Here is a 57,671-nt window from a genome sequence, read left to right as displayed (position 1 = left end):
CGGAGACTTTGACGTCGAAGTAGCGGGTGACGGGGTCTTTGGCGGATCCGACGAGTGCGGCGACAGTGCAAGCCAGGAACGGCTGCGCACGGCGGCCACCACGGACAGGAACCTCCCGGACACGCTGCAAGCGGGCGTAGCCCTCGGTGTGAAGATCGAAGTAGCTCTTCGCGTTGGAAGTCGTATTGGTCATGGTGAATCTCCAATGGGAATGAAGCGGAGACACACCGGACCCGACTGCGCGGGGGGGTGCGTAACCCCGCGGTGGGTTGATAAGGCGAATGGACTAGGAAGGTGCATCCACCACCGGCAAGCCGATGGTCGTTCGCACGGAGGGATGCGTTGCGAACTGGCTCGGTCACGCGGCGGGTGCCGCGCCGCAACCTCGAAGACCGATGGTTGCCTGGCATGTCGCTGACAACGTCAGCAAGCATGGGGCAAGCCTCACACCGCGCGGCTTCGCACACCATCGGGAATGAGTACTGTCGCCTGACCGCATTCAATCGCCGCAATAGCAGCCGATGGTCTCTTCGGCAGGGTCAAACAGGTCGTCCTGGCGTTCGGTAAAACAGGCCAGCTAAGTGCGCACTCGCGGCGGAACCGGGGGGCTGAGGCAGGTTCAGTGTTCTGCCGACACGGTCATGAGATATTTCCCAGCAGATAGGCACAGCCCCGGAAGCTGGCGCGAGGCCAGTTTCCGGGGCAAGTGCCGTGGTGGATGAATGCTCCGACAAGGCGGTGCGGAAAGGACGAAATGCCGCCGACGGACTCAGCCGCTTCGCGCAGTCATGCGGATACCGCCCGCGGCTTGCGCCGTGCGGGCTTCTGCACGGTGCTGACGCGAATCTGGCGCCAACTGCCATCGTCGATCAGGCGTTCCAACGTGTTGCCGAGGTCATCGAAGAACACCTCATCCACGCGCTCCACCAGCTCACCGTCGCGGTGCAGTTCCACCGCATAGAGATCGTCGCCTCGTTCGTACAGCACGGTGACGCGCCCCTGGAACTTCGCAGTGACCACGTTGAAACTGATGGCCGGCGGCGTGGCGATGATGTCCTTGGGCAGTGGATCGACCCAAGTGAAGTCGCACGCGCCAGCATCGACCAACAGGTGCGTGATGCGCCGGTAGCCGTCGGGCGCCGGCAGCGTTTCCAACTGCTCGATGAGTTGCTGCAGTTCCAGGCAGCGCGGCTGCGGGACCGGCAGTTTCGCCGGAGCCGAACCGAGCACGAACGTCTGCAGCTTGTAGGGCTGGCCGTCGTGGGTGTACTCGGTGCGTTCCTCGGGGGTATCCGCCCGCAAGCCGTCGAAGCGGCGTCTGGCATAAGGCTCGACCTGTACCTTGGCACCTTCGTCGGGTTCCTCGGTCACGCGCGACCGGTCGAGCACCATGAACTGGGTGCGTCCGGTCTTGACGACAATGGCCTCGTCTGTGCTCGCGATGACCTTGCCTTCAAAAGGCTTGGGATCGATATGGAAGCCCATCGTCGATACCTTGGGCTCACCGTCGAAGATGACGAACTTGAAGCCGCGGGCATTGGACGGCACATGGCCGGAAACCAGCGTCGGGAGTTGTTGACGAATGAGTTGATGGTCCATGGGAAATCTCCAGAAAAAAGGGACTTCCCGGCCACAGGGGACGGGTTGTCCCAAGTGGGTGGATTGGATGGACGCGGTGCGTCCGGAAGAGGATGAAAGCCAGCACGCGATCGGCATGCCGCGGTCTCGATGGCCTTGACCGCCTGGGATGTTGCCGGCTACGCCAGCGAACATGGCAGCAGGATGGCAGAGCCTGGCCGGCCCGGCCTGCGATAAACCGAACCGGCCTGCACCGCATTCCCGAGGCAGAAAAAAGCCCCTCATCGGAGGGGCTCGGGGGGACATGACTGGTCAGGTGTCCACAGAGGGGGTGTCGTCCTCTTCCTCGAAGACGGTCAGACCGTCCAGCTCGTTGGCATCAGCATCGAATACCAGCACCCTGACGTCAGCCTGTCCGGCCAGCGCCAGTACGTCGGCCAGATCCTCGGGCATGCCCTTGGACAGGTGCTCCCGGCGCAGTTGCTCGGCGGTGATGCCTTCGACGTGCATCAGGTTCTCATCCGTCCAGGGTGTGGCGATCAGCTTGACGCCGATGGCTGGGCTGTACGGGATGCGAAAGGCGACGAACAGGAACCCGCTCGGTGTGGCGATATCCGCCAGTTCGCACAGGTAGCGGCCCGATGCTTCGGTGATGTGGGCCGTGCTGATCTCCCAGGCACGGCTGTAGAAGCCCGTCTCGAACTGCAGATTGCGCACCACCGCTTGGGCATATTCCAGTGTGTAGCTGTCGCCCACATGGATGAAGCCTCTATCGAGGGTTCGGCCATAGATGCTGTGGTACACGGCCTGCACGGCGCCGCTGCCGCCGCACAAGGCATCGAGTTCGGCGGGCACCGTTTGGCCTTCGGTGATCAGCACGAAATCATCGTTGAAGATGCACGCTTGGTACGCCACCTTGTCATCGGGTAGATGAGCCTGCGATGGATGCAGCGGCAGAAAGGTTTGCGGGTGGCGCTCGTCGTAGCTGATGACGGCAAGGCGCCGAATCTCGAAACCGTAGTAGCCGCGGGCGAAAGGATTGGATGAATGGTCCATGGTTTGATTCTCCGGTGAGGGGTGACGCAGGGCCAACCCCCACCGGGGATCGACCCAGTGGGAAAGGAAGTGGTGCCGGCAGGCGGCACCGGTATGGATCAAGCGTCGTATCGCGGCCTGTCAGCTCAACAGCTCGGACAGGCGGTGTTGCAATTGCCGGCGCTGCGTTTCGTCGGTGATGCCGGCGAGCAGGCGTTGTGTTTCCCGGGCGAACAGATTGGCAGCAGCCTCCAGGTTCTGAATCAGAAGGGCTTGCCGGATACGGTTGCCGAGATCGAGCACCTGACCGGAGGCACCGAAGACCGAGAACTCGCGGCTGATGAAAGAACCGTCACCGCCGAAGTTGAAGAGGCGTGGTTTGCTGCAATACCAGCAACCCTCGAAGCGAATCTCCTTGAGGCCGTGACCATCGTCGAGTCGCGTGGCGATCAGGAACAGCGCGTCGAGATCCGAGTCGTCCTCGAAACGATGGTGTTCGATCAGGTGCTGCAGATCTTCGTCCTGGTCGGTGCCGAAATGCCTGGAAAGCACGGCCAGAACGTCGTCCATCGTGGGAGGGCCCTCGCTGGGCACGGACAGCCCCAGCGACTGGGCCAGTGCAACGAGGTCTTCGCAGACATCGTCCCAATGCGCGCCGCTGTCTTCGGCAATCTGGGCGATGTAGACCTCGCCGTCGCCGGGGTATGAGGCATCCAGCTTCAAACCGCCGAACAGCGCGGTAATCACCGGGGTGACTTGGTCGAGAACGAGGACGCCGGTGGCGTCGTAGTAGTTGTTTGCCATGGGGTGGCTCCTGGTTGGTGATGCGGAGCCAGCCCCTGCGGACATGGCATCCGCGGGGATGAACCCGAAACCGTGGCTTCGGGCAAAGGTGGAAAAGCGCTATTCGCCGAAGTCGGTGGGGTCGCCCAGAGACTTCAGCAGTTCGATCAGGCCGCAGTTGGCCAAGACGTAGAGCGCGTTGTAGTCGTCGCCCGTCGGTGCCTGCTCGCTGGTGTTGATCCGGGCATCCAGATCGAGGACGTTCTGCCGCACCCGGCGGGCGATCGCCAGCGGTTTGGGTGTGTCATCCAGGACGGGCTCGCCCAGTGCGGCAAGCACAACCCGTGGTGACAGCGCGTCCGGCAAGGACTCGAACACCGTGGGGGTGTCGCTGCGGCACAGGGCTTCGGCTTCGGAGTTGCCGATGTCGAAGCAGACGATTTCGTCGTCGGCCGCGCCTTCGGTGTCGTAGTCCACTACCGCGAATGGCGGCAGCGGCAGATGATCGGGCCAGTCCTGCACGACGATGGCCTGCACCAGGCCTCCTTCGAGGACGACGGCAAAGGACGGATTTCGGGACATGGGTCGCTCCTGTGGGAAGAATGGAGGGACACCGCCCCGAAGGGACGGATGTCCCTCGCTGGGGGTTGAGAAAATGGCGGTGGTCGGTCGTTCGGACCTACCAGCCGCTGTAGTTGAGTACCAGATCGGCGATCACCTGACGCCGCTCCAGATCCAGGCCACCGAGGTCGGAAAGCCCCTCGAAGCCGCAGCGCTTGAGCATCGCGGCGCCCTCGCGCGAGTTGTAGAAGCTCACCATCGCGGACAGGAACATGCGCTGTCCGCCGCTCAAAACGCCCAGGGCGTCGTTGAGTTCCAGCAGGTTCGGACGCAAGTCCCACTTGCTGGCGGCACGGCGCAGGCCTTCGCGGGTGCCATCGCCAAACCACTCGGGCCCGGCGATTTCCGCACCGCGTTTCCAAGCCTTGAAAAAGGCCTCGGGCGCACGCTCGAAATGGCGCGTTTCACGCATGATCTGATCGACGACGTCGGTTGGTAGAAGCTGATTCATGACGGTCTCCTCATGGATGGGGATCAAGGGGTGGGCAGCTGGGTCCAGCCGCCTCGGTCGAGGGCTCGCTGGGCTGCCGCCGAACTGCGGAAGTACTCGGCCGACTCGCGGGAGACGGGGCCTTCGATGTCGCGCGTACCGATGTAGTGGCCGGCGGCGCTGTGAAGCACTTGGAGCGGCAGGTGTTTGCCGGCGTAGATCAGGGCCAAGTGGCCGAACGAGGCTTGCTGGGACATGGCGGAGCTCCTTTCAGGAAGCAGGATCGCCATGGCCCTGGACGGGATGGCTGCTCCCGCTGGCGGTGGATGAATCGGCATCGGCGCCGTGAGGGCGCGCGTCCGCGGACTCGATGCGATGGCGGACTGGTGTGGGTCGCACGGGAGGGGAATCCCGCGGCAGCCTGAAACCCTGGCTGCTGGCATGGTGCTGACGAGGTCAGCGACGCATGCCGACAGCTTCCGCCGGCGCTAGGCCGGCGTCATGCGCAAATGGGAATCCGAGGCGTCCCGATTGATGGACGAAAAAAAGCCCCGCAATCCAGACTGTGTGAAAACCTGGCAGTCCCGGCCGGTGTTCTAGAAAATGCCCGTATCACGCGATACGGGCATTTTTGTTTATGCAGTACATCCAAGGTGAAGCGCGCAGCCAGGGCAGTCTGTTTCCACAGTCGCTGGACGAGCTGGTGCCGGAAGATCATTTGGTGCGCGTGATCGAAGCCTATGTGGCGCGCCTGGATTTGCGCGTGCTGGGCTTCAGCAAGGTGCAGGCCCGGCAAACCGGGCGACCGTCCTACGATCCGGCCGATCTGCTCAAGCTCTATCTGTATGGCTACTTCCAGCGCATCCGCTCATCCCGGCGGCTGGAGGCCGAGTGCCAGCGCAATGTCGAAGTGATGTGGCTGTTGGGACGCCTGGCTCCGGACTTCAAGACCATCGCTGATTTTCGCAAGGACAACGGTGCAGCATTCGCGGCGACCTGTCGGGCCTTTGTGCAGTTCTGCCGCCAGGTCGGCCTGATCGCCGGCCAGTTGGTGGCCATCGACGGCAGCAAGTTCCAAGCCGTCGCCTCGGCGCGCAAGCAGCTGAGCCTCAAGCAACTCAAGCGCCAGCAGGAGCGGCTGGAGAAGCACATCACCGACTACCTGGCGCAGCTGGAGGCTGCGGATCGGGCTGAAGCCGACGAGGCGATCGATCGTTCGGCGGTCAAGGCAGCCCTGCAACGGTTGCAGGGCAAGCATGCCGACAATCTGACCAGTCAGGCGCTGCTGGAGGCGCAGCAGCTGGAACAGTTCGTGATCGGCGAGGCGGACGCCAAGCTGATGCGCACCCACCTGGGGCCTCGAGTAGCCTACAACGTGCAAAGCGCTGTGGACGCGGAGCACTGCCTGATCCTGCACCACGAGGTCACTCAGGATGGCAACGACACCCAGCAGCTCGAACCCATGGCCAAGGCAACTCAAGCCGTGCTGCAACAGGTCAAGTTGGAGGTGGTCGCCGATGCCGGCTACTCCAACGGTGCGCAGTTCCAGGCGTGTGAGGAGGCGGGTATTACGGCCTATGTGCCGCCCAACCGCGCGACCAATAATCGCAGTGATGACGTCGACCTCTTCGAGCGAGGCGACTTCACTTACGATGCAGAGAACGATCAGTACCAGTGCCCGGCGGGCAAGTTGCTGAGCCTCAAGCAATGGAATCGAGGGGATCGCATCTACCAGGCAGCGATCAGCGACTGCAACAGTTGCCCACTGAAAGCGCGCTGCACCCAGGCCAAGCGCCGCTACGTCTCACGGCATGCCCATGAAGCCGCCTTCGAGCGCATGGAACAGCGGATGCAGGCACATCCAGAGATGATGGTCAGCCGAAGGTCGATCGTTGAGCACCCCTTCGGCAACCTCAAGCAGTGGTGATTCGGCAATGGCCGCTTCCTGCTTCGCCAGCTGAAGGGTGCAAGGACGGAAATGGCCCTGGCGGTACAAGCCTACAACCTCAAAAGAGCGATCAATGTACTCGGTGCAGGCCAGCTGATCGCGTTGATGGGCTGAAAAGCGTGTTTTCGCCTTTCGTCCGCGCAAAAGCAAACGCCCCGAACGAGCCGGGGCGTTTGCTTAACCCGCCATCAGTGCGTTTTCACACAGTCTGAATCGCGGGGCTGTGGAGGCTCGGGAAGCCTTGGGGATCAGGACGATTCGCCGCCCAGTACATGCTGCTTCCACAAGGCGAAAGCCTCATCCGGCGGCAGCTCGGCCAGAATGATGATGGGTGTTTCCTGCCGTGCGCGCAGCGCCGCAAAGTACCCGGCGCGGTCGGCGATGGCCTTGAGCTTGATGCCTTTCAGGAACAGCAGCTTGCCGTCCCTGATGAACAGCACCTTGTTGGCGATGTCGCGGGTGTAGGCGGTGCGTAGCTTGCGTTCGGCATGCTGTGCTTCAGCCAGATGATCGACCAGATAGTCGAGCGTGATGTCGATGACCAGCGGGTCGTCGTCCTCGCCGGAGATGCCGCCTTCCAGCATGTCGGGGGGCAGGCTCCTGGCGAAGGCTTCGGCCTCGGCCAGCCATGCAGCCTGGCCGTCGAGTGCGCGGATGCAGGTGGAACCGCCGTGCCCGTCGTTGCGGGCATCGGCAATGGCAACGCCATCGAACAGCACGGTGGCAGTGAAGCACAGCGTCTCTTCGCTGGCGAAATCTGCGACCTTGAGGTGTATCAGGGTGATGCGGTCTTGCGTGGTGATGGTTTCCATGGACATTCCTTGAGATCAGTCGGGAAACGCCACGCCCCTGCGGGACGAAGCGCTCATCCCGTAGGTTGGAGAAAGAGGCATCGATGCCCGCATGGGCAGCGTTCGCCCGAGCGATGCGACGGCGAACTGGCGGGTGGCATGGAGCAAGCTCCACGGCAGCCTGAAACCCTGGCTGCTGGCGAAGCCGACAATGTCGGCAACAGCGGATGCCAGCATCGGTTCTGGTACTGTCCGCGTCATCCGGAAACGGGAAATCAGCACAGCCGGATTCGCCCGCACCCGGTAGCGAGAACCGGTTTTTCGTCGGCCCACAAGAAGAAAAAACGCCCCCGAAATCGGGGGCGTGGAGAGATGGCACCGATCAGGCAGTGACCGCCTGCAATTTGCCGGTGTCATCGAAGACCAGGCGCACGGTGGCGCCGGCCAGCTTGGGTTGCACGCCATGGCGCAGCGCGTACGGCAGCAGCGCCTGGACCACGCGATCGGCTGATGACGAGCAGCCTACGGCGATGAAGGTTTCGATCAGGAGTGCGTCCTCGTCTTCACGATCCTCACCGTAGCGATCGTCGAACACATAGTCGCAGACCAGCCCGGTTCTGGCCCCCGCCGAGGGGGTCAGGTAGAGCGTGTATCCCTTGCGCACGGCCTCCACTGCGTACTCCACCGTCCCGAGATGGCCCTCCAGCCCGACATGCAGGGTATCGACCAATTCCAGCTCCACCTCGTAGTCGGCAAGTCCGGGATTGACCTCTCGATGCAAGGTGGTGCCGGTTCTGATGCGCACCTGCTCAGGGCTGACGACCTTGATCAGACGCTTGAGCCAGTGGCCGTCATCCAGACCGGGCTCGTCGAGTACATACGCTTTGGCCGCTTCCAGGTAGATCTCGGCGGTCGGCGCGGTTTCGTCGTCGGGCTCGATCTGCCAGACACCAAGCACTTCCAGGGCCTGTTGGGCGATCACGCCATTTCCGCCCAGATAACGCCGCCAGTATTGACGATAGCCGGCCGGCTCTTCGTCCCAGTCCCGGAACCAGGACAGAGGAACGAAGGGCACGTCGTTGAGCAGATCGGCGTTCGACGAGTTGAGGCAGACATGCGCGTAGTGCGTGACGAAGTCGCTGGCGGCAAGCGCCTGCTTCTTCTCGATCAGTGCCTCGCGGTAGGCCTGATCGACCGCAGCCTGGATACGTGGATGATCTTCCGTCTCGTTCAGCAGGTGCTGCCGATCCGGGAGCTTCGCCAGCGTGTTGTCAGGCAGCAGGACGACCTGGCGTTCCTGGCTCGTGGGCAGCCTGTCGATAGGTCGTCCGCCGATGGGCAAGCCCTGAAGAAAGCAGCGCCACTGCGTGCGCGTACCGGACAGATTGATCAAGACCTTGCCCATGGACGTCTCGCGCCAGGGCAGATCGGGCTTCGCCAACGGGCGTGGCACTTCAGCGTCGTTGAGCCAGACCGGCACCGGAAAGGCTTCGCACAGACGCTGGAGCTCGTGCTCCACCCAGGTGGGCAGATCCTGCCCGGCCTGCACCGGCTTGACGCCTTCGAGGTGGATGGCGGTGCCCTCCAGATGGAAGCCTGCGATGTCTTCCTCGATCGGCTCGCCGGCAATGATCTCGGCGGTTCGCGCGCTGAACAGTTTGTCGCGCGAATGCACCGTCAGGGTATCGGCAAAGTACAAGGCCGAGAGCACGCCGAGGCCGAAGGCGTTCTCGCGCGCCTTGAGTCGCTTGTCCCAGCCGGATTCGGCGATGAAGATCAAGGTCTGCAGGTCGGTAATGCCGATGCCATCGTCGGTGATGGTCAGGCTGTCCTGGCTCACCGTGATGTGGATCGCGCTGGCCTGGGCGCGGCGGGCGTTCTGTAACAGTTCGCCCAGCATCGAGCCATGGTTGAACGCATGGCGCAGATTGGCGATGAGGCTGTGCTGGTTGGTCTTGAGACGAAGGGTTCTCATGAGATGACTCCTTGGATAATGGTTTGCACCGGACAGGCACAGCGCTGCCCGGTGCGACGGGGCACTGAACAGGCGGATGCCGGTGGGAAGGGGAATGGGCCGGTCGGCCCGAGGGAGAAGCAGCATCGACGCCCGGGATGGGCGCGTGTCCGCGGCACGATGCGATGCGGACAAGGACGGTCGGCGCGGAGGGTCCGCGACGCAGCCTGCACGACCTTGGCTGCTGGCAACGGCTGACGAATCAGCGATGCAGGCCCGACAACGGCGCCTGCCGTTGCATGGTGTCGCTGATCAATGCGCAGTCGTGCGCCCCGCGTTGTCCAGGGTTTGCAGCAGGCGCCGGCCCAGCCAGGCCATGCACGGCACCGCCATCGAATTGCCAATCGCCTTGTAGCGCGGCGCATCGGCGGCCGGCTTGTGGTTGAGGATTCGTTCGGGTGTCTCCTGTTCGTGTGACCGAGGCGGAATTGCCGGGTCGTCATGGCGGATGCGCAGGAGAAAACACGCCGAAGGCTGGGCGCCTTCGGCTTGGAGGAGGAAACCACCCGTGTACTGGTTCAGGTTGCGGTCGTCGGTGGAACCGTTCGCTGTCTCAGCATTCACCCGGCCCTTGTCGTGGTTGGGGCCGGCATCGTCTGGCGCACATCCGCGCACAAAGGGAGCCCGTTCTTTTCACCGGTGGGCGCCGGTGTCGAATACCGCCAACCCTGAAGGGTCTCCTGATGCCTCGACCCCCATGGCAGGCAAGGCATCAGGAGACCCTTCGCAGCGGGCGGGACTGTTACTGATCGAGGGAATACGCGGTGCGTGATTCGAGGAAAAAAGGCCTTCTCGCCCCTCGCAAGGGGCGCGCACACCGCAACAGAAGGTATCGCGTGCTGGGAGCCTCGCAGGGCTGCGGGGCGGTGGTCACGTTGCCGGGGGTGGTCAACGCGACGACGGGTTCTCTGTCTTTCAGGAGGCCTTCGGGCCACCGCGGCGCTTGCGCGGCGCGGCACGCTTGCCCGATTCGATGGGCAGCGTTCCCTTGCAGTCGGGGTATTTCGCGCAGGACCAGAATGGACCGCTCTTGCCGCTGCGCTGGCGCGTGGCACCGCCACACTGCGGGCATGCTGGCCCCTCGGGAATCTTGATGGACAGCGAGGTGCCACGGTACTGCGCAATCAACTGCGTGACCCAGGCCGCCTGCTTGTCGATGAAGGTATCGAGCGCGAGCTGTCCGGTTTCGATCATGTCGAGCGCCTGTTCCCACACCGCGGTTGTGCCGGGATCGGCGATCGCGGCGGGCACGGTGTCGATGAGCGTGAAGGCGGCATCCGAGGCGCGGATGGCCCGTCCTTTCTTGATCAGGTAGCCACGGTTCAGCAGGCCGCCGATGATATTGGCGCGGGTCGCTTCGGTGCCGATGCCCACGGAATCTTTCAGCTTCTGTTTCAGGCGTGGGTCTGACACCAGTTTGGCGACGCTTTTCATCGCCTTGACCAACTCACCTTGGGTGTACGGGCGCGGCGGCAGCGTCTTGAGCGCCTTCAGATCGACCCCAGCCACCTGGCACGCCAGCCCTTGGTGTAGCGCTGGCAGCACCTGGCTGCGGGGTGCGGCGTCATCGCCGGCATCGTCGGGTTGCGGCTCGGCCAGTACCAGGCGCCAACCCGGCACGACTACGTGCTTGCCCACGGCCTGCAATGTCTGGTCGCCGCAAGAGAACCTTGCTGTCGTGCGGTCGAACTCGTGCGGCGGAAGAAATTGCGCCAGGTAGTGGGCGCGGATCAGGCGGTAGGCGGCCAGTTCCTTCTCGCTCATCGCCGACAGGTTGGCGGGTTCGAGCGTGGGGATGATGCCGTGGTGGGCCGATACCTTGGCGTCGTTCCAGGCGCGCGAGTGCTGGGTGCGGTCGAGCTGGTCGATGATCGGGCGCAGGCTCGGATCGGTCTTGAGCAGACTGTCGAGCACCGTGGGCGCTTCGGCATGCATGCTTTCGGGAAGATAGCCGGAGTCGCTACGTGGATAGGTGGTGGCCTTGTGCGTCTCGTACAGGGATTGGGCGATCTCTAGCGTCTCCTGGACATCGAGGCCGAACTGCTTGGAACACACTTCCTGCAAGGTGCCGAGATCAAACGGCAATGGCGCGCCTTCGCGCATGCGTTCGGTCTCGACCGATACCATCTGAGCAGCGCCAGCGGCGCGGATGCGCTGCACCGCCTGCTGCGCAACAGGCTCCTGCAGGCAACGGCCTGCATCGTCGGTACTGGCCGATGGCGGCAGCCACTGCGCGGTGAATGTCTGGCCTGTGCAGGACAGCGCCACTTCGATGGACCAGAACGGGACGGAGACGAAGGCCGCGATTTCACGATCGCGATCGACCACCAGTCTGAGCGTGGGGGTCTGCACGCGTCCGACCGACAGCACGCCGTCATAGCCGGCCCGGCGCCCCAGGAGGGTGAACAGGCGGCTCAGGTTCATCCCCACCAGCCAGTCCGCTCTGGAGCGCGCCAGCGCCGAGTGATACATGGGCAGCGTGTCGCCCGAAGGCTTCAGCTTGCCGAGCGCGGCATGGATCGAGGCGTCGTTCAGTGCTGACAACCACAGCCGTTGAATGGGGCCGCGATAGCCACAGAGATCGATGATCTCGCGCGCAATCAGTTCGCCTTCGCGATCGGCGTCGGTGGCGATGACCAGTTCGGTCGCCTTGCTCAGAAGGTCTTTGACGACCTTGAATTGCGCTGCGGTCTTGGGTTTGACCTCAACCCGCCAGTGCTGGGGAATAATGGGAAGTTGCTCGATCGTCCAGCGCTTGAGCTGTTCGTCATAGGCTTCCGGCGGCGCGGCTTCGACAAGGTGGCCAATGCACCACGTCACGACGACGCCGGGGCCGTTGAGGCAACCATTGCCGCGCTGCCTTGCGCCCAACAGGCGCCCGATGTCCTTGCCTTGCGAAGGTTTTTCGCAGAGAAATAGCCGCATGCCTGTCCATCCAAATCACATTGCCGATGTATCTGGGCAGCAGCATGTCTGGATGTTGCGAACCTCACCGCAAACAAGAGGAATGTGCAGGCACCCGCTTTGATCACGGAAACGGCGGCATATCCGACCGGGGGCGTTGGGCGTGCGAAGTGTTGATGTGTACTGGAGCTTCTTGCGCTGGGCGCGCGAAAACGCGGTGGATGTTGGTGGAACCTCGCTTCCCGAAGACAGGAAGACGGAGCGAGCCTCGGTAGGCTCGCCCCTGGAGATGCGCCTACTCCGACGGTGGCGGCTGCTCCGCTGATGCCGGCTTCGGGCTGAGCGTGACCGACTCGATCCGGTACGGCAGGATGCCGACGCTGCGCGCATTGATCTGCCAGGTCTCGCGCGGCTTCTCATCCTTGTCCTCCCAGGGTTCGCGCTCCATGCGGCCGATGACCAGAACGCGCATGCCTTTCTGGTACAGATCCTTCCAGTGCTCGGCATCGCGGTGCCAGATTTCGACCGGCGCCCAGAAGCCACCACGGTCCTCGAAGGTGCCGTCCTTCTTGGGCACCGGGTTGTCGAAATAGACGTTCAGGCGCAGCAGGCGACTGGGTTCGTCGTTGCCATTCGGGAACTCGCGGTACTCGGGCGGCGAGCCGATGTTGCCTTCTCCAGAAAAATGCGTGCTCATGTTGTGATCTCCGTGGTGGTTGAAATGCCCGTGCCAAGTCGGCCCCGGGCGCGTGCTGGGATGCCTGGCGCAATCACCGATCGTGCATTGCGGCGGGAATGGATTTGAGCCGGCGCAGATAAGCGTCCTCGGCCTGGGCCATCTTGCCGGCGCAGTCCTGGGCCTGCCGGCCGAGGGTATGCAGCAGACTGATCTGCATGTTCAGCGCGATGCGCTGCTGTTCCAGCGCGAGCAGATCCTCCAGCAGATTCACCGGCGTGGCCGTGGAGGCCATGACCTCCTGCCAGAGGGCGACGCCCATCGCCGAGCGGTCGTGCTTGCGCCAGCGCAGAAAGGTCGTGCCTGCGCCGGTACGCTGCTGGGCCAGTTCAATGGACAGCAGACGGAAGGGATAGCCTCGCGCCTGCGCCAGCACGCGCCGCTGCGCCAGGTCAATCAACTCATCCCTGAGCGCGTGACACCGGTTGACCCAGTCTTCGAGATCCCCTTTACCCTTAAAAGCCCTTAAAAGGCCTTTTAGATAGCCCGCCTGTTCCAACTGGATGAAGTCCGCCTGTTCCAGGGGCTGGAAGTGCCGGCGTTGGTTCGGTTCGCGTACTGTCATGCTGACTCACCCTCGTCGGATGAGGCTGCTTCGGCGGGGTCTGCCGCAGCATCCGGCTCGCTGGCTGGTTCGGTTTCGGGGGCGGTGCGCTGCTGCAGGCCACGGCGTGCGATCGGCGGCGCGAAGCGGCTGCGCCGGGTACCTTCGAGCACGTCCTGGGGCAATTCACCGTACTTTTCCAGCGCCGCCCGTGCTGCGGCATTCTTCGCCGCGAAGTCGTCGCGCGTGGTGCCGGAATACCGGTACTGCTGCGCCAGCGAGAACAGGCTGCGCAATGAGTGCGCGCCGTCGTTGAGCCAGCGTTCGAGTGTCGAGCGATCGATCAGCGCGGTGTGGTGGGCCAGGATCAGACGTCGGGCAAGATCGTCGTAGTCCGCCAGCAGATACACCGCCATGAAGCCCAACTGCGAGGACACGAACAGCGGCAGCTTGACCGGCTGGACGTTGAGGTTCTCGCCCAGGCTCAACGCAGGCGGCACGCCGGCCAGTGCCTGGTCTACTTGCTGACGCAGGGTCTGGAGCTGTTCCTTGGTGGTGGATAGCTTGTCCTCGATGCGCAGCATCCACCAGTCCGAATAGGGGTCGTCCTGTTCGGCACCGCGCTTGAGCTTGTTCATGATGGAGACAAAGCCGTTGAGGCCGATGATGCCGGGCCTGCCTTCGGCCGGGGCGCGGCCATGCCAGATGCGGGACGCATGGTGGGTGTGCAGGGTCAGGGACATCGCGCTGCGCAGCGATCCCAGGTTCAACTGAAGGGATTCGGTGGCATTGTTCTCTTGGGCCATGGTGACGACTCTCGGTGATGAATGAGTCGTCAGCATCCGGGTTGGCCGGAAGGCCGTCAGTCATCAAACCGAACCCGCCGCTTGCCTGATTTGTCGGAGCGGCCAGCCGCGCGCATCGTTCGGAAGCACCGTTGCGATGCCGCACCGGAAGGCTGCGTGTTGCGCTATACCCGGGGTATAGGCGTCCATGGCGCTCAGTGGATGCTGCCGGGGGAGCACGGTGTGGATCAGGGCCGCTGCGGGCGGAAGGCGGTGTGTTCCGCTATACCCGGGGTATAGGCGACGGTGGAACACCTTGGACATTGCAGAGCAGCTTCCGGGCTGATGACTCTCGACGCCGTGCCGGCTCGCGGGCGTGTCAGGTCGAGCGCAACAGTTCCTGCAGGCGTGCCAGATGAGCTTTCGCGACCTCCGCATCAGCAGGTACAGCAGGCGGTGGACTTGGCTCTGGTGTCCTGTTGACTGGCGCCGCAGGCGCCTTCTGTGCAGCCCAGGTGCGAAATTCTCCCCGCAAGGCCTTCTGAATGATGCCGAACAGGTAGCCGGTGGGATTGCGGATCGTCGTGGAGGCGCAGCGTGCCTCCCATTCGTCCAGCAGGGCTTGCCGCAGATCGTGATCCACTGACTGCATCGCGGCCAGCGCGCCGTCCTGCTGCTCCGCCTTCAGCGCCAGGAAGCGCCTGGGCAACTGCAGTTGCTGACGTTCTTCTTGCGCGCGCGGTACTGTACGTACTTCTTTAATACTTTCTTTTATACGTACTGTACGGTCCGACTTCGGATTCCGAAGTGCGCCGTTTTCCGGGGTTTTCCGGCCTGCTTCGGAATCCGAAGAGAGGTTCGCCAGATTCCGAAGACGGTCGTCGGAGCCGTCTTCGGAATCGTGTTCGCCGCCGGCCTGTGGATAACTCGATGTGCCGTTCCAGCCCTGCGCTGACAGCCGCTGTGACAGAATCTCCAGGCGACTCGGCAGCACTCGGCCGCTGAGCATGGGGTCTTGCGTCAACTCCTGCAGGGTAGTCGCCCCCACGCGCTGGACGGATTTGCTGGCATGCGTCAGTGCCTGGCTGACCAACTCCAGATAATCGGCATCGAGCTGGATGGCTTCGTAAGGGGTGAGCGGTTCGTCGTGCAGGACGTAGAGGTTGCCCTGAATGCGCCCGCTTCTGGGATCGCGCCGGCGCCGCACCAGGCTGATCCAGCGCGTCAGTCGCAGCACGGTCAGCGCTCGGGCCACCGTCTCGTGCGATGCCCTCTCGGCACAAGGCATGGAGGCCAGCCAAGGCGCAAGCTGGTCGTAGGTGGGCATGGCGGTGATGCCGTCGTCCGCCAGCATCAGGCGGAACACCTGCCAGCCGTTGCGTTCGAGCGGTGTCAGGCGTCGGTCCAGCAGCAATGCACGCGGCACGCTGTCGTGTCGATTGCCACTATAGAGAAAGCCATCGGTCGGTGGTGAGACTGCAGATGGGGCCGGTGGCGGCTGTTGAGGTGCCAGTTGGCCGAGCGCCTGCTCGAACAGCTCGCCCAGCCGGACGGGGCCGCGCGTAGGATGTGGCCCATCCGTCATCAGATCAGCCCTTCATCGATCCATCCGCGCAAGGCATTCCAGATCACGGACAGAGGCAGCCCAGTGGCCTCGGCGAGATCCGCCGCGACGCCCAGCATTCCCATGTCGTCGTTGCTGTCGACTTCCTGCTCCTTCACTGTCGAGGACCAGCGCTTCCACAGGTCGGTGTCCTGTTCCTCGGTCAATACCGGATGCCGCCCCTTGCGTTTCGGCAGGCCGATGACACTGCGACGCAAGGCGATCTCCTGGTGGGTCAGGCCGAAGAATTTGCTGATCAGCTCCGTGCTGGCGCCCAGGCGCAGTAGCCGATCGATCTTCACCACCTCCTCGGTGACGTCTTCTACCTGGTGCAGCAGACGACGCAGCACATCGCGGTTGACGACTACCGAGCACCACGACACGTTGGCGTTGGCCAGCACGCTGGCCATCGCGGGATGCTTGAGGGCATCTAGATCCTTGTCGTCGAACCCCATCGACTTGGCCCGGCGCAACTGGCCGTTGCGTAGATCATGAAGTGCCTGGGCGATCACTGCCTGGTTAAGTGGGTGAGGTCCGGACATGGCTACGCCTCTCATGATCCGGTGATGGCATGGTCGCCATCGGCGATACCGGGCTCGATGTCCCTCAAGCGACGGGCAAGCCGCAGCAGGCGGAACAGTTTCACCAGGGCGTTGTCGCTGAGCCTGTGTGGCAAGCCTTGCTGGGCTCCGGTAATGGCGGGGGCGCCTTGCAGCAGCGCTCCCAGCATCGCGGTCAGAATCGATAGATCGATGCTCGTGGCTGGCTGATCGGCCGCCAGGTAAGGCGTGCTCAGGGCATGCAGCAGTGCCAGCGTCGCCTGGGCGTACCGATCGGTTGGCTCGGCCTCGGGCTGCCGGCATCGAAAACCGATGCCTTCCTGGCACGCCTCGACCAAGTCTTGCAGAGCGGCTTCGCCGGCAATCTCGCGGGCGAACTGCGCGATATGCGTGCGCAGGCGATCGGGGTCGTCCAGCGCGGGTTCGATGTACCAGACGTCGGTAATCGGATAGAGACTTCCTGCCTGAATCGGGATCGACTGCAGGACGTTGCGCTCGAAATCCGGCAACGTCTCGCCGGTGTGATCCGCGACCAGGCGCTGGATGGATTGCAGCCGCTCGGTTGTGTCGGCTGGCGATACGATGTGCTCCTGCAACAGGGTGGCGCGCTGCAAGTCGCCGGATTCCTGCGTACCCGGTGCAGTCGGGGCTTGGGGAGCAGCAGCGGCCGATGGCGTATCGTTGGCGGGTGGCGCGACAGCCGGTGCCGAAGGCGTCGTCGATGCCTGCTCCGGTGGCGGGGGCGAAGATGGCTGCCCGGTCGACGCTGTCGATGGTGACGACAGGGATGGTGCTGGCGCGGGAGGTGATTCGGGTTCGCCAGCAGGCTCGCTGCTGAGGACCTGCCAGCGTCGATCCGAGTCGGTGATCTCGAAGAGCAGCGTGTCGTATTCCATGTCGAGCAGATCGGCCATCTGGCCGACCAGTTCGTCCTGGACGCGCTGAACGCTGAAGCCGCCCGCAGCACTGTCGAACAGTGCCAACACGTCCTGGAACAACGTGGGGAAATCGAGGTGGGAGTGGGCCTGGCGATTGCGGGCCGACCAGACTCTGTCGGCGGCGCGCCGCAGGCTGGTCAGTTGCTCGACCTGGTGCCGCCCCAGGCCGGCGTAAAGCACGGTCGGGATGGCGGGCAGCAGATACTGGATGGCCTCTTGCATCCGGCTGATGTGGGGTTGCGGCACGGGATAGCCGTCCGCCTTGAGGCGGCGTGCCAGCTCGGATTGGGACAAGGGTTTGCCGGTTTCCTGTTCATACAGTTCCCGGGCTTTCTGCACGCCCAATGCGCGCTCGATGAACGACAGGCCGCCGTGCAGTTCGTTTTCCGCGAGATGGCCCGTCAGGGCAATGATTTCTCCACGCTCCGGCCACGGCCGGAACTGGCACGCGATGCGGAAGAAGCGCTCGTCCCGCATCTCGCTCCACAGTTCGCGCAAGATCGCGAGACGGGTATTGCCGCCGTTGCGGATGATGTAGTGATCCGCGCCCGGACGCCGGGTGATGGGCGGGGGAGCGTCGAGTCCGCGTTCGCGAATCGACGCCTTGATGTCGTCGTAAAGCGGGTTGCGGGTGAGGCGCGGATCAAGCTCATACGGTCGCAACTCATCGAGCGTCACGACCATCGGCGTATCCTCAATCGGATCGCTCAAGCTGTTCGCGACGGGGCCGCTGCGCGTGAAGCCATCGCTCAGGAGCTTGTTTGCAACGTCCTGGGGGGAGATGTCAGGCATGGCCATCTCCTTCCTGCGTAGGAAGCTCCGAGGGTTCGAGCCCACGCTGGGCTCGCCGCAGCATGGCGCGGGCGTTGAGCCCCGCTCGGTGGTCGCTGGCGGTGGCGCTGGTGAAGATCGGTGGCAGTCCCGGCCTGGTGAACTTGAGATGTCCGCCTGGGGTGCGAACGACCTCCCATCCTTCGCTCAGGGCATACTCGATCAGCGGCAGCAACCGCTTGTGGCCGCGGGCCAGCTCATGGGCGTTCGACATGGGCGCACCTCCCTCCGGCCTTGCCGGTGACCGCTGCGAACCGTTCCTGCCACTGAGGGCATAGCTCATTCGCCAGGCCGCACACGATCTCCAACGCGGCCAATGCCTGCCGGCCCGAAGGCCGTCGATGCTCGACGCGATGCACAGGCAAGCCTCGGGTGGCTGCGCGCGGAAACGCTTCGATCGCAGGAATTTCAGTGGCCAGTACCTGGATGCTGGCCTGCTCCTGGAAGATCAGGCGTAGCGTCTGCTGGATCAGGCGCGCGTTGGACGAGACGGCGGGGACGCGGTTTATCAGCAACTGCAGTGCGGGCGGTTCAATGCCCAGCTTTCGGTACGGCGTGATGTCCTCGACCAATTGCAGGGTTCCACGCCGCAGTTCGCGTGCAGCCAGGATTTCCGGTGTGACGGGCGACACGGCCTGCTGGGACGCCAGCAGTGCCATTTCCAGCAATACGCTGCGCGCGCCCTGGGTGTCTATGACCACCAGATCGTAGTGCGGCTGGAAGTTTGGCATCAGGTTGCGCAACCGCAGGCGTCCATCTGGGGCGTGCAGCAGCAAGGTATTGAGCTGCCGGTGCTCGTCGTTGGACAGCACCAGATCCAGGTTGTCGATGACGGTGCGCGACACCAGGTTCGCCAGGTCGCGTTCGTTGAAGGCCAGAAGCTCGTAGATGCCGCCCGGTGCGCGATGCTTCAGCTCGTAGTAGGACGACAGGGTTGGCTGCATGTCCAGGTCGAGCAGCAGCACGCGCAGACCTGCGTCGGCGATGAATGCGCCGAGGTTGGCCGCGACGGTGGTCTTGCCCACGCCGCCTTTGGTCGAAATGATGGATACGACCTGCATAGGGCTCTCCTCAGACATCGCTCGGGAGAGCTGGCTGCTGCGCGCGGTTCTTGAGACGTTCGGTTATCCACAGATCGATCTCGGTGGAATCCCATCCGACAGCGCGAACGCCGAGGCGTAGCGATTGGGGAAACTCACCCTTTTTCATGAGCGAGTAGATATGCGCGCGTTTGAATCCGGATTTGGCCTCGACTTCGTCCAGCCGCAGGATGCGGCGCTCGCCGGGCAGCAGTGCAGTGGGCTGCGACATAGTGGTCACTCCTTAACGCTCAGTGGCGTTTGTTGGGGTGACCTCTATTCAATAGACATGGCTTCCGAAGTACATTGCAAATGCAATTTCCCAGACTGCAGATACAAGCTGGAAAACCTCAAGCAACTACGCTAGCGCTGCCCAGCTTCCTCCGTGCGCTGGCGAACTTGCCGTTCAGCGTGCGCTCGGTGATGCCCATGATGCCGCCACGATGAGCGATCAACGCACTGACGATGGCCTCCTGGGTGCTGAAGCAAGAGTACGGCTTGCCCGAAGGAGATCTGCTCAGCATCAGCTCCAACATGCTGCCAATGATGTGCAGGTAGGTGGCCTCCGCACGATCACTGAGAGAACACTGGCCGCAGGCTGGGATTGCCCCAGATTGCTTGAGCAGTTCTTCGTGACGCTCCTTGAGGTTCCGCAGTTCGCGACGACAAAGCTCAAGCTCCGCCTTCATGGCTTGGCGTTCCACCAACATGGCCTGTCCGGCTTCCAGCGTGATGACGGGGTGCGCGATGCGCTCGATGCGACTGAAAAGAAAAGCAGGTCGATGCCCTGGGTAGTGGGTTTGCATCCAGTGTTTGAGATCGAGGTGGCGCACGGTCAACTCATGGGAATCAAGCAGGGATTCATCGTTCAACGTGATGCCGTTTCGACCATAGGGAAGCTCACCGTTGACGATGGCATCGTAGATGCGTTCCGTGCAGAGCCGCAGTTCATCCCATCGGGGGCAATTGAGCGTTCTCGGCAGATTTCTAGGCGACGAGATGGAGGACAGGATTTCTTGCGAGTAACGCCATAATCCTGCCCAGCGTATGGCGGCCTCAATCGGACGATAGAACACCTTTGAAGCTGGCAGCTCTTCATGCATGCCTCCATCTCCTTGCGGGAGCGCTACATCACCGACTCCTCTGCTGCCGATCGACGTATGGTCACGGCGTTTGTTGTTTGGCTTCTTGGGCGCACGTTGGCGGGGTATGCCGAAGCATGTTGGGTCCACATGCTCAAGGCCAGTGGCCATTGCCCGCTCGATATGTGAAAATCGCGATGCTTCGACTATCGAGCGATTAGTGACCGCACCTGGTTGCGCTTGTACACGCTTGTCAGCGTCGTCGGCCTTGATTTTTTCATCAAGACTCATTTCGTATCGCGTGTTCTATAAGGGGTCTAACCGACTTGCCTCGGCGCTGCATCTATGCAGTTTGATTGGCACTAGCCAAGGGGGAGACGATGCCGGTGAGACTTCCACGGCATCCTGATAGATCGACATAACAACTGACTGCCTCGCTCCGCCTTGCGCATGATCAGCTGTGCAAGGCTGAGAGATGCGCACTCAGTTCGCGCACACGTACGCGATGCAGCGGACTGCCTTGGCACGGGGTAGCACGCAGGTGAGTGGATGGTGTTGGCGGCGAGTGGAAATTGGTGGACGGTCTTCGTTGACGACGCTCGAAAACGAGGCTAAAATTGAGGCCTTCGTTGAAGCCCTCAGCGAAGAAAAGAGTTGGAAAACATACGCTTAGCGCGTCAGTGCTAGTCCCGTCTCCCGCTCCAATATCTAGAATCAGTTCAATACCATGCGACGCGGGAATAGCTCAGTTGGTAGAGCATAACCTTGCCAAGGTTAGGGTCGCGAGTTCGAGTCTCGTTTCCCGCTCCAAATTCGAATATAATCAAACAACTTTAATCATAACTAAGCATAATGCATTGGGATGAACAGTATGTTGTTTGATGTATCTAAAAATACGACCGATATAAAACACGCTCCGGCTCGTAAACCCGTCATTTTTATCTTTCTGTCTGCATTTATCTTCTTTTTGGCATTCAACTCTTACTTCACTGTGGATCAGGGTGAACGCGGGATTGTTTTGCGCTTTGGTGCGTTTCAACGTATAGCCGAACCGGGACTGAACTTTAAACTGCCATTTTTTGAATCCACACACACGATTAGTCTGCAAACTCAGGTCTCTCATTTCCAGCTACCGGCTTATTCACGTGATCAGCAACCCGCCAATCTGGCTGTATCTGTGAACTGGCATGCGCAGGAACCCGAATTACAAAAAATTTACTCTGAATTTGGTTCTCTTGCTGCTTTAGAAGCTCGTATCATCCAGCCTCGTCTGCCGCAGGCGGTTAAAACAGTGTTTGGCAGTTATGTTGCTGCCAGCTCAATTCAAAATCGGGCAAAACTGAATACCGATATTTTTGATTCTGTATCTAAAGTCCTGCACGGTCCCATTGTGATTGAAAGTGTTCAGCTGGATAACATCGATTTTTCTGATGCTTATGAACAATCAGTGGAACAGCGGATGCTGGCTGAAGTCGAAGTCGCCAAGTTACAGCAAAATGCACTCCGCGAAAAAGTTCAGGCTGAAATCACCGTAACGCAGGCCAAAGCACAGGCGGAAAGCGTCAAAGCACAGGCGGCCGCGCAGGCTGAGGCAACCCGGATGAAAGGGGAGGCGGAAGCTGCGGCGATTAAAGCCAAAGGTGACGCACTGAGACAAAACCCGAATCTGGTGGAATTAATTAAAGCGGAACGCTGGAACGGTGAATTACCGCAAACCATGCTGCCGAACAGTACAGTGCCATTTATTGATGTGAAAAATCAGCCTGCACGCGAATAAATCAGGTACAGGTATCTGAAGCCTCGTTTAAACCACGAGGCTTTTTTTATTTGTTTAACTGACTCTCAGCAAATAATGCTGCCCCGATAATGCCCGCCTGATTCAGACTCTGAGCCGCCAGTACCGGTGCTTTAGTCGTAATAAATGATTGAAACTCATCCATGTGCTCAGCGATGCCGCCACCGATGATGAAACGATCCGGGTTAAACACAAATTCCAGATGATTCAGGTATTCGTTAAAGCGGGTTCCCCATTCCTGCCAGCTTAGATGCTGATTAATGCGGGTCGATTCAGCGCAATAACGTTCTGCAATATCGCCGGCAAATTTCAAATGCCCCAGCTCTGTATTCGGGTGCAATTCGCCATTCACAAACACCGCTGAGCCGATACCGGTGCCAATAGTCAGCAGAATGGTAATGCCATGCTGATTCTGACCTGCACCAAAGCGCATCTCGGCCATGCCGGCCGCATCGGCATCATTAACGACAAAGCAGGGCTGACCGGTGATTTCTGAAAACAGCGTTTGTGCGTCGGTATTGATCCAGCTTGGATCGATGTTGCTGGCGCTATAAGCAACACCATGATGCACCGTAGCCGGAAAGCCGCAGCCGATCGGACCTGACCAGCCAGATTCGGTGATCAGATGCGACAGGCTGGCAGCGATATTTTCCGGTGTGGCCGGTTTCGGCGTCGGAATACGTTTATGGTCGCCAATCAGTTTGCCTGTCCGGGTATCGATCACCGCCGCTTTGATGCCCGTACCACCAATATCCACACCTAAAATATGCATGAAGAGTCCTTAAGAATGTTCAGGTAATCCCTTGTAAATACAGCGGATCAGCCGTGCATGTTTTTTATTGTCAGCTATCTGTTTAGTCTGTAATTGCTGTAATGCCCAGTCGATATGCTCTTGCACTAATTCTGTTGTGTGACTGCGTTTTTCCAGCAGGGCATGAAGAACGGATTCTGATGCCGGTCCGTTACCTAATGCAACGGCAATATTACGCTGCCATTTTTCAAAGCCAATCCGGCGGATTGGGCTGCCTTCGGTCGCTTTCAGAAAAGTATTTTCATCCCATGACCAGAGTGTCAGTAATTCGGGGGTATGGAGCTGGTGACGAGGTGAAAAGTCAGCTTCAGGCGACGAAACTGCATAACGGTTCCACGGGCAAATCAGCTGGCAGTCATCACAGCCATAGATCCGGTTGCCAATCAGCGGCCGGAACTCTTCGGGGATCGGGCCATTCAATTCGATGGTCAGATAAGAAATACAGCGACGGGCATCTAATTCATAAGGTGCAACGATGGCATTGGTTGGACAAATCTGCAGGCAGGCAGAACAGTTGCCGCAGGCGGGTTCAACCGGCTGATCTGCGGGCAAGGGCAGATCAATCAGTAATTCACCGAGAAAGAAGAAAGAACCGGCTTGCTGATTGAGCAACAGCGTATGTTTCCCGGTCCAGCCAAGTCCGGCTTTATCAGCCAGCGGTCGTTCCATCACAGGAGCCGAATCAACAAACGGACGGAATTGCAGTTCACCACAGGCTTGCTGAATACGTTCACCTAACTGCTTTAAACGGTTACGCAGAACTTTGTGATAGTCACGTCCAAGCGCATAGCGACTGATGTATGCATGTGCCGGGTTATCCAGCGTTTCAGCCACTTTTGCCACGGGAGGCAGGTAATTCATGCGTACAGAGATAACAGAACGGGTGCCGGGTTGCAGTTCAGATGGACGGGCCCGCATCAGGCCATGGCGGGCCATGTATTCCATTTCACCGTGATAGCCTTTGGCTAGCCAGCTTTCCAGGCGGGTCTCTTCATGAGTTAAATCGCAGTCTGTGATCCCGACCTGATCAAAGCCTAGCTCTAGTCCCCATAGCTTGATATCGTGGGCTAACTTTTGCAGATCGAGCGTGAATGTCATGAATCACAGCGCACCGGTTATCACCAAAATTTGCGACAGTTTACCACAGTACAGTTGGCGCACCGAACAGATCCGGCAGATGGAACAGCAGCTGGTCGCCGTTCAGCATGTTTCCATGTATCAACTGATGCAGCGTGCCGGAGACGCTTTGTTCCAGGCTTTGCAGTTACGCTGGCCCTCCGCGAGGCATTTGTGGATTTTTTGCGGCAAAGGTAATAACGGTGGCGATGGTTATGTGCTTGCCCGATTGGCAAAGCTGGCTGGCTATAACGTCGAAGTGGTTGCATTTGATGAACCGCCACCCGGCATCCCGGCAGAACAAGCCCGACGTGACTGGCTGAATGCCGGAGGCAAATGCAGCGGATTGCATACGTTGCATGGTAAACCCGATCTGATTATTGATGCCTTGCTGGGAATCGGGCCGTCAACACCGTTGCGTGGAGAGCTGCTGGCGTGGATCCAGTTTATCAATCGCCAGGCAGTACCCGTTCTGGCAGTTGACATTCCGAGCGGATTAAACGCCGATACCGGCATGCCGCTGGGCGGTGCTGTCCATGCGGCAGCAACACTGACATTCGTTGCCCTGAAATGCGGATTACTCACCGGCTTGGCTGCTGATTATACTGGCGATCTTTATCTCTCCGATTTAAAAAATGGTGCAGCCGGATATTGCGATATCGGCGGTATTCACATCATGAGTTATGACCGCGTCGCCCAGTCACTTTTCCCCAGACCCCGCACTGCACACAAAGGTGATTGCGGAAAGGTGCTGCTGGCAGGGGGGGGGCCGGGAATGCCGGGCGCTATTCGTCTGGCGGGTGAGGCTGCATTACGTACAGGTGCCGGATTAGTTAAAATCTTCTGTCATCCGGAGAACCGGCAGTTGGTATTCAGTGGCCGTCCGGAACTGATGTTCTGTCATGAGTTAGCAGCAGATACTCTCTGCTGGCCGGATGTGCTGGTAGCTGGCCCCGGGCTTGGGCTGGATGAGTGGGGGCAGCAACAATGGCAACACCTTCTTTCTTACCATGGCAAGATGGTGGTTGATGCCGATGCATTAAACTGGCTGGCACAAGAGCCTCAGGTCCGTCATAACTGGGTGTTAACGCCGCATCCCGGGGAAGCGGCCAGATTATTACAGTGTACCAGCGCGGATGTGCAGAGCGATCGTTTCGCCGCTGTTCAGGAATTACAGCATCGTTATGGTGGCGTGGTATTATTAAAAGGATTTGGTACGCTGATTTCTGATGGTAAACAGATCGCAATTTGTACCGAAGGTAATCCTGGCATGGCCAGTGGTGGCATGGGGGATGTACTTTCTGGCATTATAGCGGCCCTTCTGGCACAAGGCTTACCGCTTTATGATGCGGCCTGCTGTGGGGCATTGCTTCATGGTAAAGCAGCAAATGAAATAGCTAAAGAACATGGTGAACGGGGCATGCTGGCTTCGGATTTATTTTTCTGGTTACAAAAACTGGCCAATCCTCAAAGGTATCAACATGGAAAAAACGCTGATACGAACTCTCAATGACAGCGATGCGACCGTTGCATTAGGTGCTGAACTGGCTCACGCCTGTGATCAGTCTACAACTATTTTTTTGCATGGCGATCTGGGAGCCGGAAAAACAACATTATCGCGGGGATTTGTTCAGGCGCTTGGTCATCAGGGCAAAGTAAAAAGCCCAACCTATACACTGGTTGAAGCTTATGAACTTCCGAAATGGCAGGTTTACCATTTTGATCTCTATCGCCTGGCGGATCCTGAAGAACTGGAGTTTATGGGGATCCGTGATTACTTTGCCCCTGATTGTTTATGCCTGATCGAATGGCCGGAAAAAGGGGTTGGTTGGTTACCAGTACCGGATCTGGAAATTACATTACATTATGAACATGGAGCCAGAAGGGCAGAAATAACTTCCCGTTCTGACATCGGCGCAATGATTGTTGCTAAATTGAATCTATCGTGAAAATCAGATTTCTTCTTATTTTATTAGCTGTACTGGCGGCCTGGCCGGCAGCGGCAAATCAGATTAAAAAATTGCGTATTGCTCCGACAGCGGAGAAAGTGCGTATGGTTTTCGATCTCGAAAATCAGCCCGTTTACAGCTTTACCATTGATACCGGCACGAATAGCCTGATTGTTGATTTTCAGGATATTACCGGCCAGCTTTTCCCAGTTCCCCGTACTGCAGGCTGTGAAGGCTTTCTGAACAGTATCCGCCGTACTACTTTGCCCGCGAATGTTGTGCGGGTTGAGTTTGTGTTAGCGGATGGCGTTAAACCACAAATATTCTCGCTGGCTCCACAGGCAAATTATCGCAATCACCGCCTGGTTATAGATATTAAACGTGGCACCTTAATCGCCAAAAAAGGCATCGCTGGTAGCACCAGCACTATTCCATCGGCTGAAGCTGCGTTAGTAAAAGAGCCTCAGGCTGTTGCTGCGCTACCCCGTAATAAGGGAGCCTCTTCTTCATTACAGACCGTATCGCCGACTGCGAAAATTGACAAAGCTGTAGCTGGTCGCGTGATAAAGATGAGCGATTTGATTTCAAAAGAAGAATTGTCTGCACCGGACTCATCTTCTTCCTCAGTTGTTGACGAACCGGATGATGCACCGGATACCAGCAAAGCCATATTACCTTCCGGCGGTGGTCCGTTTATCGTTGCGATTGACGCCGGACATGGCGGAAAGGATCCTGGCGCTATCGGGCCTGGTAATACCTACGAAAAGACAGTGACTCTGGCAATAGCCCGTAATCTGGCAAATCTGATTAATAATCAGCCTGGTATGCGGGCTATCATGACGCGTTCCAAAGATAATTTTGTTGAACTTGATGAGCGGTCTGCAATTGCCCGAAGAAAAAAAGCCAGGTTACTGATTTCAATCCATGCCGATAGTGGCCCTAAAAGCTCTGTTCGTGGGGCATCGGTGTGGATTTTGTCTGCGAAGCGGGTTGATAAGGAAATGGATAAGTTATTGGTTCAGCAGAAGAAACATACCGAATTGCTCGGTGGGGCCGGTAAGGTCATCGCAGAAACTGAACCTAATCCATATCTGGCACAAACCATACTTGATCTTTCCTGGGATAACTCCCGCAGTGAAGGTTATGACATCGGCAGACGGGTATTACGCCGGATAGGAAATGTTGCCAGTCTGCATAAGAAACGACCGGAACACGCCAGCCTTGCCGTGCTGAAAGCACCGGATATTCCTTCGCTGCTGATCGAGACCGGCTTTATTTCTAATCCACAGGAAGAACGGTTACTCGCTTCTGCTCAGTATCAGTCTCAGCTGGCTAAGGCAATATTCAGAGGTGTCACAGATTATTACAGTCGTAGGCAGTCAAAATCGGGCGGTACTTTTGTAAAGTCATCCACCAATAAAGCCATGCTTTCTGCAACAGCGGATTACCGTAAACATGTGGTGAAAACAGGGGAAAGTTTATCCGGTCTGGCATCTCAGTACGGTGTAAGCCAGAGTGCTATCCGCAATAAGAACAAACTGAAGTCCGACAATCTGTTGATTGGACAAGTGATCATCATTCCTGCGATCTGATATGCCAATTCAAATTCTGCCACCAATTCTGGCCAACCAGATAGCCGCCGGGGAGGTCGTTGAACGACCGGCCTCGGTGATCAAAGAGCTGGTGGAAAATAGTCTGGATGCCGGTGCCAACAGAATTGATGTCGAGCTGGAAAAAGGCGGCTGTCAGCTGATCCGGGTCCGAGATAACGGCGGTGGCATTTGCGGAACAGAGCTTGCTCTTGCTCTGGCCAGGCATGCCACATCCAAAGTGGCTACATTGGATGATCTGGAACACATCGCAAGCCTCGGATTTCGTGGCGAAGCATTAGCGTCTATCAGTTCAGTTTCCCGCCTGACGCTGACATCCCGTACAGCCGGACAACATGAAGCCTGGCAGGCGTATGCGGAAGGGCGAGAGATGGCGGTAACCGTCAAACCTGCCGCCCATCCGGTCGGGACGACAGTTGAGGTGTTGGATCTTTTTTTCAATACACCCGCACGACGTCGTTTCCTGCGGAGCGAAAAAACAGAATTTGCGCATATTGATGAGTTGTTACGGCGACTGGCGCTCAGTCGTTTTGATGTCGCGATTAATCTCAAACATAACGGTAAATTATTACGGCAATATCGCCCGGCACAAACGGAATCACAGCAGGAACAACGGGTTGTTCAGGCATGTGGTGCTGAATTTATGCAGGCGGCATTACGGATCGATAGTGAGCATCTCGGTCTGCATCTGTATGGCTGGCTGGCACCGCAGCCACTGACCGCTATCAATGAAGTGCAGTACTGTTACGTTAATGGACGGATGATCCGGGATAAATTACTGAATCATGCTATCCGTCAGGCATACAGTGAATGTACCGGTACCTCTTTCCAGCCGGCTTATATCCTGTATCTGGAGCTGGATCCGCATCAGGTCGATGTTAATGTTCATCCATCCAAGCATGAAGTCCGTTTTCATGAATCACGACAGGTACATGATTTTATCGTACAAGTGATCAGGCAGGCATTACAGACGGCATACAGTGAAAATGCGCCGGATGCTGTGTTTTCCGGAATTGAAGATGCGGCGCCGGATTATCCGGTTTCACCGTTAAAAAACCGGGCAACAGGCCAGCATCAGTACAGTGCGCCGACCGGTGGGTATTCATCACCATCGGGTTCGCAACTGCGATCATACGGGCAACTGCTCACTTCCGAATTACCATCTATTCCAGTTAGCCGGGAGGCAGGAAGTGTTGCTGCTCCTGATAATTCAGATTGGCCGGTATTACGTCTGATTCAGCAGCGGTATTTGTTATCAGCGCAGGACGATACCTTATACCTGTCCGATCTTGTGGCCATCCAGTCTCTGCAGTGGTTAACTCAATGTAATGCGTCCTTCAATGAGGGGCTGATAGCTCAGCCTTTATTGATTCCGCAACGCCTTGACATTGCCCGACCTCATGAGTGGTTAGCTGAATATGGGATCTGGCTACAAAAGCTGGGGCTTCGTTATAACACGCATAAGAACAAGCAGATTATTATTCAGGCTGTTCCTGCATTACTACGTCAGACGGACATGGCTTCCACCATTCCTGCGATGCTGAGTTTACTGGAGAGGTATCCGGTCGCTTTGTCGCATCAGGAATGGCATTCATTTATAGCTACCTGGTTAAAGTTACCGGGGCTTATTCCACATCATTATTCAATGGATTCTGCCCGCTCACTATGGCTTTGGTTACAGCAGAACGTTGCTGACTGGCAGAACAACACCCAATTGATGCGCTCCGTTGATCTAACCAACATTCTTGAGGTTTTCTCCCGTGACTGATCCGCGTCACCCGCCTGTGATATTTCTTATGGGCCCAACAGCATCCGGTAAAACGGCTCTGGCTATCGAATTAGTAAAGCGCTTACCGTGTGACATCATCAGTGTTGATTCAGCATTGATCTATCGTGGAATGGACATCGGCACGGCAAAACCTACTGCTGAAGAACTGGCTCAGGCTCCGCATCGCTTGCTGGATATACGGGATCCGTTTCAGACCTATTCTGCTGCGGATTTCCGACAGGATGCATTACGTGAAATAGAAACCATCGTTGCACAAGGACGTATTCCGTTACTGGTTGGCGGAACAATGCTTTATTACAAAGCGTTGCTGGAAGGACTATCACCGCTGCCGGCAGCTGATCCGCTTATCCGGCAGGCAATAGAAGCTGAAGCCAGCCTGTCAGGCTGGGAAGCATTGCATGCTCAATTACAAAGTATTGATCCTGTAGCGGCAGCGCGTATTCATCCGAATGATCCGCAGCGCTTATCGCGTGCACTTGAGGTTTACCGCATCAGTGGGCAAACCCTGACTGAACTGACGCAAACCAAAGGCGAACAACTTCCTTACCGTACGCTGCAATTTGCAATTGCGCCGACAGATCGGGAGTTATTACGGCAACGTATCGCTGAGCGCTTTCATCTGATGTTATCTCAGGGCTTTGAACAGGAAGTCCGTGCGTTGTATGACCGTGGTGATTTGAATGCTGATTTACCATCGATCCGCTGTGTCGGCTACCGGCAGATGTGGGAATATCTGGATGGGCAAATCAGCTATGACGAAATGGTCTATCGTGGCATCGTTGCTACCTGCCAGCTGGCGAAGCGACAGATGACCTGGTTAAGAAGTTGGCAAAACGTGACCTGGCTTGAAACTGGCGCAATCAATAACGCAGATATTATCTGTCACAGCCTCACAAGCGCATGACGTCCTCAATAATATCTGCTACTTTAATATTTAACGCCTTGCTCAATTAAAACAAAAGTATAAGGACAATAACATGGCTAAGGGGCAATCCTTACAAGATCCATTTTTGAATGCGTTACGTCGTGAGCGTATTCCTGTATCTATCTATCTGGTCAATGGTATTAAGCTGCAAGGACAGGTCGAATCATTCGATCAATTTGTTATTTTGCTGAAAAACACAGTCAGTCAGATGGTTTATAAGCACGCAATCTCTACCGTGGTTCCTGCTCGTCCGGTAGCGCATCACACTGCACCCGCTGCTGGTGACAGTGATTCACAGTCTGAAGAGTAACCTGCTTTTCCCTGCTGTTATGGCAGGGATTTCGTTGTTAGTTGCTGAGGAGTTATCTCTTGTTTGAACGCTATCAAGGCGGAGAACAGGCTCTTCTGGTCCATGTTGATTTCAGAGACGAAACAGCCAGAGAAGATTTACGTGAGCTGGAAATGCTGGCCACATCCGCAGGTGCTACCATCCTGGGCACCATTACAACCCGTCGTGATTCCCCGCAGGCCAAATTTTTTGTCGGTACTGGTAAGGCTGATGAAATTGCTCAGGAAGTGCATCGCTTACAAGCTGATCTGGTTATCTTTAACCATGCCTTAACGCCAGCGCAGGAGCGAAATCTCGAACGGATGTTCGAATGTCGTGTGCTTGATCGCACCACACTTATCCTTGATATTTTTGCCCAGCGGGCCCGGACGCATGAAGGTAAACTTCAGGTAGAACTGGCGCAATTGCGTCATATATCCAGTCGTCTGGTTCGTGGCTGGACACATCTTGAGCGTCAGAAAGGCGGGATTGGTCTGAGAGGGCCGGGTGAAACACAGCTGGAAACTGATCGTCGGCTTATCCGGGAAAAGATCTCTAATATTCTGGGTCGGTTGGAAAAGGTTGAGAAACAGCGTGAACAGGGGCGTCGTGCCCGGGTGCGGAATGCGATCCCTGTCGTGTCTCTGGTGGGATATACCAATGCCGGTAAATCCACATTGTTTAACCGCATGACTCAATCTAAGGTTTATGCGGCGGATCAGTTATTCGCCACACTTGATCCGACTTTACGCCGGATTGAACTGGAACGGCTCGGTCCGGTGGTATTGGCGGATACAGTTGGATTTATACGACACCTGCCACATGATCTGGTTGCAGCATTTAAAGCCACATTGCAGGAAACCCGTGAAGCTGATTTACAGTTGCATGTGATCGATTGTGCCGATGAACGAGTACAAGATAACATGGCACAGGTAAATGAAGTTCTGCACGAAATCGAAGCCGATGAAGTGCCTCAGCTGCTGGTGTATAACAAAGTTGATTGTCTTCCCGAAGGAATACCTCGGATTGAGCGAGATGACACAGGCAAGCCTGTTGCTGTATGGTTATCCGCGCTAACGGGTGAGGGGACCGATCTACTGTTGACGGTGCTAGATGAGTTATTGAGTGTTCAGATTGTTGAGCATCAGCTCAAACTACCTGTATCAGCAGCCCGTTTACGCAGCCGGTTATATGAACTTAAGGCAATACAGCGTGAAAATTATGCCGAAGATGGTAATTGCATCGTGCAAATCCGTCTTTCTGAAGTGGAATGGCTGCGTCTTGTGAAACAAGAAGGACCGGATATTCTTAACTTCATCGTTAAGCAATAATGTGTTAATTATTTGTATATTAGACACAATATGAGAATCAACGGAGACTCGAATGGCCTGGAATGAGCCTGGAAACAATAATGACAAAGACAAAGATCGAGACCCCTGGAAGAACACAGGGAAAAGTCAGATCCCGCCTGATCTAGATAAACTGCTGAAAAGTGTCAGGGAGCGATTGACCGGCACATTTGGTGGTCAGAGTTCAGGCGGCAGTACTGGTCTTATTATTTTTGCTTTACTGGCAGTTGTGATTTGGATCGGTAGTGGTTTCTATACTATTGAAGAAGCTGAGCGTGGTGTCGTGCTGCGTTTCGGTAAATATCACGAAACAGTCGATCCCGGTTTGCGCTGGAAATGGACCTTTGTCGACAAGGTGATACCTGTTGATGTGGAATCTGTTAAGTCCATGCCATCTTCCGGGTTTATGCTGACGCAGGATGAAAACGTTGTCCGTGTCGAAATGGATGTGCAATACCGTGTTGTTAATCCGCGTGAATATCTGTTTAGTGTGACTGATGCTGATAACAGCCTGCGGGAAGCGACCGACAGCGCATTACGCTATGTTGTGGGTCATACCAGTATGGATGATTTGCTGACCCGGGGACGTGAGAAGGTTCGTCAGAATACCTGGCAGGTACTGGAAGAAATCGTTGAACCTTACCGCATGGGGCTTGCCATCGTTGATGTGAACTTCTTGCCGGCGCGCCCGCCGGAAGAAGTTAAAGATGCTTTCGATGATGCTATTTCTGCTCAGGAAGATGAACAACGTTTCCTCCGTGAAGCAGAAGCCTATGCGCGTGAAACAGAACCAAAAGCGCGTGGACAGGTTAAGCGACTGGAAGAAGAGTCTCTGGGCTATAAAGAGCAGGTGGTATTAAGAGCTACCGGTGAAGTTGCCCGCTTTAACCAGTTATTGCCGGAGTATATTGCAGCACCACAACTGACGCGTGAACGCTTGTATCTGGACACGATGGAAGAGTTATATCAGAAGACAAATAAAGTGCTGATTGATGTTCCTAAAGGAAACAATAATGTTATTTATCTGCCTCTTGATAAAATGAATGCAACACAGACAAACACCAGAAAAGACAGTATGACCCCGTCACTCTCTTCGACTGTAAATAATACGCAGTCAAATACACCTACAGAGAATGACAGCGGCACTGATAGCGTAACTGACAGTCAGCCTTTACGTGATAGCAGCCGTACGAGCGGGAGATACTAATGAAAAATTATATTCTGATTGGTTTGGCTGCCGTAGGCATGCTGGCATCTTCTTCACTGTTTGTGATTGACGAAAGCCAGCGCGGTATTGTCGTGCAGTTTGGTAAAGTCATTCGTGAAGGCGATAGTGATATTCCAAAGGTATATGAGCCTGGCTTACACTGGAAATGGCCTTTCATTGATGATGTCCGTAAGCTGGATTCCCGTATTCAGACATTGGATGGACAGGCTGATCGCTTTGTTACCTCTGAGAAAAAAGATCTGATTATTGATTCTTATGTGAAATGGCGAATTGAAGATTTCTCCAAATTTTATCTGGCAACCGGCGGTGGTAGCCGTGTTCAGGCGGAATCTTTGCTGAAGCGTAAAATCAACAACGGATTACGTTCTGAAATTGGTGGCCGTACTATCACTGATATTGTATCTGGTCAGCGTACTGAGGTAATGGAGGATACATTACGTCAGATGGCCCGATCTTCTGAGCTGGGTATCAAAGTTGTTGATGTGAAGATAAAACAGATCAATCTTCCGCTGGAAGTATCTAACTCTATCTATCAGCGTATGCGGGCCGAACGTAATGCAGTAGCACGTGAACATCGCTCTCAGGGTAGAGAACAGGCAGAAATGTTACGGGCTACTATCGATCGCCGTGTCACCGTCATGATTGCGGAAGCAGAGCGTAAAGCGCGTGAGACCCGCGGTCAGGGTGATGCTCAGGCAGCTAAAATTTATGCAGAAACATACCGGAAAAATCCGGAGTTGTTCTCATTCCTGCGTAGTCTGGATGCTTACAAAAACAGCTTCAATAGTGGTAAGGATTTCATGGTCCTGAGTACCGAAAATGATTTCTTTAAATACCTTAAAAACTCACAGCCAGTGACTGCAAAATAAACGGTTATACAGTAAGAGGGCGGAAGCCCTCTTTTCTTGTCAGCAAATTTCTTAATTAAACTTCGCACAAGAGCATTTCTGCTCTGCTCAAATTTTGTTAGAATCCTTTTTTAACCACACTTCAGACAGAAAAAAATGGGTCAAAGCGTTGTTATCTTAGGCACCCAATGGGGTGACGAAGGGAAGGGTAAAATTGTCGATCTGCTGACCGACAAAGCCCAATTCGTAGTACGTTATCAGGGAGGACACAACGCCGGTCATACCCTGGTTATCGATGGTAAAAAAACCGTTCTGCATCTGATTCCGTCAGGCATTTTGCGAGACAACTGCAAATGTATTATCGGTAATGGTGTTGTTCTTGCTCCTGATGCTCTGTTGAAAGAGATGAATGAGCTGGAAAGCAGCGGTTATCCTGTCCGTGATCGTCTGTTCTTAAGCGAAGCTTGTCCGCTGATCCTGCCTTATCACGTTGCATTAGATAAAGCGCGTGAATTGGCTCGCGGCAATAAAGCGATTGGTACTACAGGTCGTGGTATCGGTCCTGCTTATGAAGACAAAGTTGCCCGCCGCGGTCTGCGTGTCGGTGATTTGTTCAACATGGACACTTTTGCTGAGAAACTGAAAGAAGTTATGACCTATCATAACTTCCAGCTGACTCAGTTCTATGGTGTTGAAGCCGTATCTTATGAAGACGTTCTGGCAGCAGTAAAAGAATATGCATCATTGCTGATCTCTATGGTCGTTGATGTAACTGAGATGCTGGATCAGGCCCGTAAACGTGGCGATAAGATCATGTTCGAAGGTGCGCAGGGTACTCTGCTGGACATCGATCACGGTACTTATCCTTATGTGACCTCATCTAATACTACTGCTGGTGGTGTTGCTACCGGTTCTGGTTATGGTCCACGTTTCGTTGAATATGTACTGGGTATTGCCAAAGCCTACACGACGCGTGTTGGCGGCGGTCCATTCCCAACAGAACTGTTTGACGATGTCGGTGAGAACCTGTGTGCCAGAGGCCATGAATATGGTGCAACCACTGGTCGTAAACGTCGTTGTGGCTGGTTTGATGCGGTAGCGATGAAACGCGCTATCCAGATCAACTCCATTTCTGGTTTCTGCCTGACCAAGCTGGACGTACTTGACGGTCTGGATGAAGTCAAAATCTGCATTGGTTACAAAGGCGAAGATGGTACTGTTCGTGATGTACCGCCAATGGCTGCAGATGGCTATGATTTGGTAACTCCGGTTTATGAGTCTATGCCTGGCTGGAAAGAAAATACTTTCGGCGTGAAGAGCATTGCTGATTTACCGCAGGCTGCTATCAACTATATTCATCGTATTGAAGCTATCACTGGTGTGCCGATTGATATTATTTCAACTGGCCCGGATCGCGACGAAACGATGATTCTGCGTCATCCATTTGCAGATTAATTGGCAAATTGGTAATAAAAATGCCGGGCATAATGTCCGGCATTTTTTTAGGTGATTTATAAGTGAAATGTATAGGCGCTGTCGCTACGTCGCTACACAGTCAGTCTTTTCTATGCCTGACGATGTACAGCTGATTCAGCTAATGCCTGCAGCGCAGTTTTATAGTCCGAGTCAGGTAATACTGACAATGCATCAATCGCTTTCCGGGCTTCCTGTTCAGCCCTGGTGACTGTGTATTCGAGAGCATGCGTCTGTTGCAGAATATCAAGGATCTCATCGAGATATTCCATGCCATCACGTTCTGTGATCGCTTGTTCAATACGTTTTTTCTGCTCAGGTGTTCCTTGAACCATCGCATAGATCAATGGCAGGGTAGGTTTCCCTTCCGACAGGTCATCACCGACGTTTTTACCCATTGTTTCGCTGCTGGATGAATAATCCATCACATCATCAATCAACTGAAATGCGGTGCCCAGATACTTGCCATAATCACGCAATGCCTGTTCTATATGTGCCGGCTGATTGGCCAGGATTGCTGCACAATGCGTTGCCGCTTCGAACAATTTGGCTGTTTTGCAGTAAATGACCTGCAGGTAATTGTCTTCCGTCGTTGATGGGTCATTACAATTCATCAACTGCATGACTTCACCTTCCGCTATCAGATTGGTGGCTTCAGAAAGCAACTGCATGATCCGCATATTGCCAAGTTCAACCATCATCTGAAAAGCCCGGGTATGAAGAAAATCGCCAACCAGTACACTGGCGGCATTACCGAACAGTTGATTTGCGGTATCCCGGCCACGACGCAATACTGATTCATCAACAACATCATCATGTAACAATGTAGCTGTGTGGATAAATTCGATAATAGTTGCCAGACTAATATGTGCATCACCCTGATAGCCAATGGCTCGGGCTGAGAGTACCGCCAGTAAAGGCCGAATGCGTTTACCACCACCACTAATGATGTAATAGGCGAGTTGATTAACCAAAGCGACATCCGATTGCAGTCGTTGATAAATCAGCTGATTTACCGCTTGCATATCGTCATCGGCGAGAGTGCGGATAACTTGTTGATCCATGGGCGTTCTAAAATGCTCTCGGGCTAGCGTACAGGCTAAAGATTGTTGTTAATTCTACATGAAACAAATCTCAAGTGCAGTGTTTGGCCGGTACTCATCAGCATTATGGCGTGAAATTACACAAGATAGTGATTTGCTTATTGCGTAATGGTGACAACTTGCGTAAAATCCGCGGCCATTGTCATTAGGTTTAAGTGCATCGGCGTTTTAAGCAAAACAGAATACGCCGTTATGCCGAATTCGGAGTTTTAAACATGTACGCGGTTATCCTAAGTGGTGGAAAACAGCATCGTGTAGCTGAAGGTCAGGTTTTGCGCCTGGAAAAACTGGAAGCTGCAACTGGTGCGGCCGTTGAATTTGATAAAGTGTTGATGGTTACTAATGGCGACGACGTTAAAGTTGGCGCACCTTATGTAGCCGGCGGCAAAGTTGTTGCTGAAGTTGTTGCGCACGGTCGCGGTGATAAAGTTCACATCGTGAAATTCCGTCGTCGTAAGCATCATCGCAAACAAGCTGGCCATCGTCAGTGGTTCACTGAAGTGAAAATCACTGCTATCAACGCGTAATTCAGGAGAGTTTTTAAATGGCACATAAGAAAGCTGGCGGTTCCTCGCGCAACGGCCGTGACTCTGAAAGCAAACGCCTGGGTGTTAAACGTTTCGGTGGTGAGAGTGTACTGGCAGGTAGCATCATCGTTCGTCAACGTGGCACCAAGTTCCATGCTGGTGTGAACGTAGGTTGTGGTAAAGACCACACTCTGTTCGCAACTGCAACAGGTACTATCAAGTTTGAAGTTAAAGGTCCTAACAACCGTAAATTTGTCAGCATCGTAGCTGAATAATTTCTGAGTTGTCAGACACAAGCCCTGCCGTAATGGCGGGGCTTTGTTGTTTGCGGCATTTAAAAACAGCGTAATATCGATTTCTGCGCAAGCCTGACCTCCGTCTGTTCTCTGTGAATATCATTATGGGGTAGGGTTTGTTCTCAAGAGAATGGCTGTAATGTGACCAACTATGGTTGGTTATTCTCTATAATGTAACAGGAAGCAAACAGGGGAGCCTGACGTCATGAAATTTGTTGATGAAGTCCTGGTCCGGGTTGAAGCCGGTGACGGTGGTAATGGTTGCGTTAGCTTCCGTCGTGAAAAATATGTACCTAATGGTGGCCCTGATGGTGGTGATGGTGGCGACGGCGGCGATGTTTATCTGCTGGCTGACAACAACCTGAACACGCTGATCGACTATCGTTTTGAGCGTTTCCATATGGCTGAGCGTGGCGAGAATGGTCGTGGCGCAAACTGTACTGGTGCCCGTGGTAAAGATCTGGTGTTAACAGTACCCGTTGGTACTCGTGCTACCGATGAAGATACCGGCGAAGTGCTGGGTGATCTGACCAAACACGGTGACCGTCTGCTGATTGCTAAAGGCGGATTCCACGGTCTGGGTAACACCCGTTTTAAAAGCTCGGTAAACCGTGCTCCACGTCAGAAGACAATGGGCACAAAAGGCGAACAGCGTAACCTGAAAATGGAACTGTTGCTGCTGGCTGATGTCGGTATGCTGGGTTTACCAAATGCGGGTAAATCGACTTTCATCCGTGCCGTTTCTGCCGCGCGTCCAAAAGTAGCTGATTATCCGTTTACCACACTGGTACCAAACCTGGGTGTGGTTCGGGTTGGTACTCAGCGTTCTTTCGTGATAGCTGATATTCCAGGTCTTATTGAAGGCGCTGCTGAAGGTGCCGGGCTGGGTATCCGCTTCCTGAAGCATCTGGAACGTTGCCGCGTCTTGTTACATCTGGTCGATATCTGTCCTGTTGATGAGTCTGATCCTGCTGAGAATGCAAAAGTCATCATTCATGAACTGGAAAAATACAGTCCGAAACTGGCTTCGAAACCGCGTTGGCTGGTATTTAACAAAATGGATCTGATGCTGGAAGATGAAGCAGAAGAAGTCATTCAGCGAGTGATGGAAGCGCTGGAATGGGAAGGTGAAGTATTCCGTATCTCTGCTGTTAACAAAGAAGGTACCGCACCTATTTGTTATAAAATCGCCGAATATCTGGAGTCCTTGCCGAAAGACCAGCTGGCGCAATCTGGTGCACCAGAGACAGTCGAGTTCATGTGGGATGATTACCATAAAGAACAACTGGCTAAAGTTGCTAAAGCGGAAGAAACCGACGACTTCGATGATGACGATTGGGATGAGGATGACGACGACGGCGTTGAAATCATCTATACCCGTGAATAATAATGATCCCTCACTTTGTGAGGGATTTTTTTGAGGTAATTAGTGTCTGTATTTGCAAGCGCATCAGCATTTGAACTCTTTATTTACCGGCATATCCGTATTATCCATGTCGTAAAAATCTGTCTGGCACTATTAATCGCGCACCTCATCAATGCCTTTTTCCCTGTACCCTATTTTGCCTGGACCTCCGTTACTATCGTCATCATTATGCTGACACTCCCGCAAGTGGGGGGCGCATTAGAAAAATCAATTGAGCGGATCATTGGCACGGTATCAGGCGCATGCTATGGCATCGCAATTTTGCTCCTGACCAGCAATCCCTGGTTGATCGCTTTTCTGGCGATGCTGGGGATTGCCGCCACTGCATATCGGGCCACCAGCAAGATGGGATATGCTTATCTGGTCGCTGGTTTTACTCTGATTATGGTACTGGATGGCGGTAGCCAGTCATTTGATGAAGCGCTATGGCGGACGGGTACTATTTTACTGGGTTGTGTTATTGCCTTGCTGGTATCTCTGTTTGTATTACCACTCAGGGCACGGAATGAATGGCGCTGGCAACTGGCTGAATCATTACGGCGTATGGGGAAGATCTGGCAGGCACATTTGTCGCCGAATGTCGTGAAACCACTGGCTACCAGAGCTATGTTGAAAAACGTGGAGCGTGCTATTCAGCGACAGAAATCATTGCATAAATCAGTGACGCTGGAATCTAAGCCCTTGCGGCATCACAGTGATGTACTGGACGAGTTGGTCGCGGCTCAAACCCGTTGTTTGTTATTGCTCGAATTACTGGCACAGACCCGCTGGGAAAATAGCCGCAGTGCAGTAGTGATTCAGGAGTTATTTTCATTAGGTTTTGCCGGGCGTGAACTTGGGCAGGATCTGCATGATTTATCGCTTTTTTGTGCCGGAAGCAGTGATTTATTACCGCCATCACGCCAGGAATTGCTGGTGAGCTATAAAAAAGAAATTCAGGCCACATTATCCGGTCAAAGCAATTTTTCTCTGAATGCTAATGGCTACGCATGGCTGGTTTATCAGGCCGGACTGCAGATGGAGCATATCAATAGTTTGATCCGGCGCATTACTGTGGTGACTGATCTGAGTAATGCGCAAAAATCTGGTTCGTGGTGATATATGAAAATGATATAAACTAGTCTGGTTTATTTACTTACATAATATAGAAGGCAGGAATCAGGGTATGCAGAAGCAAGGAGCGCTGTTGTCCCGGGAAGAGCAAACAAAAATTACCCGGGTGCTGGTGAAAACTGCACAAATGCTGGCGCAGTGCGGCGCAGAAAGCCGCTTGATTGAGCAAACCACCTGCCGTGTCGGCGCAATGCTGGGTGTTGAAAGTGTTGAGATGGCAATCTCTCCCAGTGCGATTGTTTTAACAACATTGAATCATGGTTCCTGCATTACTACTACTCGCCGCGTACATGAGCTGGGTATCAACATGCATGTTTTGTGTGCTATCCAGCGGGTATGTATTTTATGTGAAAAGCGTCTGCTGACTACGGTGGATGATGTTGATAAGCATTTATCTGAGATTAAACCATTCCGTTATAACCGCTGGTTAGTGGTTCTAATGGTTGGTCTTTCCTGCGGTGCATTCAGCTTATTGTTTGGTGGTGACTGGCCGGTATTTTTTACCACGACAGTAGCATCAGCGGTGGGGATGTTTGTGCGTCAGGAAATTGCACATCGTCATTTCAGTCCGTTAATTAACTTTGCGACAACGGCTTTTATTGCGACATCAATTGCCAGTATGGCGACTGTTTATCAATGGGGGGATCAACCCTATCTGGCGATGGCAGCCTGTGTATTGCTGCTGGTTCCCGGTTTCCCGCTAGTGAATGCTGTATTTGATATGGTTAAAGGCTATTTCAATATGGGGCTGGCTCGCTGGGGAACGGCGACATTATTGACTGTGAGCGCGACAGCCGGAATTGTGCTGGCGATGAAATTAACCGGTGTCTGGGGATGGAACCCATAATGCAATTGTTACAAGCGCTCCTATTTGATGCCTTTTGGTCGGCTATTCCGGCTGTGGGGTTTGCGATGATTTTTGCTGTGCCGCCACGGATGCTGAAATATTGTGCTATCGGCGGTGCTTTTGCACATAGCTTTCGTATGTTGCTGATTCATCTGGGTATTCCGATTGAATGGGCAACGTTTATTACAACGACGTTAATTGGACTGATTTTTGTTTATATATGCCGGCGATTGGTGGCTCCCCGGCCGGTATTCACCGTGGCATGTATTATTCCCATGATCCCCGGCAAATTTGCTTTTAATACCATTATTGCAATATTAACCATGAACAGCAGTGGGGTGACCGAGCAGCTCCTGCAAGCAGGTATTGAGAATGGTTTAAAAACGTTGTTTATTCTCTTTGCACTTTGTTTCGGGCTTGCTGTACCTTCGTTGTTTATTTACCGTAACAGACCAATAGTATAATTCTATGCAGATTTCTTTGATTGTAGCGATGGCTCAGCACCGGGTTATCGGACGTGGTAATCAGATGCCCTGGCACTTACCTGCCGATTTGCGTCATTTTAAAAGAGTCACTTTAGGTAAGCCGGTGATCATGGGTCGTAAAACCTTTGAATCAATTGGCCGCCCATTACCGGGACGCCGTAATCTGGTGATTACCCGGAACAGTGATTGGCAAGCGGATGGCGTTGAGAGTGTTAACAGCCTGGATGCGGCTCTGGCGCTGGTAGGCGATGAAGCTGAGGTGATGATCATCGGTGGGGGGCAGTTATACCGTGAAGCGTTGCCGTTAGCGCACCGGCTGTATCTGACCCATATTGATCTGACGGTGAATGATGCAGATACCTGGTTTCCGGATTACTCAGTCTGTCGCTGGCAGACAGTAGCGGAAGAGATGCACTGTGCTGATGAAAAGAACCCGTATAACTATCGTTTTGAAACCCTTGAACGTTGCGCATAATAAATGACCCGGTTAATTCCGGGTCATTGCAGTTTATTCTCCGCCACTGGCGTAAGCCGGACAGTTCAGACTGAACATGGCGTTGTCATCCCAGCGCCATAAAGTCAGCTGATTGCCCCAGACACAACCGGTATCTAATGCTTTGATCGTCGGTAAAGGACATTTTCCCATTAGAGCGGCCCAGTGACCGAAGACCAGATGGGGCTCATCCGGTGCGGCCTGGCGTACTTCAAACCAGGGCGCCAGCAGAGCTGGTTTGTCCGAGGGTGCTTCCTTACATTTAAATTCCAGGCTGCCATCATTGCGACAGAATCGCATACGGGTAAAGCTATTAATAATATAGCGCCAGCGCGGCAGCCCGGTAAGGCGGGCATCCCAGTGTGAAGGTTCTTCACCATACATATGCCCCAGCAACCAGTTTCCCTGATCACTGCGGAGCAGCATTTCCACTTCACGGGCACAGTGACGTGCGGTAGCCAGATCCCATTGCGGAGATAAACCGGCGTGCGTCATCATGACCGGTAACGTCGGATGTTCTGCCATGATCGGCTGGGTACGTAGCCAGGTCATGAGTTCGTGGCGATCCGGTGCGGTAAGAATATTTTCTGTTTTATCTTTTTTCTTGGCTTGCGAATAACCTGCGTCAACCGCCAGTAAGTTAAGATCATGATTACCAAGCACCGTGGTTGCCCGGTCACCTAATCCGTAAACAAACCGCAATACATCCAGTGATTTCGGCCCGCGGGCAACCAGATCACCTGTCAGCCAAAGTTCATCATGTTGGGGATTAAATTGTGCAAGTGCCAGTAATTGCTGTAATTCATCATTACATCCCTGGATATCGCCAACAAAATAGGTTGCCATACTTCAACACTCTACTCAGCAGGTTGAGCGATTATTCTGCGTCAGCTGCAGGATAATGCGTAAGGAAATCAGTTAATCAGATGCGGAATTGCCAGTGCGAAAGGGGCAATGGTTACCTCAAATAACTGTTCGTTGTGTTTATTCCGGAAGGTATAACTACCGCGCATACAGCCGAAAGGTGTCTTCAACAGCACACTGCTCTGGTAAGTATAAGACTGACCTGCTGTGATAACGGGTTGCTGCCCGATCACGCCTTGTCCCTGTACCTCGGTTTGCTGACCATTGGCATCGTTAATCAGCCAGTGACGATCCATCAGCTGTATATCACCATCCGTATGATTACGGATGGTGATTTCATAGCCAAAGGCATACTGAGCTTCTTCCGGAGCAGATTGTTCAGCAAGGTAGAATGGACGCGGTGTGATCAGTATACCCGGCATAGTGCATCCTCAGCGGTGAGTTGTCAGCCAGTTAGCAATACTTACAAATTGTGCCAGCGTCAAGTTTTCTGGTCGCAGGTTTGGATTAATATCAATCTCCTCCAACTGCTCGGCAGTAATGAAACTACGGAAGGTGTTACGGATAGTCTTACGACGTTGGCCAAAACCTTCCTGACAAACGCGTTGCAGGTCAGCGATGTTGAGTGCTTCGTATGGCCGTTTCTTCCATGGTGCCAGACGCACAACCGCAGAGTTTACTTTAGGTGCGGGTTTAAATGCGTGCGGACCTACTTCCAGTACTGGCATTACCTGACAGTAATACTGAGTCATTACCGTCAGACGGCCATAATCTTTACTGTTCGGACCAGCCGCCAGACGTTCTACAACCTCTTTCTGCAGCATGAAATACATATCAGTAATATATTGTGATTTTTCCAGCAGATGAAAAATCAGCGGGGTTGATATGTTGTAAGGCAGATTGCCGAATATGCGTAACGGACGACCCGGCTGCGCCAGTTCGTCAAAGTTAAATTTCATCGCATCGGCTTCGTGCACAATCAGCTTGTCTTTCAGGCGTGGATGTTCCCGCAGACGGGCAGCCAGATCGCGGTCGAGTTCAACGACATGCAGTTTATCTATCTGATCACAGACCGGTTCGGTAAGTGCGCCAAGGCCAGGACCAATTTCGACCATAACATCATTCTGACGGGGCGCTATTGCTGATACGATTGAATCGATCGTGTATTGATCATGCAGAAAGTTTTGGCCAAAACGTTTACGGGCGCGGTGACCGAGATGAACATTGTCATTAATCATTGTTTATGAGATACCATTGAAATCGCTTGTTGTAATGCTGTCAGCAGACTGCCGTTATTGCACTTGCCGCTGCCAGCTAATTCGAGAGCTGTGCCGTGATCAACGGAGGTGCGGATAAACGGCAGCCCCAGTGTGATATTGACGGCACGGCCAAATCCTTTGTATTTAAGTACGGGCAGACCCTGATCGTGGTACATGGCCAGTACCGCATCTGCACGTTGCAGATATTTATCCTGGAAAAGTGTATCTGCGGGTAACGGGCCTTCCAGCGAGTAACCTTTCCCACGTAATTTTTCCAGAACAGGTTCTATAACTTCTATTTCTTCCCGGCCCATATGACCGCCTTCACCGGCGTGCGGATTCAGACCACACACCAGAATATGCGGTGCAGGAATACCAAACTGGTTTTGCAGGTCATGCTGCAGAATGTCTATGGTGCGCTGCAGACTTTCAGCGGTAATTGCATCGGCAACATCGCGCAGAGGTAAATGCGTGGTAGCCAGAGCAACGCGAAGCCCTTCAGTTGCCAGCATCATGACGACCTGATCGACGCCAGCCTGTTCAGCAAAAAATTCAGTATGTCCACTGAATGGCACACCGGCTTCATTGATGACACCTTTGTGCACCGGTCCGGTGACCAGAGCGGCAAACTCGCCGCTGAGGCAGCCTTCGGCAGCCCGGCGTAATGTTGCCAGGACATATTTGCCATTACGTTTGTCCAGTTTCCCGGCAGATACCGGCACCATTAACGGCACTGAACAAACAGTTAAAACACCGGCTGGCTGTGCCTGAGCAGGTTGGCTTGCATCATAAAAACGGATCGTAATATCTTTGCCTAACATTGCGGCCCGTTGTTGCAGCAGCGCCGGATCCGCCATGATCACCAGTTCCGCCGGCCATGCCTGGTCGGCCAGCGTCAGTATCAGATCCGGTCCAATCCCTGAAGGTTCGCCCGGCGTGACGACGATGCGGGGAATTGTTGTCATTCCTGGCCACTCCCGTCCACGAATTTGATAAAGGCTTCATCACGCAGTTCGTCAATCCAGGTCTGTGCTTCTTCGGCAAAACGGCGATTGTAAATTAACTGATAGGCGCGGTTTTCCAGTGCTTCCGGGGTGTTTGCCAGATTACGGCGTCCTTCTACCTGAACAATATGCCAGCCATGCACGGTCTTAAATGGCTGACTGAGCTGACCAATCGGCAGGTTTTTCGTCATATCGCGGAATTCCGGTACATACATCTCCGGATTCGCCCAGCCGAGTTCACCCCCTTTCAACGCTGAACCGGTGTCATCAGAGTATTTCTCTGCCAGTTTGGCAAAAGAGGCTTTACCTGACTGGATATCACGCAGGTATCCTTTCAGCATCTGTTCTGCTTTTTCATCACTGAGAATAACTGATGTTTTCAGCAGGATATGGCGTGCGTTCACTTCCTGCATTTCAATAGCCTGTTGCCCCTGCATATCTTTTACATGGATGATATGCAGACCGGCACCGGAGCGTAGCGGTCCGATAAACTGGTCTTTATGTGCACCGCTGATGGCTTCGGCCATAAGCGACGGCATTTCTTCAATCGTCATCCAACCCCAGTCACCACCATCCAGTGCTTTGCTATCCGCACTTTCTGCTACCGCCATCTGATGGAAGTCAGCGCCTTTTTTCAATTGCTGCAGCAGTTGCCGGGCTTTTTCTGCAACTCGTTGTTGTTCGCCGCGATCCGCATCCGATGACAGGCTAAGCAGAATATGCTCAATATGGAAGCGCTGACCTTTATTCCCCTGTTCGCTGATCTGTTTGGCTAACTGCTTCACTTCCTGATCAGTAATATTGATCCGCTGACGTAGCTGATTGCGGCGCATTTCCGAAATCATCATCTCTTTACGCACAGTCTCGCGGAACTCAGCCGGTGTTAAACCTTCACGTTCTGCTTTGGCCTGCATATCCGCGACACTCAGCCTTTTTTCCGCAGCAATGGATGCCAGTGCCTGATCTAACTGGCTATCACCGATCCGTAAACCTTGTCGCTCAGCCAGTTGCAGAATCAGACTGTCTTCAATGAGACGATCCAGTATTTGTTTATGCAGCTGATGATAGGGCGGCAGAGTCTGACGTTGTTCAGCCGCATCAGCTTGTACTTTATGCATCAGACGATCTAATTCACTTTGCACTACGACATCTTTGTTAACGATGGCAATGACATTATCCAGTGATTGCTGAGCAGCCTGTGTGCATAACGGCAGAGCGAACAGGACGCCAGCCAGTAACCATTTCGGTGAAAAGTGTTTTAACTGCATCAAAAAATACCTTACTTAGTCGTTAAGGTTAAATGGTCGGGAATAAGGTAATAACCGGGTATTCAAGTTGTACTTCGGTCCGTTACCGACACTGCCCAGGCCCTTGAATTCAAATTGTAAACCGTAGGAAGTTTCCGGTTCGGCGGTTAATGTGGTGTTATCCGGTGCATTATTGCGTTCAAAGGTAAAATTCACCGCCCAGCAGCATGAGTCATAACGGAGCCCTACCAGGTTATCAATACTCTGACCTGTTTGCGTATCCCGGTAGTGCGCGCCGATCAATTGCCAGTCGCGACTGATTGGTAATCGCAATACTGCGCCGGCCTGACTGATGTCTTCCCGATCATCATTCGTGTCTACCACAAAGTTTTCCTTGCTGACGAAGCGGTAGTTTAACTGAGTCGTATATTTCTGCTGCTGATATTCGGCGGCAGCATTACCGGAAGAGACATCTTTGCTCTGGGTGTTGTATTCAATACCGGTATGGGTGTACCAGTCATCGGTTGGATGGGTATCTGCCCGCAGCGATAACAATGAACGTGAGTTGGTTTGTTTCTCATCATTCGGTAACAGCGTAACCTGCGGTGCAACCAGGTCATAGGCCTGACCTACGGTAAAGCGCATCCGTTCTGTGTTCTCACTGTCAAACAGACGAGTCGTCACACCGTAACTGACCCGGTTCGCATCACTGATCCGATCCAGCCCGGCAAAGCGGCGGTCACTGAACAGATTGTAATAATCTGACTGCAGATTGGTGGTGTCATACAGCCCGATGTTGTTCTGATTTTTGTAAGGGATGTAAAGATACTGAACTTCAGGTTCCAGTGTCTGGGTAAAGGCCTGATCATTGAACGAAGTCTGACGATCAAAGCTCATGCTGCCATGAACACGCGCTTCCGGCAGAACACGGCTAACGTTGGAATCGAGACTGTCCATTCCCAGATAACTACTGTAATAGGACGACATATCATCAGGAATATCCTGCTGATAATACGTGGACATCAGTTTGCCTTCCGCTTCCAGCGAGTATCCCGGAGCCTGCAAAATCGGCACAGAGATGGCCGGTTCTGCGTGCAGGCGCTGACCGGTATACGCTTTATAGGTTTCAGAAGTATTTCCGAAGTTTGATACTTCGGAATTAAAGCTGAAACTGTATTTATCGGCGGTGTGATACTGGTTATAGATTACCTGTGGCAGCAATTGATGCGGTGCCGGTGTATTCGGCAACAGGATCTGATAATCACGTACTTCTGTGCTCAGGTTCCAGTCTCTCTGGTAATAACCGGCAGTGGTGGATTGCAGCAACTGGTTATCGACAATCTGCCCAACCGGCGGATGCAGGTCATTAAAGTAGTTGTAATCATTTTCGCCAACGCGGGTGTAATCCAGATTCCAGCGCAGATCACCGTTTTGAAAACCGGAATTATGACGGATACTGGCTAACCAGCGGGGATTTAGCTCTTCATCACTGACTTTCCGGTCATTGGCCATATATTCGGCATAAATTGTCCCGCTGTGTCCGGCTGCCGGCAGATAACGGTATTCAATTTGCTCCATTGTGCCGCGGTTTGACATCACCCGGGGGGTCAGGGTCATATCGTAGTTCGGTGCAATGTTCCAGTAATACGGCGTGCTGATGTCGAAACCATTGGTGCTGCTATAGGTGAAGTTCGGGTAGAGCAGCCCTGATTTACGTTCATCTTTGACCGGGAAGGTGATGTAGGGGGTATAAAAAACGGGAACGTTTTTCAGCCACAGCGTCGCGTTCCAGGCTTCGCCAAACACTTCTTTCTGATCCACGTTGACTTCACTGGCACTCAGCCACCAGCTTTCCTGCCCGACCGGACAAGTTGTGAACCGGGCTTTGCTCAGGGTCAGCTCTTTTTTCTCGTTATCGAGATGGATTTTTTCTGCCTCGCCACGGGCGGGGGAGCCATGTAACTGATAGGTAGCATTATCAATCTGAGATTCTTTAGAATCCAGATTAGTAGTCAGCTGATCATTACTTTTCAGGGTCACCTGACCGTCACGGTAGAATATATTGCCGTGTGCCAGTACATTCCGGCTGACCTGATCGAGCTCGGTATAGTCGGAACTGAAATATTTATTGCCCTGACTGACTTCAACACCACCCTCATAAACAGCTTTGCCGTCACGGACTGCATTCAGCTGATCGGCGGAGACTTCAACCGGTGTTGTCCGGCTATATTCGGTTGCGGTGGCCGGCGGAACATCACTGTAGCAACGTTCATCGAACGCACCCGCACGGAGATTGGACGGTACTTTTATACTGTTATCTGCCGCCTGAGCTGGATGCGATGTGAATACGAGTCCGGCAGAAACAGAAAAAATCGCCGCAGTAATAGCGTTGATACGAAACACCATTGGTTATCAGATCCCCTGGCAACTGAAGCACATAACCTTTCTACGGTTGTGCTTTCACGGTCATTCTTTTATGGTAGCAGGCTATGATAAAGCATTATTCCGATAACGGCTAACACCGAGTAAGAGCCTGCCTGCATGATGAGTCAACGCCATGCCCAATTACAGCAATGGGCACAACAAACCGAACAAAATTCTGACTTAACTTTAGAACTGATTTCCGGTGATGCCAGTTTTCGCAAGTATTATCGCGCAGCCAACCGCATCTGGGTTGATGCGCCACCTGCAACTGAAAAAAACCGCGAGTTCATTGCTAATTCAGCTGCATTACTTAATGCCGGTATCACTGCGCCACTGGTGCTGCAGTATGATATGGAAAACGGATTTCTCTGTGTTTCCGATTTAGGTGACCGATCATTGTTATCCTGTCTGTCTGATAGTTCAGTAACAGCATGGTATACCAAGGCATTACAGTTATTGCCACAACTTACACAAGTTCAGCTTGATTTGCCGGTATTTGATGCTGAATTTATGGAGCGGGAAAACGCCATTTTTCCTGAGTGGTTGCTGGAAAAACATTTGCAACTGGAATTGTCGGCAGAAGAAAAAACGTTACTGGCTGAGACTTTTGCCCTGCTGACCGAAAATAATCTGCAACAGCCTCAGGTGGTGATGCATCGCGATTTTCACAGCCGGAATCTGATGGTGTCGGAAGATGACTCGCTGGCGGTGATCGATTTTCAGGATATGGTGCTGGGGCCGCTGACCTATGATGCAGTATCACTGCTGAAAGATTGCTACTGTCGCTGGCCTGATCCGGTGATCGCACAAGGGGCGGAATATGCCTGGCAGCTGTATGTTGATACTGGTGTGTTAAGTGCCGGGACGTCATTACCGCAATTTATGCAATGGCTGGATCTGACTGGTATGCAGCGTCATCTGAAAGCAGCGGGTATTTTTGCCCGGTTACATCATCGGGATGGTAAATCGGGCTATTTGAAGGATATCCCCCGTACGCTGAGCTATGTCAGCGATGTGGCGGCGCAATATCCGCAACTGGCGGCATTTTCCGGCTGGTTACAGCAGCGGGTCTTGCCTGCATTTACGATGGATGCACTGGCATGAAAGCGATGATTCTTGCTGCGGGTCGTGGCGAGCGGATGCGGCCATTAACCGACCATTTACCCAAGCCGTTGCTGCCTGTTGGTGGTAAGCCGCTGATCCAGCACCATATCGAAAAGCTCTGCGCTGTGGGGATCACCGAGCTGGTCATCAACCATGCCTGGCTTGGGCATAAGCTGGTGGATTATCTGGGAAGTGGTGCTGAATTTGGGGTAACCATCAGCTGGTCAGCAGAAGGGGATTCCGGACTGGAGACGGCCGGTGGTATTCGTCAGGCGTTGTCGCTGCTCGGCGATGAACCCTTTCTGGTCGTGAATGGTGATATCTGGCTCGATACGGATTACCGTCAGTTCAGTTCATTCCGGCTGTCAGCGCCGGATCATGCACATGTCTGGCTGGTGGATAATCCGCCGCAACACCCGCATGGTGATTTCAGTTTGTCCGGTGATCGGGTTGAAGATCGTCCCGGACTGACTTTCAGTGGTGTTGGTATCTATCGTCCGCAAAGTTTTTTATCGCTGCAACCCGGTGTGCATAAATTAGCGCCGTTGCTACGGCAATGGATGACAGAGCAACGGGTTGCCGGTTCACATCTTAAAGCTGACTGGCGGGATATTGGTACGCCGCAGCGGCTACACGAGTTAGATCAGGAATTACAGCGAGGTTAGTATGCCGGTTAAAGGCAAGATTATCGGATTTCTGATCGGGTTATGGATCCTCAATTTTCCCGGTGCATTACTGGGGCTGTGGATCGGTCATATCTACGATCAGAAGCTGCAGGCCCGGCGTGGCGGGTTCGGTCGCTGGCGTGCTCCGACCCGGGAAGAGCAGGCGCTGTTTCTGCATACTACATTTGCAGTAATGAGCCATATCGCCAAAGCCGCCGGACGCGTTACGGAACAGCAAATTCAGATCGCGACTCTGTTTATGGATCGCATGGGGCTGAGTGGTGATGTGCGCCGTGAAGCCCAGGATTCATTCCGACAGGGGAAAGAGCCGGATTACGATCTGGAAGAGGCGCTGACCTTGTTCCGTCATTCCTGCCGGGGACGTCCGGATCTGTTGCGGGTATTTCTTGATATGCAGTTGCAGGCGGCGTTTGCTAATGGCTCGCTGCATCCCGCCTCCCGTCAGCGGCTACTTGAAGTTGCCGAATTACTGGGCTTTTCCCGCTGGGAACTGGAGCGGTTACTGGCGATGGCAGAAGCCGGCTTTAATTTCTCCCATCAGGGGCAGCAGCAACGGGGCTATTCCTCTGGTGCCGGTCAGCAGCAGGCGCCATCCCGTGATCGCTTGCGGGATGCCTATTCTATTCTGGGAGTCTCCGCTGATCAGCCTGACAGTGAAGTAAAGAGAGCTTATCGTAAACAGATGTCGCAGCATCATCCGGATAAACTGGCAGCGAAAGGATTACCGCCGGAGATGATGAATATGGCCAAAGAGAAAGCGCAGGAAATTCAGCAGGCGTGGGAGTTGATCAAGCAATCACGTGGTATGCGCTGACAGAGGATGTTTCTGCCTCTCTCTGGATTCAGCGCATCGTGATTACACTTTCTTAAAACGGGTCTTAAAGCGGGAACGGAGCAGGGGCCTCGAAACGCATCTGCTCACCGGTGACCGGATGATAAAAACTGAGCATGGCCGCATGCAGTTGTAAATGCGGAACAAGATCCTGTACTTCTTTCGGTGCGTACAGATGATCGCCCAGAATTGGATGCCCCAGTTCTTTCATGTGCACCCGCAACTGATGTGAACGACCCGTATAAGGGGTCAGTTTCATCAGTGTACGATCTGCTTCCACGCGCACACGTTGCCAGTGGGTTTGTGCCGGACGGCCATGTTCATAATTAACATGCTGCAGCGGGCGGTTTTCCCAGTCCACGCATAACGGCAAATCAATCATCCCTTCCGTGCCTGCTACTTGTCCCCACACCCAGGCGTAGTAAAACTTCTCGGTTTTACGTTCCTGAAACTGTTTCCCCAGAATACCAGTGGCTTTTGAATATTTGGCCATCAGGATCACGCCGGAGGTGCTCATATCCAGACGATGCACACTGCCGGCTTCCGGACAACGCTGACGTACCCGCCAGGCGATGCTGTCAGCGTGTTCAAGTGCTTTTCCCGGAACACTGAGTAACCCACTGGGTTTATTCATCACGATAATGTGCTCATCCTCATACAGAATGTCGAGATAAGGCTCCATTGGTGGATTGTAAACAAAGGTACTCATGCTGTTTCCGCGTATTCAGAGGGTAAAAGGGTGCCGGAATACAGCACCCTGAGTAAGGCTATTTTGCCGCAGATCACTGGTTGGTGACTACTACAAAACGGACCGCATCCAGTTTAAGTTGCGTTTGATCCATCAAGTGGTTCAGTTCATGCTGCAGGTCACGCAGATGTTCCAGTTCACTGTCACGTACGGATGGGTTGATTGCTTTCAATTGTTCCAGACGGCTTAATTCCGCACCCAGCGTATGCTGCATGGTATGACGCGCTTCCGCGACGATCTGCACCATGCGCGGATGCGCTGCGTGTTCCGCTTTACCGATCATCTCATGGATCACGGCCTGTGAGGCCGCTACCAGTTTGCTGGCCAGCTGACGGTTGATTGGCATCAGCTGACGGTGGAACTGTTCAAAACCGACCTGTTCGCCGACATTGTTGCCGTTTTTATCCAGCAGCAGACGGATTGGGGTTGGTGGCATGAAACGGTACAGTTGCGGGTGGCTGGCCGATTCTGCGACATAGATCAGTTCGAGGAAAATGGTGCCGGCAGGCATCTTGCTGTTTTTCAGCAAAGAGACGGCGGTGGAACCAATTTCGGACGCCAGAACCAGGTCGATACCGCCCCGGATCATCGGGTGATCCCAGGTCAGGAAACTCAAATCTTCACGGCTCAGTGCAACATCACGCTCGAAAGTCACGGTGACGCCATCTTCCGGCAAACCCGGGAAGCTGGAGATCAGCATATGATCGGTCGGCGTCAGTACCACTGCTTGTTCGCCACGATCATCCTGTGCGATACCGATATCATCAAACAGGTGCAGCGCGAATGCGACCAAACTGGTGTCATCATCTTCTTCTGCCAGTTGTTCCACCAACTGGTGGGCATGCGCTCCGCCACTGGACTGAATTTCCAGCAGACGGTCACGACCCTGTTCCAGTTTGGCTTTCAGGGCATTGTGCATACTGCGGGTTTGTTCCAGCAATGACGACATCGATTCATCACTGCTCTGGTTTTCCGCCAGCAGCGTGAACAGCTGTTCCTGAACCTCATCAAACACCACGCGACCGGTAGGGCAGGTATGTTCGAAAGCATCCAGCCCTTCGTGGTACCAGCGGATCAGCGTGCGCTGCGGTGTTTCTTCCAGATAAGGTACGTGGATCTGCACCACGTTTTTCTGACCGATACGATCCAGACGGCCGATACGTTGTTCCAGCAGATCCGGATTCAGCGGCAGATCGAACAGTACCAGATGGCGGGCGAACTGGAAGTTACGGCCTTCAGAACCGATTTCAGAACACAGCATGACCTGTGCGCCACCATCCGGATCCGCAAAATAGGCCGCGGATTTATCACGTTCCAGCAGGCTCATCCCTTCATGGAACACGGTGCAGCGTACGCCTTCACGGGTGCGCAGTGTGTTTTCCATTGTCAGCGCTGATGCGGCTTCAGAGCAGATCACCAGAATCTTTTCATGGCGTTCGGTTTTGATCAGGTTCAATAACCAGTCAACCCGCGGATCAAACTGTGTCCAGGAGGCGTTGTCACCTTCAAACTGGCCGAAGATTTTTTCCGGGTAGAGGTAGCGTTTGGCTTTCGCCAGCGCATCGCCGGTATTGCCGCCCATCATGCCCATAACGCGGATGGCCGTTTTATATTGTTCCGGCAATGGCATCGGATAAGCGTGGAGTTCACGCACCGGGAAGCCGGCGCTGGCAGCGCGGGTGTTACGGAACATGATACGACCGGTACCGTGACGATCCAGCAGATCCTTCAGGACTTCTTCGCGATATTCTTCATTCTGCAGCTGTGAGGCATCCAGTTCCGGCAGCAGATTTTTCAGTATGTCGATCTGTTCTGCATTCAGAGCATCACCGCTCAGCAGTGGCTGTGTTGCATCGGCGACCTGACCATAGGCCTGTTCCTCAGCAACAAACGCGTCGTAGTCGTAAAAACGCTCCGGATCGAGCAGACGCAGACGGGCAAAATGGCTGGCATGACCCAGCTGGTCCGGCGTCGCAGTCAGCAACAGCACGCCAGGGATCTGTTCTGCCAGTGTTTCTACGATCTGATATTCACGGCTCGGCGCTTCTTCGCTCCAGACCAGATGGTGCGCTTCATCGACAACCAGCAGATCCCATTCGCATTCCTGAACCTGTTCAAAGCGGACTTTTTTCTTACGCAGCCAGTCAAGACTGCAGATCACCAGCTGTTCAGTATCGAACGGGTTCACCGCATCATGCTCTGATTCGACACAACGTTCTTCATCGAACAACGAGAACATCAGGTTGAAACGGCGCAGCATTTCCACCAGCCACTGATATTGCAGTGAGTCAGGCACCAGGATCAAAACACGGTGTGCGCGGCCTGACAGCAACTGCTGGTGAATGACCATCCCGGCTTCAATGGTTTTACCTAAACCTACTTCGTCGGCCAGTAATACACGTGGTGCATGACGATGACCGACTTCACGGGCGATATGCAGCTGATGCGGGATCAGGCTGACCCGGCCACTGGCCAGTCCGCGGGTCGGGCTGCGGCGGCGGGCATGCTGGTGGATCAGGGCTTCATAACGCAGCGCAAAACGGGAATGGCGATCAATCTGACCGGCAAACAGGCGATCCTGCGGTTTATTAAATTTGATGAAGTTGTTCAGCATCACTTCACGCAGTGATACTTCTGCTCCGGTATCCACGCGGGTGCCGTGATAGGTCAGCAGACCTTCCTCGGTTTCCTCTACTGCACGAATATCCATCTGCCACTCTTCGTGGCTGGTTATCTTGTCGCCTTCATTAAAACGGACGCGTGTAATGGGAGCACTGTCGCGGGCATACAAACGCTGTTCGCCATTAGCCGGAAACAATAAAGTGATCATCCGACCCTCTATTGCTACCACGGTACCTAATCCAAGATCAGTTTCAGTGTCACTGATCCAGCGTTGGCCTAGTGCAAAGGACATCTACAACTCCACATGTATCAATAAATAAAAAGTTCGAAAGCAACTGCAGGGCAGTTTAAGCGAGGGTCATGTGTATTGACCCGAAAAGGGGCGCTATATTACCCGAAGCTTATCCTAGGGTCATCCGTAATCAGGGAAAGTTTTCGATGGGGTGCAGATGAGACGTCAAAGTAAGAATAGTTGAAAAAACGCTCAACTGCTTGATCATATTGCCAGAATTCGACTACAGCTGTTGCCAGACCGGGCTGGTTTGGGTAATCTGCTCAACGCACCTCAGAGCGGGCGTAGTTCAATGGCAGAACTTCTGCTTCCCAAGCAGATAGCGTGGGTTCGATTCCCATCGCCCGCTCCAAATTCATACGAATCTCATTTATTCTATTCCTTCATCTATCCATTTTGTTTATAGTTCTCAACCAGCTCTCTGTGGGCAACTTTTTGCATCCGTTTGTCATCCATTAATCTCTGAAAAATCAGTGGAGTGGTTATGCCATTATTGCTGGGCAGCCTGCGCGGAAAATTTGTTTTCTGGATGTCTGCGGTTTTTACCATTTCGCTGCTGCTGGCTTTTGGCGCATTTCGCAGTGTCAGTGACACGATTATTATCGCGTTGGGTGATCGCTTTGCCGAAAAGCAGGCGCTCTATGATAAATCCCGTATCCGCGCGCCGGTTCAGAAAGAAATTGTTCTGGCGCGGAAGATGGCGGATTCCGTTGTTTTACAGCGTTGGGCTGAAGCGGAAAATGATCCGCAATTAAAAGCCAGTGCACTGAAGGAACTGGATAGTTATCGCCAGTATTTTTTCGACGGCAGCGTTTCATTCATTATCGATAAATCAGGGCATTATTATTTCAATAATAAGCACGATGATTTTTCCGGGCAGGAATTACGTTACACACTGGATCGGGCTGCAGCAGAAGACCACTGGTATTATCAGATCCGGCAACTGTCGTTTCCCTATACCTTGCATGTGGCACCGGATCAGCATCTTAATATGACGAAGATGTGGGTTGATGTTCCGATCCATTCGGCATCCGGTCAATTTCTGGGGCTGATCCGGGCCGGGATCCAGCTGAAAGACTTCATTAATGATTTCATCCGGAACAATGAAGATGGTATCACCAATATTCTGATTGACGGGGATGGCGCCATACAGGCGCACCCGGATTCATCGCTGATTGACATGAGCAGTAACAGCAATCCCCATGCCGCGCATTTTACTATTTTTAACCTGTTGAATCTGCAGGATGATCATATCGAACTGCAGGCGGCACTGGATGCCCTGCGCATGGTGCCGACGCAGGTGCAGACGCTTTATCTGACGATTCAGGGTGAACGTAAACTGGTCGGTATCGCGTATATGCCCGATCTGCAGTGGTTCAATATTACGGTGATGGATATTGATACCTTGCTGGGTGAGCACACCTTTACACCGATGTTTATGGTGCTGGTCGCGGCGTTACTGTTTTCCCTGCTGGCCGTTGCCGGTGTGCTGCAGTTTTTTGTGTTACGCCGGATCGCCGGATTGGATAGTGCGGCCCGTAAAGTGGCCGGTGGTCATTATGATGTGCAGCTGTCAAACCGGGAAAATGATGAGCTGGGGCGACTGGCTTCCGGATTCAATAATATGGCGGCAACGATCCGGGATAACACCGCCAAGCTGGAACATCGCGTGGCTGAACGTACGGCGGAATTGCAGCGGGTTAATGATCAGTTAGCATTGAAAAACAAGCAGATCCTGGATTCTATTCGTTACGCCAAACTGATCCAGACGGCGATTTTGCCGCGTTCTGATTTGATTGCCCGTTATTTGCAGGATCACCTGGTGATCTGGTTGCCACGGGATGTCGTGGGCGGTGATTTTTATTTTTTACATCCGGCTCAGGACGGGTCTTGTTTCCTCGGTCTGGTTGATTGTACCGGCCATGGTATTCCCGGTGCCTTTATGACGATGACCGCCCATGCGGTGCTGCGTCAGGTCCTCAGCGAGTCAGATGGTTTACCACTTTCTTCCATTCTGGCACTGATGGATGAACGTCTGCGGCAGACCCTGCAACATACCAGTGAGGGGGATGCACTGGATTACGGGATGGATATTGCGATCTGCAGACTGAACACCGGGACGCTTGAATATGCCGGATGCGGTATTGATTTATGTCTGGTGAAGAAGGGGGCGTCTTCGGTCATTAAAGCGACGCACCGCGGATTAGGCTATCGCCTGAATCCGAGAAAAGTAAAACCAATCGAAATACACCATATTAAGTTCGATGAGCAGTGCCGTTTCTATTTAGTCAGTGATGGCCTGTTAGATCAGGATGGTGGCGACGACGGATTTGGTTTCGGCCGTGAACGTTTCCTGAATCAGATTGCCGGCTGGGCAGATTTACCGATGAATCAGCAGCAAACATTATTGGTGGAATTACTGGAGCGTTACCGGGGACAACGAGTACAACGTGATGACATCACAGTTTTTGGTTTTTCAGCAAAAAACTTATCGCCTGATGAGGGAATATAAATGCATAAAATTAGTCTGTTGTCATTACACCGGCAATTTGAGGATGCCAATATCCAGATCTGTTTCAATGGTCCGTTATCACACAGTATTATTGAAGAGTTAGGTCTTGCTGTCCGTCGTTATTTAGAAAATGAAACGCCGGGCAGTGAAAAAATGATGGATGTATTTTCGGTCTATATCGAGCAGACTCAGAATGTGCGGAATTATGCCCGTGGTCAGCAGGGTGAGGTGCAGAATGACAAGATTTATAATGCTATTACCCTGATGATCGGCCGTGAAGAAAACAGTTATGTGGTGATGTCAG

56 protein-coding genes, 2 tRNA genes and 1 pseudogene (2 of these 59 running past the window's edge) are annotated in these 57,671 nt (G+C 54.2%); 27 read left to right on the top strand and 32 right to left on the bottom strand.

What is annotated here, in order from left to right:
- The 7 genes from TOLA_RS12295 to TOLA_RS12265 form a co-directional block, all read right to left on the bottom strand.
- On the bottom strand, positions 1-193 hold the beginning of the coding sequence (locus TOLA_RS12295) for a DUF3577 domain-containing protein (RefSeq protein WP_015879473.1). 722 nt of this gene lie to the left of the window's left edge; 193 of the gene's 915 nt are visible here — the first part of the coding sequence; the start codon lies at positions 191-193; its stop codon lies off the left edge, out of view.
- 593 nt (positions 194-786) lie between these two features.
- Positions 787-1,599: a hypothetical protein gene (locus tag TOLA_RS12290; RefSeq protein ID WP_003296462.1), complete on the bottom strand. Its 813-nt coding sequence runs from the start codon at positions 1,597-1,599 to the stop codon at positions 787-789.
- Positions 1,600-1,890: 291 nt separating this feature from the next.
- Complete coding sequence (locus TOLA_RS12285; RefSeq protein ID WP_015879472.1) at positions 1,891-2,634, bottom strand: DUF5983 family protein; 744 nt, start codon at positions 2,632-2,634, stop codon at positions 1,891-1,893.
- 120 nt (positions 2,635-2,754) lie between these two features.
- Positions 2,755-3,417: a hypothetical protein gene (locus TOLA_RS12280; protein ID WP_003296461.1), complete on the bottom strand. Its 663-nt coding sequence runs from the start codon at positions 3,415-3,417 to the stop codon at positions 2,755-2,757.
- Between the two features lie 99 nt (positions 3,418-3,516).
- Complete coding sequence (locus tag TOLA_RS12275; protein ID WP_015879471.1) at positions 3,517-3,978, bottom strand: hypothetical protein; 462 nt, start codon at positions 3,976-3,978, stop codon at positions 3,517-3,519.
- 97 nt (positions 3,979-4,075) lie between these two features.
- Positions 4,076-4,468 (bottom strand): hypothetical protein, encoded by a 393-nt coding sequence (locus tag TOLA_RS12270; RefSeq protein ID WP_015879470.1) that lies wholly within the window; start codon positions 4,466-4,468, stop codon positions 4,076-4,078.
- A gap of 23 nt (positions 4,469-4,491) precedes the next feature.
- Positions 4,492-4,704, bottom strand: a complete 213-nt coding sequence (locus TOLA_RS12265; RefSeq protein ID WP_003296458.1) for a hypothetical protein — start codon at positions 4,702-4,704, stop codon at positions 4,492-4,494.
- Positions 4,705-5,084: 380 nt separating this feature from the next.
- Between TOLA_RS12265 and TOLA_RS12260 the strand changes: the two are divergent.
- A pseudogene (locus TOLA_RS12260) lies at positions 5,085-6,509 on the top strand (IS1182 family transposase).
- Between the two features lie 134 nt (positions 6,510-6,643).
- On the opposite strand, the gene TOLA_RS12255 reads toward TOLA_RS12260, so the two are convergent.
- Entirely contained in the window at positions 6,644-7,207 is a 564-nt protein-coding gene (locus tag TOLA_RS12255) for a hypothetical protein (RefSeq protein ID WP_015879469.1), read from the bottom strand.
- 133 nt (positions 7,208-7,340) lie between these two features.
- Between TOLA_RS12255 and TOLA_RS16795 the strand changes: the two genes are divergently transcribed.
- Positions 7,341-7,493, top strand: coding sequence for a hypothetical protein (locus tag TOLA_RS16795; RefSeq protein WP_171804914.1), 153 nt, complete (start codon positions 7,341-7,343; stop codon positions 7,491-7,493).
- Between the two features lie 75 nt (positions 7,494-7,568).
- Here TOLA_RS16795 and TOLA_RS12245 read toward each other — a convergent pair whose 3' ends face one another.
- The 13 genes from TOLA_RS12245 to TOLA_RS12180 form a co-directional block, all read right to left on the bottom strand.
- Complete coding sequence (locus TOLA_RS12245) at positions 7,569-9,161, bottom strand: ATP-binding protein (protein WP_015879468.1); 1,593 nt, start codon at positions 9,159-9,161, stop codon at positions 7,569-7,571.
- A gap of 291 nt (positions 9,162-9,452) precedes the next feature.
- Positions 9,453-9,764, bottom strand: a complete 312-nt coding sequence (locus TOLA_RS16850; protein ID WP_218916159.1) for a hypothetical protein — start codon at positions 9,762-9,764, stop codon at positions 9,453-9,455.
- A gap of 351 nt (positions 9,765-10,115) precedes the next feature.
- Positions 10,116-12,125 (bottom strand): DNA topoisomerase III, encoded by a 2,010-nt coding sequence (locus TOLA_RS12235; RefSeq protein ID WP_015879466.1) that lies wholly within the window; start codon positions 12,123-12,125, stop codon positions 10,116-10,118.
- Positions 12,126-12,399: 274 nt separating this feature from the next.
- Entirely contained in the window at positions 12,400-12,801 is a 402-nt protein-coding gene (locus TOLA_RS12230; RefSeq protein ID WP_015879465.1) for a single-stranded DNA-binding protein, read from the bottom strand.
- A gap of 73 nt (positions 12,802-12,874) precedes the next feature.
- Entirely contained in the window at positions 12,875-13,405 is a 531-nt protein-coding gene (locus tag TOLA_RS12225; RefSeq protein ID WP_015879464.1) for a DUF3158 family protein, read from the bottom strand.
- Complete coding sequence (locus tag TOLA_RS12220) at positions 13,402-14,190, bottom strand: PFL_4669 family integrating conjugative element protein (protein ID WP_003296450.1); 789 nt, start codon at positions 14,188-14,190, stop codon at positions 13,402-13,404. Before TOLA_RS12220 ends, TOLA_RS12225 begins: the two co-directional genes overlap by 4 nt.
- A 358-nt stretch (positions 14,191-14,548) precedes the next feature.
- Positions 14,549-15,754 carry an STY4528 family pathogenicity island replication protein gene (locus TOLA_RS12210; RefSeq protein ID WP_015879463.1) on the bottom strand — a complete coding sequence of 402 codons (1,206 nt, stop codon included), beginning with the start codon at positions 15,752-15,754 and terminating at the stop codon, positions 14,549-14,551.
- A complete protein-coding gene (locus TOLA_RS12205; protein WP_015879462.1) occupies positions 15,754-16,314 on the bottom strand; it encodes a DUF2857 domain-containing protein in 561 nt (186 codons plus the stop codon). Before TOLA_RS12205 ends, TOLA_RS12210 begins: the two co-directional genes overlap by 1 nt.
- Positions 16,315-16,325: 11 nt before the next feature.
- Positions 16,326-18,062, bottom strand: a complete 1,737-nt coding sequence (locus TOLA_RS12200) for a ParB family protein (protein WP_015879461.1) — start codon at positions 18,060-18,062, stop codon at positions 16,326-16,328.
- Positions 18,055-18,315: a type II toxin-antitoxin system HicA family toxin gene (locus TOLA_RS12195; protein WP_003296446.1), complete on the bottom strand. Its 261-nt coding sequence runs from the start codon at positions 18,313-18,315 to the stop codon at positions 18,055-18,057. Before TOLA_RS12195 ends, TOLA_RS12200 begins: the two co-directional genes overlap by 8 nt.
- Positions 18,299-19,162, bottom strand: a complete 864-nt coding sequence (locus TOLA_RS12190; RefSeq protein ID WP_015879460.1) for a ParA family protein — start codon at positions 19,160-19,162, stop codon at positions 18,299-18,301. Before TOLA_RS12190 ends, TOLA_RS12195 begins: the two co-directional genes overlap by 17 nt.
- A gap of 10 nt (positions 19,163-19,172) precedes the next feature.
- Positions 19,173-19,412 carry an AlpA family transcriptional regulator gene (locus tag TOLA_RS12185; protein ID WP_003296444.1) on the bottom strand — a complete coding sequence of 80 codons (240 nt, stop codon included), beginning with the start codon at positions 19,410-19,412 and terminating at the stop codon, positions 19,173-19,175.
- Positions 19,413-19,530: 118 nt separating this feature from the next.
- The gene (locus TOLA_RS12180) at positions 19,531-20,553 is read right to left on the bottom strand and encodes a hypothetical protein (RefSeq protein ID WP_425358050.1); all 1,023 of its coding nucleotides are present in this window, start codon (positions 20,551-20,553) and stop codon (positions 19,531-19,533) included.
- 443 nt (positions 20,554-20,996) lie between these two features.
- Here TOLA_RS12180 and TOLA_RS12170 point away from each other — a divergent pair.
- Positions 20,997-21,072, top strand: a tRNA-Gly gene (locus TOLA_RS12170).
- A gap of 61 nt (positions 21,073-21,133) precedes the next feature.
- Positions 21,134-22,039, top strand: coding sequence for a prohibitin family protein (locus TOLA_RS12165; protein ID WP_015879458.1), 906 nt, complete (start codon positions 21,134-21,136; stop codon positions 22,037-22,039).
- A 46-nt stretch (positions 22,040-22,085) separates the two neighbouring features.
- Here the strand turns inward: TOLA_RS12165 and ppgK are convergent, their stop codons facing one another.
- Both ppgK and queG read right to left on the bottom strand, forming a co-directional pair.
- Positions 22,086-22,829 carry a polyphosphate--glucose phosphotransferase gene (ppgK, locus tag TOLA_RS12160; RefSeq protein ID WP_015879457.1) on the bottom strand — a complete coding sequence of 248 codons (744 nt, stop codon included), beginning with the start codon at positions 22,827-22,829 and terminating at the stop codon, positions 22,086-22,088.
- Positions 22,830-22,838: 9 nt separating this feature from the next.
- Positions 22,839-23,966: a tRNA epoxyqueuosine(34) reductase QueG gene (gene queG, locus TOLA_RS12155; RefSeq protein ID WP_015879456.1), complete on the bottom strand. Its 1,128-nt coding sequence runs from the start codon at positions 23,964-23,966 to the stop codon at positions 22,839-22,841.
- On the opposite strand from queG, the gene TOLA_RS12150 reads away from it, so the two are divergent.
- The 10 genes from TOLA_RS12150 (at position 23,965) to TOLA_RS12105 (ending at position 35,465) form a co-directional block, all read left to right on the top strand.
- On the top strand, positions 23,965-25,497 hold the full coding sequence (locus tag TOLA_RS12150; RefSeq protein ID WP_049759188.1) for a bifunctional ADP-dependent NAD(P)H-hydrate dehydratase/NAD(P)H-hydrate epimerase: 1,533 nt from the start codon (positions 23,965-23,967) through the stop codon (positions 25,495-25,497). The two genes, queG and TOLA_RS12150, sit on opposite strands and share 2 nt — an antisense overlap.
- On the top strand, positions 25,466-25,933 hold the full coding sequence (gene tsaE, locus TOLA_RS12145) for a tRNA (adenosine(37)-N6)-threonylcarbamoyltransferase complex ATPase subunit type 1 TsaE (RefSeq protein WP_015879454.1): 468 nt from the start codon (positions 25,466-25,468) through the stop codon (positions 25,931-25,933). Before TOLA_RS12150 ends, tsaE begins: the two co-directional genes overlap by 32 nt.
- Complete coding sequence (locus TOLA_RS16915; RefSeq protein WP_015879453.1) at positions 25,930-27,525, top strand: N-acetylmuramoyl-L-alanine amidase; 1,596 nt, start codon at positions 25,930-25,932, stop codon at positions 27,523-27,525. The genes tsaE and TOLA_RS16915 overlap by 4 nt, the downstream gene beginning before the upstream one ends.
- A 1-nt stretch (position 27,526) precedes the next feature.
- A complete protein-coding gene (gene mutL / locus TOLA_RS12135; RefSeq protein WP_015879452.1) occupies positions 27,527-29,311 on the top strand; it encodes a DNA mismatch repair endonuclease MutL in 1,785 nt (594 codons plus the stop codon).
- 28 nt (positions 29,312-29,339) lie between these two features.
- A complete protein-coding gene (miaA, locus tag TOLA_RS12130; protein WP_049759219.1) occupies positions 29,340-30,236 on the top strand; it encodes a tRNA (adenosine(37)-N6)-dimethylallyltransferase MiaA in 897 nt (298 codons plus the stop codon).
- A gap of 73 nt (positions 30,237-30,309) precedes the next feature.
- Positions 30,310-30,567 carry an RNA chaperone Hfq gene (gene hfq / locus TOLA_RS12125; protein ID WP_015879450.1) on the top strand — a complete coding sequence of 86 codons (258 nt, stop codon included), beginning with the start codon at positions 30,310-30,312 and terminating at the stop codon, positions 30,565-30,567.
- 59 nt (positions 30,568-30,626) lie between these two features.
- Positions 30,627-31,916: a ribosome rescue GTPase HflX gene (gene hflX, locus TOLA_RS12120; RefSeq protein ID WP_015879449.1), complete on the top strand. Its 1,290-nt coding sequence runs from the start codon at positions 30,627-30,629 to the stop codon at positions 31,914-31,916.
- A 52-nt stretch (positions 31,917-31,968) separates the two neighbouring features.
- Complete coding sequence (gene hflK / locus TOLA_RS12115; protein WP_015879448.1) at positions 31,969-33,141, top strand: FtsH protease activity modulator HflK; 1,173 nt, start codon at positions 31,969-31,971, stop codon at positions 33,139-33,141.
- A complete protein-coding gene (gene hflC, locus TOLA_RS12110) occupies positions 33,141-34,031 on the top strand; it encodes a protease modulator HflC (protein ID WP_015879447.1) in 891 nt (296 codons plus the stop codon). The genes hflK and hflC overlap by 1 nt, the downstream gene beginning before the upstream one ends.
- A 135-nt stretch (positions 34,032-34,166) precedes the next feature.
- Entirely contained in the window at positions 34,167-35,465 is a 1,299-nt protein-coding gene (locus TOLA_RS12105) for an adenylosuccinate synthase (protein ID WP_015879446.1), read from the top strand.
- Positions 35,466-35,575: 110 nt separating this feature from the next.
- Here TOLA_RS12105 and ispB read toward each other — a convergent pair whose 3' ends face one another.
- On the bottom strand, positions 35,576-36,547 hold the full coding sequence (gene ispB / locus TOLA_RS12100) for an octaprenyl diphosphate synthase (RefSeq protein ID WP_015879445.1): 972 nt from the start codon (positions 36,545-36,547) through the stop codon (positions 35,576-35,578).
- A gap of 254 nt (positions 36,548-36,801) precedes the next feature.
- Here ispB and rplU point away from each other — a divergent pair, with 254 nt between their 5' ends.
- The 7 genes from rplU (at position 36,802) to folA (ending at position 41,755) form a co-directional block, all read left to right on the top strand.
- Positions 36,802-37,113, top strand: coding sequence for a 50S ribosomal protein L21 (gene rplU, locus TOLA_RS12095; RefSeq protein WP_015879444.1), 312 nt, complete (start codon positions 36,802-36,804; stop codon positions 37,111-37,113).
- 17 nt (positions 37,114-37,130) lie between these two features.
- On the top strand, positions 37,131-37,388 hold the full coding sequence (rpmA, locus tag TOLA_RS12090; protein WP_015879443.1) for a 50S ribosomal protein L27: 258 nt from the start codon (positions 37,131-37,133) through the stop codon (positions 37,386-37,388).
- Between the two features lie 226 nt (positions 37,389-37,614).
- Entirely contained in the window at positions 37,615-38,796 is a 1,182-nt protein-coding gene (gene cgtA / locus TOLA_RS12085) for an Obg family GTPase CgtA (protein ID WP_015879442.1), read from the top strand.
- A gap of 42 nt (positions 38,797-38,838) precedes the next feature.
- On the top strand, positions 38,839-39,933 hold the full coding sequence (locus TOLA_RS12080) for an FUSC family protein (protein ID WP_015879441.1): 1,095 nt from the start codon (positions 38,839-38,841) through the stop codon (positions 39,931-39,933).
- Positions 39,934-40,000: 67 nt separating this feature from the next.
- Complete coding sequence (locus TOLA_RS12075; protein ID WP_015879440.1) at positions 40,001-40,795, top strand: threonine/serine exporter family protein; 795 nt, start codon at positions 40,001-40,003, stop codon at positions 40,793-40,795.
- The gene (locus tag TOLA_RS12070; RefSeq protein WP_041609884.1) at positions 40,792-41,259 is read left to right on the top strand and encodes a threonine/serine exporter family protein; all 468 of its coding nucleotides are present in this window, start codon (positions 40,792-40,794) and stop codon (positions 41,257-41,259) included. Before TOLA_RS12075 ends, TOLA_RS12070 begins: the two co-directional genes overlap by 4 nt.
- 4 nt (positions 41,260-41,263) lie before the next feature.
- A complete protein-coding gene (gene folA / locus TOLA_RS12065; protein WP_015879438.1) occupies positions 41,264-41,755 on the top strand; it encodes a type 3 dihydrofolate reductase in 492 nt (163 codons plus the stop codon).
- A 33-nt stretch (positions 41,756-41,788) separates the two neighbouring features.
- Here the strand turns inward: folA and TOLA_RS12060 are convergent, their stop codons facing one another.
- The 6 genes from TOLA_RS12060 to lptD form a co-directional block, all read right to left on the bottom strand.
- Positions 41,789-42,619, bottom strand: a complete 831-nt coding sequence (locus TOLA_RS12060; RefSeq protein WP_015879437.1) for a symmetrical bis(5'-nucleosyl)-tetraphosphatase — start codon at positions 42,617-42,619, stop codon at positions 41,789-41,791.
- A 68-nt stretch (positions 42,620-42,687) separates the two neighbouring features.
- On the bottom strand, positions 42,688-43,059 hold the full coding sequence (gene apaG, locus TOLA_RS12055; RefSeq protein WP_015879436.1) for a Co2+/Mg2+ efflux protein ApaG: 372 nt from the start codon (positions 43,057-43,059) through the stop codon (positions 42,688-42,690).
- A 9-nt stretch (positions 43,060-43,068) separates the two neighbouring features.
- Positions 43,069-43,875, bottom strand: coding sequence for a 16S rRNA (adenine(1518)-N(6)/adenine(1519)-N(6))-dimethyltransferase RsmA (gene rsmA, locus TOLA_RS12050; protein ID WP_015879435.1), 807 nt, complete (start codon positions 43,873-43,875; stop codon positions 43,069-43,071).
- Positions 43,872-44,861 (bottom strand): 4-hydroxythreonine-4-phosphate dehydrogenase PdxA, encoded by a 990-nt coding sequence (gene pdxA, locus TOLA_RS12045; protein WP_015879434.1) that lies wholly within the window; start codon positions 44,859-44,861, stop codon positions 43,872-43,874. Before pdxA ends, rsmA begins: the two co-directional genes overlap by 4 nt.
- Entirely contained in the window at positions 44,858-46,168 is a 1,311-nt protein-coding gene (gene surA / locus TOLA_RS12040; protein ID WP_015879433.1) for a peptidylprolyl isomerase SurA, read from the bottom strand. Before surA ends, pdxA begins: the two co-directional genes overlap by 4 nt.
- Before the next feature lie 15 nt (positions 46,169-46,183).
- Entirely contained in the window at positions 46,184-48,553 is a 2,370-nt protein-coding gene (gene lptD, locus TOLA_RS12035) for an LPS assembly protein LptD (RefSeq protein ID WP_015879432.1), read from the bottom strand.
- 138 nt (positions 48,554-48,691) lie between these two features.
- On the opposite strand from lptD, the gene TOLA_RS12030 reads away from it, so the two are divergent.
- From TOLA_RS12030 to djlA, 3 genes are read left to right on the top strand one after another with little or no spacing between them, the layout of a single operon-like run.
- The gene (locus TOLA_RS12030; RefSeq protein ID WP_041609881.1) at positions 48,692-49,675 is read left to right on the top strand and encodes an aminoglycoside phosphotransferase family protein; all 984 of its coding nucleotides are present in this window, start codon (positions 48,692-48,694) and stop codon (positions 49,673-49,675) included.
- Entirely contained in the window at positions 49,672-50,340 is a 669-nt protein-coding gene (gene murU, locus TOLA_RS12025) for an N-acetylmuramate alpha-1-phosphate uridylyltransferase MurU (RefSeq protein WP_015879430.1), read from the top strand. The genes TOLA_RS12030 and murU overlap by 4 nt, the downstream gene beginning before the upstream one ends.
- Position 50,341: 1 nt before the next feature.
- On the top strand, positions 50,342-51,175 hold the full coding sequence (gene djlA, locus TOLA_RS12020; RefSeq protein ID WP_015879429.1) for a co-chaperone DjlA: 834 nt from the start codon (positions 50,342-50,344) through the stop codon (positions 51,173-51,175).
- Positions 51,176-51,239: 64 nt separating this feature from the next.
- On the opposite strand, the gene TOLA_RS12015 is transcribed toward djlA, so the two are convergent.
- Together TOLA_RS12015 and rapA are read right to left on the bottom strand one after the other, a co-directional pair.
- Complete coding sequence (locus tag TOLA_RS12015) at positions 51,240-51,902, bottom strand: RluA family pseudouridine synthase (RefSeq protein ID WP_015879428.1); 663 nt, start codon at positions 51,900-51,902, stop codon at positions 51,240-51,242.
- A 73-nt stretch (positions 51,903-51,975) separates the two neighbouring features.
- A complete protein-coding gene (rapA, locus tag TOLA_RS12010) occupies positions 51,976-54,855 on the bottom strand; it encodes an RNA polymerase-associated protein RapA (RefSeq protein WP_015879427.1) in 2,880 nt (959 codons plus the stop codon).
- A 278-nt stretch (positions 54,856-55,133) separates the two neighbouring features.
- Between rapA and TOLA_RS12005 the strand changes: the two genes are divergently transcribed.
- From TOLA_RS12005 to TOLA_RS11995, 3 genes are all read left to right on the top strand, one after another.
- Positions 55,134-55,207 (top strand) — tRNA-Gly (locus TOLA_RS12005).
- Positions 55,208-55,339: 132 nt separating this feature from the next.
- Positions 55,340-57,367, top strand: a complete 2,028-nt coding sequence (locus TOLA_RS12000; protein WP_015879426.1) for a SpoIIE family protein phosphatase — start codon at positions 55,340-55,342, stop codon at positions 57,365-57,367.
- A protein-coding gene (locus tag TOLA_RS11995; RefSeq protein ID WP_015879425.1) for a SiaB family protein kinase crosses the window boundary here: on the top strand, positions 57,368-57,671 show its 5' portion. Its footprint extends 245 nt past the window's final position; only the first 304 of its 549 coding nucleotides appear in the window; the start codon lies at positions 57,368-57,370; its stop codon lies off the right edge, out of view. It abuts the gene before it with no gap.

Source organism: Tolumonas auensis DSM 9187, assembly GCF_000023065.1.
In the GTDB taxonomy this organism is placed as follows: Bacteria; Pseudomonadota; Gammaproteobacteria; order Enterobacterales; family Aeromonadaceae; genus Tolumonas; species Tolumonas auensis.
The sequence above is the reverse complement of the archived record's forward strand: the minus strand, read 5'-3'. Positions and strand labels throughout refer to the sequence as shown.

Coding starts and splice junctions, on each gene's coding strand:
- rsmA (WP_015879435.1), bottom strand. CDS start 43,875: ATGATTAATGACAATGTTCATCTCGGTCACCGCGCCCGTAAACGTTTT.
- murU (WP_015879430.1), top strand. CDS start 49,672: ATGAAAGCGATGATTCTTGCTGCGGGTCGTGGCGAGCGGATGCGGCCA.
- lptD (WP_015879432.1), bottom strand. CDS start 48,553: ATGGTGTTTCGTATCAACGCTATTACTGCGGCGATTTTTTCTGTTTCT.
- rplU (WP_015879444.1), top strand. CDS start 36,802: ATGTACGCGGTTATCCTAAGTGGTGGAAAACAGCATCGTGTAGCTGAA.
- apaG (WP_015879436.1), bottom strand. CDS start 43,059: ATGCCGGGTATACTGATCACACCGCGTCCATTCTACCTTGCTGAACAA.
- TOLA_RS12280 (WP_003296461.1), bottom strand. CDS start 3,417: ATGGCAAACAACTACTACGACGCCACCGGCGTCCTCGTTCTCGACCAA.
- djlA (WP_015879429.1), top strand. CDS start 50,342: ATGCCGGTTAAAGGCAAGATTATCGGATTTCTGATCGGGTTATGGATC.
- hfq (WP_015879450.1), top strand. CDS start 30,310: ATGGCTAAGGGGCAATCCTTACAAGATCCATTTTTGAATGCGTTACGT.
- TOLA_RS12195 (WP_003296446.1), bottom strand. CDS start 18,315: ATGTCGAACGCCCATGAGCTGGCCCGCGGCCACAAGCGGTTGCTGCCG.
- TOLA_RS12075 (WP_015879440.1), top strand. CDS start 40,001: ATGCAGAAGCAAGGAGCGCTGTTGTCCCGGGAAGAGCAAACAAAAATT.
- TOLA_RS12200 (WP_015879461.1), bottom strand. CDS start 18,062: ATGCCTGACATCTCCCCCCAGGACGTTGCAAACAAGCTCCTGAGCGAT.
- TOLA_RS12190 (WP_015879460.1), bottom strand. CDS start 19,162: ATGCAGGTCGTATCCATCATTTCGACCAAAGGCGGCGTGGGCAAGACC.
- queG (WP_015879456.1), bottom strand. CDS start 23,966: ATGACATTCACGCTCGATCTGCAAAAGTTAGCCCACGATATCAAGCTA.
- TOLA_RS12105 (WP_015879446.1), top strand. CDS start 34,167: ATGGGTCAAAGCGTTGTTATCTTAGGCACCCAATGGGGTGACGAAGGG.
- TOLA_RS12290 (WP_003296462.1), bottom strand. CDS start 1,599: ATGGACCATCAACTCATTCGTCAACAACTCCCGACGCTGGTTTCCGGC.
- rapA (WP_015879427.1), bottom strand. CDS start 54,855: ATGTCCTTTGCACTAGGCCAACGCTGGATCAGTGACACTGAAACTGAT.
- TOLA_RS12165 (WP_015879458.1), top strand. CDS start 21,134: ATGTTGTTTGATGTATCTAAAAATACGACCGATATAAAACACGCTCCG.
- TOLA_RS12060 (WP_015879437.1), bottom strand. CDS start 42,619: ATGGCAACCTATTTTGTTGGCGATATCCAGGGATGTAATGATGAATTA.
- tsaE (WP_015879454.1), top strand. CDS start 25,466: ATGGAAAAAACGCTGATACGAACTCTCAATGACAGCGATGCGACCGTT.
- TOLA_RS12150 (WP_049759188.1), top strand. CDS start 23,965: ATGAATCACAGCGCACCGGTTATCACCAAAATTTGCGACAGTTTACCA.
- pdxA (WP_015879434.1), bottom strand. CDS start 44,861: ATGACAACAATTCCCCGCATCGTCGTCACGCCGGGCGAACCTTCAGGG.
- TOLA_RS12265 (WP_003296458.1), bottom strand. CDS start 4,704: ATGTCCCAGCAAGCCTCGTTCGGCCACTTGGCCCTGATCTACGCCGGC.
- rpmA (WP_015879443.1), top strand. CDS start 37,131: ATGGCACATAAGAAAGCTGGCGGTTCCTCGCGCAACGGCCGTGACTCT.
- cgtA (WP_015879442.1), top strand. CDS start 37,615: ATGAAATTTGTTGATGAAGTCCTGGTCCGGGTTGAAGCCGGTGACGGT.
- TOLA_RS12205 (WP_015879462.1), bottom strand. CDS start 16,314: ATGTCCGGACCTCACCCACTTAACCAGGCAGTGATCGCCCAGGCACTT.
- folA (WP_015879438.1), top strand. CDS start 41,264: ATGCAGATTTCTTTGATTGTAGCGATGGCTCAGCACCGGGTTATCGGA.
- hflK (WP_015879448.1), top strand. CDS start 31,969: ATGGCCTGGAATGAGCCTGGAAACAATAATGACAAAGACAAAGATCGA.
- TOLA_RS12270 (WP_015879470.1), bottom strand. CDS start 4,468: ATGAATCAGCTTCTACCAACCGACGTCGTCGATCAGATCATGCGTGAA.
- TOLA_RS12255 (WP_015879469.1), bottom strand. CDS start 7,207: ATGGAAACCATCACCACGCAAGACCGCATCACCCTGATACACCTCAAG.
- TOLA_RS12285 (WP_015879472.1), bottom strand. CDS start 2,634: ATGGACCATTCATCCAATCCTTTCGCCCGCGGCTACTACGGTTTCGAG.
- ppgK (WP_015879457.1), bottom strand. CDS start 22,829: ATGCATATTTTAGGTGTGGATATTGGTGGTACGGGCATCAAAGCGGCG.
- mutL (WP_015879452.1), top strand. CDS start 27,527: ATGCCAATTCAAATTCTGCCACCAATTCTGGCCAACCAGATAGCCGCC.
- TOLA_RS12185 (WP_003296444.1), bottom strand. CDS start 19,412: ATGTCGCAGCCCACTGCACTGCTGCCCGGCGAGCGCCGCATCCTGCGG.
- ispB (WP_015879445.1), bottom strand. CDS start 36,547: ATGGATCAACAAGTTATCCGCACTCTCGCCGATGACGATATGCAAGCG.
- miaA (WP_049759219.1), top strand. CDS start 29,340: ATGGGCCCAACAGCATCCGGTAAAACGGCTCTGGCTATCGAATTAGTA.
- surA (WP_015879433.1), bottom strand. CDS start 46,168: ATGCAGTTAAAACACTTTTCACCGAAATGGTTACTGGCTGGCGTCCTG.
- TOLA_RS12210 (WP_015879463.1), bottom strand. CDS start 15,754: ATGACGGATGGGCCACATCCTACGCGCGGCCCCGTCCGGCTGGGCGAG.
- TOLA_RS12180 (WP_425358050.1), bottom strand. CDS start 20,553: ATGAGTCTTGATGAAAAAATCAAGGCCGACGACGCTGACAAGCGTGTA.
- TOLA_RS12015 (WP_015879428.1), bottom strand. CDS start 51,902: ATGAGTACCTTTGTTTACAATCCACCAATGGAGCCTTATCTCGACATT.
- hflC (WP_015879447.1), top strand. CDS start 33,141: ATGAAAAATTATATTCTGATTGGTTTGGCTGCCGTAGGCATGCTGGCA.
- TOLA_RS12225 (WP_015879464.1), bottom strand. CDS start 13,405: ATGACAGTACGCGAACCGAACCAACGCCGGCACTTCCAGCCCCTGGAA.
- TOLA_RS12245 (WP_015879468.1), bottom strand. CDS start 9,161: ATGAGAACCCTTCGTCTCAAGACCAACCAGCACAGCCTCATCGCCAAT.
- TOLA_RS12220 (WP_003296450.1), bottom strand. CDS start 14,190: ATGGCCCAAGAGAACAATGCCACCGAATCCCTTCAGTTGAACCTGGGA.
- TOLA_RS12000 (WP_015879426.1), top strand. CDS start 55,340: ATGCCATTATTGCTGGGCAGCCTGCGCGGAAAATTTGTTTTCTGGATG.
- TOLA_RS12275 (WP_015879471.1), bottom strand. CDS start 3,978: ATGTCCCGAAATCCGTCCTTTGCCGTCGTCCTCGAAGGAGGCCTGGTG.
- TOLA_RS12235 (WP_015879466.1), bottom strand. CDS start 12,125: ATGCGGCTATTTCTCTGCGAAAAACCTTCGCAAGGCAAGGACATCGGG.
- TOLA_RS12230 (WP_015879465.1), bottom strand. CDS start 12,801: ATGAGCACGCATTTTTCTGGAGAAGGCAACATCGGCTCGCCGCCCGAG.
- TOLA_RS12030 (WP_041609881.1), top strand. CDS start 48,692: ATGAGTCAACGCCATGCCCAATTACAGCAATGGGCACAACAAACCGAA.